Raw genomic sequence first — 56,624 nt, 5'->3', positions numbered from 1 at the left:
CTGTCGGCGCTGTCATGGAACCGCGACCCGCGCAAACTGGAGGCGAAGCGCCGGGCGCACTCGGCCGGCGCGCAATCGGCACTTGGGCAAAAGCCTGCCGTGGCGCGGATCATCGTGCCCACTTTGCTGCACCTGGCCGACCGCGTCGCCAGCCGGCTGCGCGCCAAGGCAAGGCCCGGCCGCACGGTGACAGTGCGCGTGCGCTTTGCCGATCTCAGCGCTGTCACGCGCTCGATCACGCTTGACCAGCCGATTGCGGCGACCACGATGCTGGCCGAGATCGCCGGCGACCTGGTGCGCGGCTTGCTCGACGACCACCCGCACGAGAAGACGATCTCGCTGCTGGCGATCTCGGTCTCGCATCTCGAGGAAAGTGCCGAGTTGCAACTCGAACTGCCGCTCGGCCTCGCCGATGAGAAGCGCCGTCCGGGCACCCGAAAAGGCCTGGCACGCTTCGGTGCCGACCGCGCCATCGACAAGATCCGCGAGCGCTTTGGCAAGCAGGCGGTCGGCTACGGCACGGTGGCGCTGGAGGCCGCACGCTCCGTACCCGACGAATTCAGGGAATTGGCGCAGAAGGAGCTCTGAGGGCAGCCGAAGCCAATCGTGCCCTGCATATGACCGCGAGTTGTAACTGGTAGCAGCAAAAGAGTGACTTGATTTCAGGCCCTGGCTATTCGAGTAAGGTATAGCGGCCACAAGCCATGGAATGCGATGTTCACAGCCTTCATCGTTTGCGCGTCAGTCACAGCTCTCAGCGCGGTCGTCAGTCTCGGTTTCTCCTTGGCTGCGGCCATGAACGAAACCGGCAACGCCCGGACAATAGCTTTCTACGGTTGTGCACGCAGCGTGGCCTTGGTGGTCGCAAGCGCCGTGCCGTTTTTTACGGGTTCGACGGAATGGCTTGAAGCCGTCGCCTGGATAATGATCCTTGTGCAGGCTGGGGATGCTATCATAGGCGCCACGATCGATGATCGGATGAAAACCTTCGGCCCGGCCGGCATGTCGCTCGCCAACCTTCTGGCTCTCCTATGGCTCATCCAGTCTGTTCAATGAGACGACGACACACAGCTAAGCGTACGTGTGTTCCTCTGCCGTTCAACGCCATCCTTGTGGCTGCCTGCTTCAGCCTCTGATCGCCTTGCCGGCTTGCTGCAACAGCTCGAACGCCGCGAAACGCTTGGCGTGCCAGCCGGACAGCGAAGCGTTGGGATGATAGACCTCGCCGAGTTCCGACATGCCCGCCATGGCCGTCACCAGGTCCTTGTATGCTCCTGCGGCGACGGCGCCCAACATCGCCGAGCCTAGCAGCACCGGCTCCGGCGAGGTCGACGCCACCACCACCATGCCTGTCGTGTCGGCCAGCAGCTGGCGCACCAGCGGGCTTTGCCCGGCGCCGCCGCTGACGACGATGGTGTCGACAGGAATGCCCTTCTCATGCTCGGCTCGCACGATCTGGCGCGCGCCGTAGCCCAGCCCGCAGACGCCGGCGACATACAGCCCGACCAGGCTGTCGTGGCCGGTGTCGAGATCGAGCCCGGCAATCAGCGCGCGCGCATCTGGGTCGGCGAAAGGTGCGCGGTTGCCGAGGAATTCCGGCACGACATGGATCTCGCCGACCAGCGCCGGCATTGCTGCGGCACCCCCACGGCCTTGCGCCTGCAGCGACAGCCAGGCGCTGAGGCTGAGCCCTTCGGCCTGCGCCCTGGCCGCGGCTTCGCCGGCCGCCGGGTGCATGCGCACAAGATGGTCGATGGCCGCACCTGCCGCCGATTGACCACCCTCGTTCAGCCACAGCCCCGGCACCATGGCCGAGAAATACGGACCCCAGACGCCGTCGACGAAGGCCGGTTTGGCGGTCGACGACAGGGTGCAGGCCGAGGTGCCGAAGACATAGGCCATGCGCGACAGGACACTGCCGAAATCGCCGCGCGCCCCGACCGTGCCGACACCGCCGGCATGCGCATCGATCAGCCCGGCCGCCACCGCGGTGCCGGGGGCGAGGCCAAGGTCGGCCGCCGCCTGCCCGATCAGTCCGCCGCCCAGCGATGCTCCCGCCGGCACGATCTCGGTGCCGATGCGCGCAAACGCCTCGTCGGCCAGCGCGCCGAGGCCGACGTTGCGGAAATATGTCTCATCCCAGCGGCTCTCATGCGCCAGATAAGTCCATTTGCAGGTCACCGTGCAGACCGAGCGGGCAAGGCTGCCAGTCGCCCGCCAGGTCAGGAAATCGGCGAGGTCCAGGAACTGCCAGGCGGCGTTGAAGGTGGCGGGCATGTTTTCCGCAAGCCACAGAAGTTTCGGTGTCTCCATCTCAGGCGAGATGACGCCGCCGACATAGCTCAGCACCGCAGCGCCGCTGCGGTTGATGCGGCGCGTCTGCTCGATCGCGCGGTGATCCATCCAGACGATGATGTTGCGTTCGGGATTGTTGGACGGGCCCACCGGCAACGGCACGCCGCCCTCACCCAGCACCACCAGCGAACATGTGGCGTCGAAACCGATGCCGGCGATCGCCTCGGGCGCTATGCCGGCCTCAGCGACAGCGGCGCGGGTGGCAATGCAGACCGCCCGCCAGATGTCGTTGCTCGACTGCTCGACGATGTCGCCGGCCTCGCGCCAGACCTCGATGTCCTGCTTGGCCGAGGCAAGCAGGTTTCCCGCCTGGTCGAACACCCCTGCCCGCGCGCTGCCGGTGCCGACGTCGATGCCGAGATAATGGGGCATGGGGGGAAACCTTTCGGTTAGGGTAGCGGGGGAGTAAGGGAGTAGGGCAGTAGGGGAATAGGCAGCAGACGAATGGCGACTAGATTTGAGCCCGGACTTTGGATCGCACGACAGCATACTGCCCTAGTGCCCTAGTGCCCTACTCCCGTACTCCCCTATTCCCCTACTCCCTTAAAGATCATTGCTCTGCGGCAGGATCACCAGATCCCGGATCGTCACGTTGCGCGGCCGGGTCAGCATGAACATCACTGCCTCGGCGACCTCGCGCGGCTGCATCAGGCCGCCGGCGGCGAGCTCTTCCTCGAGCTTGGCTTTCGGCCAGTCGTCGACCAGCGCGGTCACCACCGGGCCAGGTGCCACCGCGCCGACGCGCAGGCCGTGCTTGGCAACCTGCCGGCGCACCGTGTGGACGAAGGCCTGCACGGCATGCTTTGAGGCCGTGTAGATCGGCTCCCAGACCACCGGAACCAGCCCGGCGATCGAACTGGTGACGATGATGTCGCCGGTCTTGCGCTCGACCATATGCGGCAGCACCGCGTGGATGGAGCGGAACACGGCGTTGATGTTGAGGTTCAGCATGCGGTCCCAGGTGTCGGGATCGCCGGTCAGCACCTCGCCGCCCACATAGGCGCCGGCATTAGCATGGAAGATGTCGAGCTGCCCGGCCTTTTCCAGGATCTGCGGCATCATGGTGGCGACGCTTGATGGCTGCATCAGGTCGATCACCAGCGGGATCGCCTTGGGGCCGAGTTCGGCGCACAGGCTGTTCAGCGTCGCCTCGGCGCGGTCGACCAGCACGACGCTGGCGCCCGCCGCCAGCATGTATCTTGCGCATTCGAGGCCGATCCCCGACGCCGCCCCGGTGACGGCCGCAACTTTTCCGGACAGTTGAGTCATATCTCTCTTCCTGTTGATGGGTTCAGGCCCGGCCATGGGAAACACGCGAACGGCGGGCCAGCGAGTCGACGATGACTGCTATGGCAAGCACGGCGCCTGTGATCATGTACCGAAGCGACGAGGACAGATCGAGCAGCGTCAAGCCGCTGGCGATCGACTGGATGACGATGATGCCGAGCAGTGCCGAATAGGCGCTGCCGCGGCCGCCGAACAGGCTGGTGCCGCCGATGACGGCCGCCGCGATGGCGTTGAGATTGACGTCGCCGGTGCCGGCCTGCTGGCTGGCCGACGCAAGCCGGGCCGCCGACAGCACGCCGCCGAAAGCGGCCAGCATCGAGCACAGCACGAAGGCGCTGGAATAGATCAGCCGCACATTGATGCCGGCGCGCCGCGCCGCCTCGCGGTTGCCGCCGACCGCTGACATCGAGCGGCCCCATTTCGTCCGCGTCAGCGCGTAGTGCATGGCAATGACCAGGCCGACGAACAGGCCGAACATCCACGGAATGCCGCGCGCCTGGTTGAGATAGAAGACGATGAGTTCGAGCACGATCGTGATCGCCACCGCCCGCGTGACGATGCCGCCGGTCGAGGGTGCCGACAGGTTGGCGGCGCGCCGGCGCGCAACGGTGCGCAGGCCGGTGATCAGCATGACGATGCCAGGCACCGCCGCCAGCCCGAACGACACGAATTTCGGCATCACCAGAAGCTGGCCGAAATTAACCAGGTTCGAGCCGTAAGGCAGGTTGATCGAGCCGGTGGAGCCAAGGATGTAGAGCTGCAGGCCGAGCACCGCGAGCAGTCCTGCGAGCGTCGAGACGAAGCTCGGCATGCCGAGCCGGTTGAACAGCAGCGCGTAAAGCGCGCCGATGAAGCCGCCGACGGCGACCGCGGCGAGGATGGCGAGCGCCACCGGCCAGCCCTGGTTGACCCAAAGCGTGCCAACCAGCGCCGAGGCAAAGCCGCTGATCGAGCCGACCGACAGGTCGATCTCGCCGACCATCAAAACGCAGACGATGCCGAGCGCGATGACTCCGACTGTGGAGGAATCGAACAGCAGATTGACCAGGTTGCTGCTCGACAGGAAGATCGGATTGATGCTGGCGAACACCGTCCAGATGATGACCAGCCCGACGATGACCGGCAGCGAGCCGAGATCGCCCGAGCGCACGCGGTCGACGAAGGCGCGGATGCTGCCGCTCAAGCCCGCCTCGTGCTTGACGCGCACGTCGGCGCGGTCGAGCTGCGGCGGAGCTGCCTGTTCCACTTGACGGCTCATGGGCGTGGCTCCTGGGTATGATCCTGTCGGGCTTGCCGGCGTTCGGCCCGTCGCGACACCGAATTGTTCGACGCGCCGGTGATGGCGCTGACCAGCTCCTGGTTCGAGGCGTCGGGGGTGAAGATGCCGTTGTTGCGGCCAAGCCGCAGCACCACGATGCGGTCGGCGACCGCGCGCACGTCTTCCATGTTGTGGCTGATGATGACGACGCCGAGGCCGCGGTCGCGCACCCGCTCGATCAGGTTGAGCACTTCGGCAGTCTGTGCGACACCAAGCGCCGCCGTCGGCTCGTCGAGCAGGATGAGCTTGGGTTCGAGCAGCAGCGAGCGGGCGATCGCCACCGTCTGGCGCTGGCCGCCCGACAGCGACGCAACGACTTCGCGCACACTGGGGATGCGCGCCGACAGCTCATTGAGCAGCGTCCAGGCGCGCACTTCCATCGCCACCTCGTCCAGCCGCAGCGGGTTGAGCTCGCGGCCGAGGAAGATGTTGGCGACGATGTCGAGGTTCTCGCACAGCGCCAGGTCCTGGAACACGGTGGCGATGCCGAGCGTGAGCGCCGCACTCGGGTCGGCCAGCGTCACCTGCCTGCCGAGATAGCTGATGGTGCCCGAGCTTGGCTGATGCACGCCGGCCAGGATCTTGACCAGCGTCGACTTGCCGGCGCCGTTGTCGCCAACCAGCGCCACCACCTCGCCGGCATGGACATCGAGATCGATGTCGGTGAGCGCCGAGACGGCGCCGAAATTCTTCGAAATGCCGCGCAGGCTGAGCACCAGCTCGCCTGTCGGAACCGGTTCGTCCGGGGTATCGATCATGCCTGGAATACCTTTCAAGAAAGGACCGGTTCAAAAAGCGGGTAGGCGCTGCCTGGCCGCCGCCGGAGCCTGTTCCACCCCGATGCATTCGGGGTGGGGCTCCAGCCTATTGTTCGGCCAGGCAGCGGAACGGGGCAAGGGTCGCGGTCAGTTCCCGATGCCCAGCTTCTTGCAACCCTCCGCGTAGCGATCGACGCAGAGTTCGGCCGCGGTGTTGATCTTCTTGTCGATGATCTCGGCCTTCAGGTTTTCCTGCGTCACCACCGCCGGCGTGAACAGCTGCGACGGCGTATCGTACAGCGTCATCTCGGCCTTCGGCGTCTCGCCCGAAAGCAGCTTGATGGCGACGTTGGCAGCAGCCGCCGCCACGATCTCGCTCGGCTTGGAGATGGTGTTGTACTGGTCGCCGGCGATGATCAGCTGCAAGGCGGCGATCGTCGCGTCGTTGCCGGTCACCGGCGGCACCGGATCGACGCCGGCTGCCTTGAAGGCCGCGATGGCGCCACCACCGGTGCCGTCATTGGCGGCCACGACGCCGAGGATCTTGGGCCCGAAGCGGGTGATCTGGCCGCCGGCCCATTGCTGCGCCTTCGGCGGCGCCCATTCCGGCGTGTCGTATTCGGCCAGGATCTGGTAGCCGCTGTTGTCGAGGCCTTCATGGATGCCCTTCTTGATCAGCCCAGCCGCCGCGTCGGTCGGCGAGCCGTTGATCTGCAAAACGCCACCGGTGGCCGGATCGACCTTGAGCGCCTTCAGATGCGCGACCAGCGAGTCGGCGATCGCCTTGCCGATGCCTTCATTGTTGAACGAGACATAGAAGTCGGCCGGTGCGGTCGGGATAGGCCGGTCATAGGCGATGACCTTGATGCCCTGGCTCTGCGCCAGCTTGACTAGGGAGGCGGCGGCGGTCGAGTCCACGGGATCGAGCACGATCGCCTTGGCGCCCTGCGAGATCACCGAGTTGAACTGCTGCTGCTGGCGCGAAGCGTCGGCATCGGCGTTCTGGTAGAGCACCTTGCAGCCCGGGCACAGCTTCTTCATCTCGGCGGCAAAGCCGGGATAGTCATGCTGTTCGTAGCGGGTCGAGGCCTGGTCGGGCATCAGGAAGGCGACGGTGGCGTCGGTGACCTCGGCCGCCCTTGCGATCGCGGCGGTGCCGGCCAGCAGCGACAGCGCAATTGCTGCCATGCCGGCGGACTTCAATGAAGATGAAAATCGGGTCATTCGGTCTTCTCCGTTTCTGGATATGGTTGTAAGAAGGTCGTTGACTGCTATGTTGTGAAGACACGCCTCCGCCCTCGCCCCAACTGCAATTGGGAACCAGGGCCCGGCACCGCCTCTTGGCCGCGCCGACATCCTCCGCTGGCGAAGGATTTCTAGGACAAGCGCTCTCCATCGCGGACCGCGTTATGCGGGCCACGTTGTCAGGCGAAAAATGTGGTTCCTCCCTTGGGTCCTCCCTGGCTCCTCCGTTAAGCGGCTTTTCCCGCGTTGATGTTGTCGGCCAGCAGGCGCCTGAAACGCGAGGGCGGCATGCCCTTCTCCGCCAAGAACTGCCGGTTGAAATTGGACAGATTGTTGAAGCCGACCTCGTAGCAGATGTCGGTGATCGAGGCTTGCTCGTCGCTCATCAGGATCTGGCAGGCGAGGTTGATGCGCAGCCGCTTGACATATTGCACCAGCGACATGCCGGTGTGGCGGCGAAACGAGCGTGAGAAGGCGCCGGTCGACTGGCCGGCGATGGCCGCCAGATCCGTCTCGTCAAACAGCTGCGTCAGGTTTTCACGGATATAAGCCAACGCCTTGTTCATGCCGGCGGTCATGTAGCCCGAGGGATCCGGCCGGTAGCTGGCGCTGGCGAGCAGCTGGAACTCCTGGGCCCGGCTGAGCAGGCCCGATATCATCATGAACAGCTCGATGCGGCGCACGCCTTGCGCCTGCATCATCTCTTCCATCAGCGGCGCCAGCTCCTTGCTGGTGCGGCTGGAAAACAGCACGCCGCGCCGCGACGCCTCGAGCAGTGGCCCGAGCCCCGCCAGTTCCGGCAGCACATGCATGGCATCACCAATGAAGCTTTCCGAAAACTGGATGATGCGGCCGCGCAGCGGAACGGAGCTGTCCCTCGGGATATCGCTCACCCAATTGTGCGGCAGGTTGGGTCCGGTCAGCACCAGATTGCCTGGCTCGAACTCGCCGATGAAGTCGCCGACGAAATAGCGGCCGTTGGTGAAGATCACCTGATGCAGTTCATATTCGGGATGGAAATGCCAACGCACCGTGTGGAAGGGGTAGCCATGCGACCACGCCTTGAAGGACTCACCGCGTCGTATCTGGACAACTTCCAGGTCCGGTTCCATGTCCGTCTCCTCCGGGCCAGCACGGATCGTTGCCGCGTTCGACCCACATTCCCTAACCGGCCGAATTGGTTTCGGCTCTGCATTTCGAGACCACGCTACCGGCTCATGACAGCAGGCGCCACCACGATTCAGGGCAGTGGATGATACTTTTTTAACCGGGAAAGGGACACGGAAAGGCAATATTCGGGCAGGATGGGATCAGAACCGCTGACCGCAACGCGCCTGGTTCGGGCCGAGGGCAACTGCCCCTGTTGAACCTGCCCTCCCAGCCCATCCGCCTCGGATCAAACCACTCAAGCTGGGTCAAAGTCGCCCTCGTGCGCGACCGCCGTAAGCGGAAACCTCCTCAGTCCGTCGCCGACATGACGACGAAGTCCTGGCCGGAGCGGCTATCGGGATGCAGCGGCGCGTCGGTGAGCACCATCACCATGCCCGGATGCATCCTCGCCTGCATGGCGTCGAGGAAGCTCTTTTGCGTGCTGAGCCGCTTGAGCATGTCTTGCTCATTATTGAAGAACGAGCCGGAACTGGCGCTGCGGCTGATGTCGACCCATTGCCAGTCATTGGCGGCTCCCGCCACCTGCAAGGTCAGCACATGGCTGCCAAGCCCGCCGGAGCCGGTGATGGTCAATGGCGCCTGCGCGACGACCACGCCGTTCTCGATCAGCATGATCTGCTTGTCGCCCGACGAGGCGATGATCGAGGTGACCGGGAAGTCCTCCGGCTCGACCCAGTCGGCGGCGCGCTTGTGGCCGTCCTTGGAAGCGACGACGTTCTGGAACTGCCCGGCCGCGTAGCCACCCAGCACCATTCCGGGATTGGTCAGTTCGGCCGGGTCACCGCGCGCGCCCGAAATGATGACCGGCGTGCCGATATGGGTGATGCCGAACAGATTGCTGGAAAAGGCGAGCGGCAGCCGCACGCAGCCATGCGAGGCGGGATAGCCCGGCAGATTGCCGGCATGCAGCGCGATACCCGACCATGTCAGCCGGTTCATGTTCGGCATCGGCGCATCATTGTAGGTGCTCGACTTGTGGTCCTTGTCCTTTTGGAGAATGACGAAGATGCCGGTCGGCGTCTCATGTCCGGGCTTGCCGGACGAACAGGTCGAGACTGCTATGCGCACGCCGTTGCGATAAACATGCACACGTTGCTGCGGCAAGGAGACGATGATGGCGACCGGCCCCTTCTTCTGGCGTTCCGGATGCCAGGTGAACTCGCCGGGCTTGAGATCCTTGATGTCCTCAAGCGTCTCGGCGGCGAAGCTTCGTACCGCCGGCAACAACGCCAGCACGCCGGCGCCAAGCACCAAATGCCGTCTGTCGAGACCCATGCCGCCCCCCTCGTCATGACCAGCCGTCAGTCTAGAGGCTCTCCGGCCCGGATAGAAGCGGTCATGTTTGGGCGGATCGGGTCGCGCCTCGCTCTCACCCGAACCGGGCTTGCGTCCACGCTCCACCAGCCGCATTCGACTCCACCGCCGCCGCGACGAACTTCACGCCGCGCGCGCCGTCGACGACGTCAGGCACTTGCGCCGCTCGGGCCGGATCGACCGCCGCGCCCGAGCGATGCGCGCGAATGATATCGGCGGCGTCGCGGTAGAAATTGGCGAAGGCCTCGATGTAACCTTCAGGATGCGCCGCCGGCATGCGCGACACCCGCCGGCTCTCTTGCGTTGAGCCATGGCCGCCGCGCACCAGCGTGCGGCTTTCCTCGCCGTAGATGGAGAAGCGCAGTTCCTCAGGCCGCGCGCCCGACCATTCCAGCCCGGCTCTGTCGCCATAGATGCGCACGGACAAATCATTGTAGTGGCCGGGCGATGTCTGGCTGGCCAGGATTGTGCCGCGCGCTCCGCCGGTCCAGCGCACCAGCACATGCGCATTGTCGTCGAGCCGGCGCCCCGGCACCGCGGTGAACAGGTCGGCCGAAACCGCCTCGGCCTCACAGCCCGAGATGTAGCTTGCCAGATTGAAGGCATGCACGCCGATATCGGCCAGCACCGCCGACTGCCCAGCGCGCGCCGGGTCGGTGCGCCACTCCGCCTGCTTCTGGCCTTCGGCGTCGATCGGCCTGGTCAGCCAGTCCTGTATGTAGGCGCCATGCACCGACACGATGCGCCCGAGTTCGCCCGCCGCCACCATCTCGCGCGCCTGGCGGACCATGGCGTAGCCGGTGTTGTTAAGAGTGACGACGAAGCGGCGTTTCTTCGACCGCGCGAGCGCCACCAGCGCTTCGGCGTCGGCCAGCGTCGTCGACAGCGGCTTGTCGCAGATCACGTCGATGCCGGCTTCGAGGAAGGCTGTCGCGATTGGTGCATGCAGATGGTTTGGCGTGACGATGACGACGGCCTCGATGCCGTCCGGTCGCGCGGCTTCGGCCTGCGCCATCACGCGATAATCGGCATAGCTGCGCTCCGGCGCCATACCGATCTCGGCGGCCGATGCGGCGGCGTTCTCCGGGTCGGAGGACAGCGCGCCGGCGACCAGAACGATCTGGTCGTCGAGGCGCATGGCCAGCCGGTGCACGGCGCCGATGAAGGCATTGCGGCCGCCGCCAACCATGCCGACCCGCAAGCGTTGGCGTGTCGAGCCGTCCGATGTTGCATAGACCATGATTTTTCAAACTCCTCCGGACAGGCGATTTCTGGGGGGTGCAAGCCGATAACACCGCCAGCGCTTTCGAACACGATTTCCAATTTCCATATTGTAAAACGATCGTGCCGCGCTAGCCTGAAATCATGAGTGGGGCAGGCAAAACATCGGGACGGTCCGTTGCAGACGAGGCGGCGACCCGCAAACGCGGACGCTCGCTGGCGGCACTCGGTTACATCCAGCCGCAGACCTATGAGGAGTTGCGCGCGGTGCTGTCGTCCGGCACCGTGCATTTCCCCAAGCGGCTGCGTCAGGTCGCCATCTTCCTGTGGCAACATCCGAGCGACGTCGCGCTCGGCACCATCGCGCAGGTGGCGGCACAGGCCGGCGTGCAGCCCTCGACGCTGGTACGCTTCGCCCAGATCTTCGGCTATGCCGGCTTTTCCGATTTCCAGGGCCTGTTCAAGGACCATATCAAGGGGTCGTGGCCGGACGGACGCGGCGAGCAGCGGAGCGAACCCAACGCCGACCTGCATTTCCTGCACGGCATGGTCGGCGCCTCACAGGCCTCGCTTGGCCGCGTCGAGAGCGATTTCGACATCGAGAGTTTCGAGAAGATGGTGACGCTGCTGGCGGCCGCCGACCTGATCTATGTCATCGGCTCCAAGCGCGCCTTCCCCGTCACCACCTATCTGTCGCTGACGCTCTCGCAGCAGGGCGTGCGCAACGTGCTGGTCGACAATGTCGGCTCCACCGCGCTCGACCAGGTCGGCTGCATCGGCAGGCAGGACGCCGTTCTGGCGGTGTCCTTCAGCCCCTACAATTCGATCACACCCGACCTCGTCGCCGTGGCGCATGAGCGCAACGCCGGCATCGTCACCATCACCGACAGCACCTTCAGCCCGCTGATCCGGCTGTCGGACACCTGGCTGGAGGTGGTCGAATCCGACTTTGCCGGCTTCCGCTCGCTGGCGGCGTCGCTGGCCGTCGGCATGGCGCTGGTCCACGCAGTCGTCGCGCGCCGCGGCCAATGAGGCGCTGCTGGCACAATTGACTGCCGGGAATTGACGTTCCATATTTCGAAAAATAGAAACTTTGTTCCGGGAGGAGGAATGGAGCTTCAGATCAAAGGCAAGGTGGTGCTGGTCACCGGCGCGACGCAAGGCATTGGCCGAGCGATTGCCGAAACGCTTGCGCGTTCGGGCGCCGGTGGTCTGCTGGTCACCGGTCGCGAGAAGGCGCGCGGCGATGCCGTGGCAGCCGAGCTTTCGCGGCTCGGCACGCCCACTGTTTTCGTCGCCGCCGACCTCTCCGACCCCGAAGCCCCTGCCCTGCTGGCGCAAGCCTGCATCGATCGCTTCGACCGCATCGATGGCCTTGTCAACGCCGCCGGCCTGACCGACCGCGCGTCCTTCCTCGATGCCGACCTCGATGACTGGGCAGCGCTGTTCGCCGTCAATGCGCGCGCACCATTCTTCCTCATGCAGGCGGCGATTGCCGATATGAAGAAGCGCGGCCAGGGCGGCGCCATCGTCAACATCCTGTCGATCAATGCCCATTGCGGCTCGCCGGAGCTCGCGGTGTACTCGGCCACCAAGGGCGCGCTGGCGACGCTGACCAAGAATGCCGCCAACGCCCATCGCTTCGACCGCATCCGCGTCAACGGCATCAATGTCGGCTGGACCGACACACCGGCCGAACGCACCATGCAGGCCGAGACGCTCGGCAATGGTCCGGGCTGGCTCGACGCCGCCAAGGCCTCGCAGCCTTTCGGCCGCCTGTTCTCGACAAGCGATGTGGCGAACCTCGCCGTCTTCCTGCTTTCCGACGCGGCCGGACCGATGACCGGCACGCTGGTCGACCAGGAACAGTGGGTGATCGGGGCGAACCGGTGAGCGTCGCCCCCTCCCCCGAGACACTTGGGCCGGCGCTGCTCGCCCGGTTGCCTGCCGCCGTCCAGAAACCGGCCTATGACCGCGCGGCGCTCGCGCCCGGCATGGCGCACCTCGGCGTCGGCGCCTTCCACCGCTGCCACCAGGCCGAATACACCGACGATCTGCTGGCCAGCCATTTCGACCGCTGGGGCGTCGTCGGCATCAACATCCGGCCACCCAGCCTTGACGACACACTTGGCCGGCAAGGCTGTCTCTACACGCGGTTGATCCGCGAGAACGGCAATGTCGAGGCGCGCGTCATCGGCAGCATCATAGAGGTAGTCGACAGCCAGGCGAGTGCCGCACCCGCGCTCGATGTGCTGTCCTCCTCCGACATCGAGCTGGTGACGACGACGGTGACCGAGAAAGGTTATTGCCACATCCCGTCCAGCGGCGAACTCGATCTCGACCATCCCGACATCGTCCACGACCTCGCCAACCCCGAGAAGCCACGCAGTGTGCCCGGCCTGTTGGCGCGGGCGCTGGAATTGCGCCGGGCGACACATGGCCGGCCGCTGACGCTGCTCTCCTGCGACAACATCCCGGCCAATGGCACTATCCTGGCCAATGTCGTGCAGGCTTTTGCCGAACGGCGCGGCAACGGCCTTGCCGACTGGACCTCGGCCAACGCCGCCTTCCCGTCGGCCATGGTCGACCGCATCGCGCCGGCGGTCACGCAAGCCGACCTCGACGGCGTCGAGCAGCGTTTCGGCTACCGAGATGCGGCGGTCGTCGTCGGCGAGCCGTTCCGGCAGTGGGTGATCGAGCAGAAATTCGCCGGCCGCGTGCCGCGCTGGGATCGGGTCGGCGCCAGCTTCGTCGACGACGTCACGCCGTTCGAACATCTCAAGATGCGGGTGCTCAACGGCGCCCAGACGACGCTTGCCACGCTCGGCGTGCTGGCCGGCCTCGAACACACATTCGATGCCATCGCCGACCCGCTGCTGTTGGCCTTTGTGCAACGCATGCTTGTCGAAGAGACGCTGCCGACGCTGCTGCCGGTGCCGGGCATGGAACCGCTGGCCTATGTCGCGCAGAGCCTCGGCCGGCTGCGCAACATCGCGATCCGCCACCGCAACCACCAGATTGCCACCGACGGTTCGCAAAAGATCGTCCAGCGCCTGCTCAACCCGATCCGCGACCGCCTGAGCCAGGGCCAAAGCATCGCGCTGCTGGCGCTCCCGGTCGCCGGCTGGATGGCCTACCTGATCCAGGCCTCGGCACGGTTCGGCAAACGCTGGCCGGTGTCGGACCCCTATGCCGGCAAGGTCGCCGACATATCGGACGCAACCGGCCGCGATCCACAGGCACTGGTGGCCGGCATCCTTGCCATCGAGACGATTTTCGAGCCCGGCCTTGCCGCGAACGATGTGTTCCGCAGGTCCGTCACATCAACGCTCGGCGAGCTGCTGTCGGACGATCCGATGGCCGCCGTCAGGCACAGTCTGGAACAGGGCGAGGCGGTACGGTTGAAGCGGCCCGCACAATCGGCATAGTGGAAGTCGGTCATGAAGCCACGACGAGAGCAATTCCAGGAAAAGTGTGAAACGGCTTTCCGCCCGGAATTGCCTCAAAAACAAAGGGATAGAACGGTTCCTCGTTCCGTGAAACGATGAACTGTTCAGGGGAGGCATGATGAAACTTGGACTGCTCACCGCACCCTTCGCGGAGACGCCGCTTGGCGAGGTCGCCGGCTGGGCAAGCTCCGCCGACTTCGAGGCGCTGGAAATCGCCTGCTGGCCGAAATCGTCGGGCGCCAGCCGCCGCTATGCCGGCACCAGCCACATCGACGCCGCCTCGACTACCGCCGCGCAGGCCAGGGAGATCGTCGCCTCACTGGCCGAGAAGAATCTCTCGGTCTCCGGCCTCGGCTACTACCCCAACCCGCTGCACCCCGACGCCGCCCACCGCGAGGCTGTCATCGGCCATCTGAAGAAGGTGATCGTGCTGGCCGCCAATATGGGCGTGCCTGTCGTCAACACGTTCTGCGGCGGCGATGCCGCCAAGACCGTCGACGTCAACTGGCAGGAGGCGCTCAAGGTCTGGCCCGAAATCGTCGCCCATGCGCGCGGCCATGGCGTCAAGCTCGCCTTCGAGAACTGCCCGATGATCTTCAGCTATGACGAGTGGCCAGGCGGGCACAACATCGCCTATTCGCCGCAGGTCTGGCGCCGCATCCTGGAAGCGTGGGGCGGCGATGTCGGCATGAATTTCGACCCCTCGCACCTGGTCTGGCAAATGATCGACCAGGCCCGCTTCATCCGGGAATTCGGCCCCTACATGCTGCATGCCCACGCCAAGGACCTGATGATTGATCATGATGGACTCTACGAGCGCGGAATCCTCTCGGCTGGCATAGGCTGGCAGGTGCCGCGCATGCCGGGGCTCGGCGATGTCGACTGGAACGGCTTCTTCTCCGGCCTCTACCGGGCCGGCTATGACGGACCCATCATCATCGAACACGAGGACAGGCGATTTGAAGGCAGCGACGATCAGGTGAAGCGGGGCTTTCTGCTTGCCCGCGACGTGCTGCGTCCGTTCGTGAAATGACGGCGCAAATGCATGTCGCCCAAAGCGCGGAGGAGCGATTTTGGGACAATGACATGCATGGAACAAGCACAAGAACTTAAGGCGCGCCGCGTGAATCTCTTTCTGCGCGACGCGGTTTAACGACTTGGAACTGAACTGAAAAACAATGTGGAGGAAATCTGAAATGAAGAAATATCTGACCATGGTCCCGCTACTTGCCGGCGCGGCCTTCCTGGCCTCAGTGGGCGCTTCGTCCGCCGCGGGCAAATACACCATAGGCATCTCCAACACCGTGCAGGGCAATGGCTGGCGCGAGGAGATGGTCTGCGCCATGAAGGCGCAGGCACTGGCCTCCGGCGAGGTCGCCAAGCTCAACATCGCCCACCGCAACACCGATGCGGCCGGCCAGCTCGAAGACATCCGCAACCTGATCAGCGCCAAGGTCGACGCCATCGTCGTCAACCCGGCCGATCCGGCCGGCATCAAGGCGGGCCTCGAGGAAGCCACCAAGGCCGGCATCGTCGTCGTTGCCGTCGACCAGGCGGTCACCGAACCGTCGGCCTACATCATCTCCAACAACCAGGAGCAGTACGCCTATCTCGGCGCCAAATGGCTGTTCGGCCAGATGGGCGGCAAGGGCGAAGTGTTCTACATGCGCGGTGCCGCCGGCGCGTCTGCCGACAGCGACCGCGACAAGGGCTTCAAGAAGGCGCTGGCCGAATTCCCCGACGTGAAGGTCGCACAGGAAGTCTTCACCGGCTGGCAGCAGGACCAGGCCAAGCAGCAGATCCTTTCCTTCCTCTCGACGGGAACGCCGATCAACGGCATCTGGACCTCCGGCATCGACAACGTCATCGTCGACGCGCTGGTCGAGTCGCAGGCGCCGCTGGTGCCGATCGTCGGTGCCGACAATGCCGGCTTCGTCGGCCAGTTGAGTTCGGTCAAGGGTCTCGTCGGCGCCGCAGTCACCAACCCCGGTTCGATCGGCGGCGCTGGCGTGACGCTGGCGCTGCAGATCCTCGACGGCAAGAAGCCGGCACAGCAGACCGTGCTGGTCGAGCCGCAGCTGTGGGAGAACGCCACCGACGAAGGCAAGGCCAAGCTGAAGGCCGCCGCCGACCCGTCGCTGAGCCCCGAATGGCCGGTCTCGATCTCGATCCCCGACTGGACCACCTACACCAAGGACCAGATCGTCGCCTGCAAGGGCCCGGGCGAGTAAGTCTTGGCTTTCGCTAACGGCCGTCGGTCGGCGCCGCCCCTCACCTGCCTGCCGGCATCCTCTCCCCGTATAGAGACGGGGAGAGGAACGTCGTCGTCCGGCAGGACAGTGAGGGGCGGCGCTGACATTCGCAGTGATCCGAGCACGCAACCTGAGAACCACCGGATTTGACCAGCAACCCGCTCCTCGACGCCACCGGCGTCGCCAAGAATTACGGCGCCGTTGCCGCGCTGCGCAACGCATCGCTGTCGGTGCTGCCGGGCGAGGTGCACGCGCTGATGGGCGCCAACGGCGCCGGCAAGTCGACGCTGGTGAAGATCCTGACCGGCGCTATTCCTGCCAATGCCGGGCGTATCCTGATCCGTGGCGAGGCCCGCGACATACGCTCACCCGCCGCCGCCCGCCGCGCCGGACTTTTGCCCGTCTACCAGGAACCGTCGCTGATCCCCGATCTCGACGTCCTGTCCAATCTGCGGCTGACCGGCACGCCGGTCGAGCCGTTCCGCGCCTGGGTGCGCGAACTCGGCATTCCCGATCTCGATATCCGCGACACCGCCCGCGACATTCCGCTGGCCGTGCTGCGCGTGCTCGACCTGGCGCGTGCGCTGGCCGTCGAGCCCGACGTGCTGCTGCTCGACGAGATGACGGCGGCGCTGCCCGCCAACCTTGCCGAAAAGGTGCTGGAAGTGGTGCGCCGCCAGGGTGACAGCGGCGGCGCGGTAATCTTCATCTCCCACCGCTTCGTCGAGATCTCGGCGCTGTGCGACCGCGCCACCGTACTGCGCGACGGCGAGACCGTCGGCGTCGTCGACATCGTGCCCGGCGTCGAGGAAAAGATCGTCGAGCTGATGCTTGGCACACGCATCGTCAAGACACATGTCGCCGCCCGCAGCGCTGCCCAAAAGGCTGCGCCCGCCCCTGCCCGCCCGCGGCTGGCGGTGCGCAATCTGCGCGTCGGCACCAAGCTCAACGACGTCTCCTTCGATCTCGCCGATGGCGAGGTCGCCGGCGTCGTCGCGCTTGAGGGTCAGGGCCAGGACGAGCTGTTCGCAGCCCTTGCCGGCTCGATCCGGCCATCGGGCGGCGGAATAGAGGTCGACGGCCAGCCGGCGAAATTCTCCCATCCGATCGACGCCATCCGCGCCGGCCTCGCCTATGTGCCAGGCGACCGCGCCGAGGCGCTGGCCATGCAGCGCTCGGTGCGCGAGAACATCGCGCTGCCCTTCAGCGCCGCCTTGCGCAACTGGGGGCCGATTGCCATGCGCCAGGAGCGCGCCAAGGTGGTCAGCGCCATCGAGCGGCTGCAGATCGACACCCGCGCGCAAGGGGAAGTGCAGCGTCTCTCCGGTGGCAACCAGCAGAAGGTGACCATCGCCCGCTGGATCGCCGCCGACACGCGGACCCTGCTGTGCTTCGACCCGACGCGCGGCATCGACGTCGGCACCAAGCAGGAGATCTACAAACTGCTGCGCGAGGTCGCCGGCCACGGCAAGTCGGTGCTGTTCTACACCTCCGAACTGGAGGAGGTGCAGCGTGTCTGCGACCGCGTCATCGTCATCTTCGGCGGCCGCCTCGTCGACATCTTCCCGGTCGAGGAGGCCGACGAGCCGGCGCTGATGCGCGCCGCCTACGGCCTGCCGCGCGGCGCCAAGGCCGACATCGGCATTTTGGCCGACCCCCACCCTTCTTCCCCGGAGAGCGCGAGTTCCTCGGACTCGAACACGCCGGGGACGACGCCATGAGCCATTTCCTGCACCGCCAGGGCTGGGTCGCCGGCCTGTTCGTCCTCTTCATCGTCCTGTTCATCATCACAAAACTGATCCAGCCGGCCTATGGCAGCGGCGATTTCGGCTCGCTCGTGCGCGCCGTGCTGCCTTACGCCTTTGCGGTCGCCGCCCAGACCGTCGTCGTCATCGCCGGCGGCATCGATCTGTCGGTCGCCGCCATGATGGCGCTGACCAGCGTCACCGCCGCCTCGATGATGGCAGGCGCCAGCGAAGAATACGCGCTGTTCGTGGTGCCCTTCGTGCTCGCCATGGGGTTCGTGCTCGGCGCCATCAACGGAATGCTGATCGTCGTCACCCGCGTGCCCGACATCGTCGTCACACTGGCCACTTTGTTCGTACTGCAAGGCGCTGCCCTTTTGGTGCTCGATGCGCCGGGCGGTGCCGCGGCCGAATGGCTGAAGACGCTGATCTCGGGCACGGTGTCGATACCCGGCCTGCCCGACGGCATCGATGCGTGGCTGCCCAAGGCTTTGCTGCTGCTCATCGTCTGCCTCTGCATCATCTGGATACCGCTCAGGCGCTCCCGCCTCGGCCTCTCCATCTACGCCATCGGCTCGAGCGAACTGGCGGCGTTCCGCAGCGGCGTACCAGTCGCGCGCACCCGCATCATCGCCTATGCGCTGTCGGGCCTGTTCGCCGCTTTTGGCGGGCTGGCTCTGACCATGAGCACCGGTATCGGTGCGCCCATTCCCGGCCCCTATCTGCTCGCCAGCGTCGCGGCGGTGGTTCTCGGCGGCGTCGCACTCGGCGGCGGCAAAGGCGGCCTGCTCGGCCCCATCGTCGCCGTCTTCGTGCTGCGGCTGGTGCGCACCGACCTGACGCTGCTTGCCATCGACCCCAACGTCACCGCCATCATCGAAGGCGCCATCATGGTCGCCGTGGTGATGTTCGGCGCCTTCATCACCATGCGGAGCCGGCAGTCATGAGCGGGCATGAAATGGGGCGTCGTGGAGCACAATCCTCTCCCGTCAACCGAACCAACATCGGGCGAAACCAATCGCGAGCACGAGCGTCATGAGCACAACCGCGATCTCTCCCCAACCTGCCCCCTTCGGCCGCCGCGTAAAGCGCTTCATGGCCGACCGGCCGCTGATCCCGCTGATCATCCTGCTCGTCATCCTGGTGGTGATCCTGCAGATACTGCGCCCCGGCATCGTCAACGAGCGCTGGATCGCCAATACGATAAAGTTCGCCATACCGCTGGCTATCCTCGCCGGCTGCCAGACCATGACCATGCTGACCGGCGGCATCGACCTGTCGATCGGCACGGTGGCGACGATGAGCGCCTTCATCATGGCCACGCAAATCGTCAACCAGGACCCGGCGGTGGCCTTCCTGCTGGCAATGATGCCGGCGGTCCTGATCGGCCTCGTCAACGGCATCGGCGTCGGCGTCTTCCGCGTCCACCCGCTGATCATGACGCTGGGCACCAGCCTGATCGGCACCGGCTGCCTGCAGGTCTACCAGCGCACGGTGATCGCGTCGGGCGCCAAGATCCCCGACTTCCTCGCCTGGCTCGGCACCGGCCTGACATATGGCGTGCCCAACGCCCTGCTGCTGTTCGTGCCGCTGGCTGCCCTCATCGTCTTCACCTTGAGCCGCACAGGCTTCGGCCGCTTGCTCTACGCCGTCGGCGACAATGAGCGCGCGACCCGCCTCTCCGGCGTGCGATACTGGCAGGTCATCACGGCGCTCTACGTCATCTCCAGCGTGCTCGCCGGCATCACCGGCCTGCTCTATATCGGCCTGATCAAGGCCCCCTCCCTGTCGCTCGCCGAACCGCTGGTGCTGCCTTCGGTGGCGGCAGCCGTGATCGGCGGCACCTCGATCTTCGGCGGCCGCGGCGGTTACACCGGCACCATCATCGGCGCCCTGATCCTCACCGTGCTGACGACGTTGCTGACCATCCTGCAAATGCCGGAAGGGGCCAGGCGGATCTTGTTCGGGCTGATCGTGCTGTTCGTGACGGCGGCGTATTTGCGGATCGTGGAGGAGCGGTAGGACGTGGGCGCGGAAGTGAATTTCCGCTTCGCGCCTCGTTTCGGCCACAGAGGCAACAGGCAGCCTTGCCGCCGACAACGGTCGCTGTCCCCGGCATTCTCGAACAGCCATTCTCCGTCCCGAAAGAAGACCCTTCCTTCCAGCTTTGGGCCCGCATCGCAAGCCGATGGTCTCAGTATACAGCTGGATGTGAGGCAGTATGTGCGCCGACAGGTTAGCGAGCTGCGATGGATCGAAAGACTCTTGGAAGCTTATTTGCGTTCCAGCAGCTATAGCCGACTTTGTCTCACTCCCCTGGCAAGTAGGTTTCGTCCAACGGGCGATTGGATTGGTCGGCCCTGGCCGCCACTACAAAGAAATACGGGAGTGACGCCAATCGGAACTCGTGCAATTGTTGCTAGTCCACGAGGTTAAAAAGGGACGCTGGGATCGGCTTAAGCTAGGAAGATTCCAGCTTGCGGCATGGCTAATTTACTGACATATTTATCTGTTTCCGAGTTTTGCACTATGGCAATTGGGGCAAAAAGATGGCCAAGGAATCTGCGAATGCCGCTTCTCCAGCAGTTAAAGCGGACGTAAATCTGATGGGTAATGCGGAGGGTAACGGGCTGAACTTCATGGCGGCCCAGGCTCGAGAGGGCGGAGGCTCCGGCGACGCTGTAGGTGTCGACAAGATACGCGATCTGCTGTTCGGCAACCAGATGCAGGACTATGACCGCCGGTTTTCCAAGCTTGAAGAACGGTTCTTGCAGCGCTTCAAGGATGTCGAATCCGAGGCCAAGCGCAATCTCGAAATGTACGAGTCAAATGCAAAGAAGCAGGTCGAATCGCTTGCGGCGCAATTGCGGAACGAAAAAGACGCACGAGCCGAGGCCGACAAGGAGATTGACCGGAATCTTCGCGAGCAAAATCAGGCACTTGAAAAGCAGGTGCGCGCGTTGTCGGATCAATTGAGCGAGCTTGAGCGCGATGTTGCCGATCGGATGAATCGAAATGATCATTCGCTGCGCGAGGATATCAAGCAAAAGAATGAAACCGTTCAGATGATCATGGAGAAAATGTTCTCCGATCTCAGCAACGTCAAGACCGACCGAAATCTTTTGGCTGGCCTGTTTGTCGAGGTTGCAAAATGTCTGAATCAGGATCCCGTCGGTAACAAGAACAACTCGGAACGCAGCTGGAAAGTGAGTTGATCGGAATTTGACGTCAACCGTCGACCCAGTCAACCTTCCTCAAAGTACAGCCTCGAACGATACCGAGATTGATCGCGAGGCTCTGGCTAGGCTGTTGGTCGAAATTGCCCGGAACGTCGATCCGGACAATCATGCGCATTTCGACGTTCCAGCCGCCGACCATCGCATGGACACACTTCGCGAGCTGCTGGTCGGCCGCGAAATTTCTGAGCTTTCACGCGTTACGCACCTGCTCGACGAACCCGAGCAGCTTGCGGCCGCAGTGGGGGACGTTCTCCCCAGCGCAGCCGCATCGGCGTCTCATGCGCAACTCGGCGAGGCCTTTGCGCCAGTTGTCGAGCGGGCCGTGCGACGGTCCATCCAGAAGAACCCGCGCACGCTGACGGATATATTATACCCGGTGTTTCTGCCGGCTATTCGCAAGTCGATCGGCGAAAAGATCGACCAGACCTTTCAGTCGCTGAACGAATCTTTAAGGCATATATTTACCTGGCATGGACTTAAGTGGAGATTTGAAGCCTGGAGGACAGGAACGAGCTTCTCAGAAGTTGTCCTTAAGCATTCCCTCTCCTATCAAGTAGAGCATGTCTTTCTCATTAACCGAAATTCCGGGCTATTGATTACACATGTAGCCGCCGAAAATGCAACGAGCGAAGACCCTCAACTAATTTCTTCGATGCTTAGTGCAATTCAAGATTTTGTAAAAGACTCATTCAACGAGAAAGAACAGAGCGGACTGGACACTATCCGTTTCGGGGAGCTTCGCCTTTGGTCGGAAGTTGGACCGTTTGCGACCTTGGTTGCGGTGATCCGCGGAAATCCGCCAGAGGAATTACATGAAATAATTCGCGACGTACTGCTTCGCATCCACGATGAGAGCTCAGAAGCTCTAGAGCAGTTTGACGGCGACAGTTCGCAGTTGGCCGGCGTAGAGGCGCAGCTACAGACCTGTGTTGAACTGAAGCACGAGGATTCAAACGAGGGATTTCCGTGGCTGGTGGTGGCTGCAGTCCTGCTGGTTTTGGTACCTGCAGGCGGTTGGTTCTTTCTTTCCTGGCAAGCCGGGCAGCGCTGGCAGGCCTATGTGTCGCGACTGGAGACCCAGCCGGGCATCATCGTTGCGGAACACCAGATGCGCGGCGGCCAATTCTATATCGCCGGCCTGAGAGACCCGCTTGCCGCCGACCCGCAGTCGCTGTTGTCCGGAACGCAAGTCGATCCCGCCCGGGTTCATTCGCAGTGGCAATTCTATCAGAGCCTTGAGCCGGAGTTCGTGTTGAAGCGGCTGGCGGCGTCGCTGGCCCCGCCGGATACAGTACGACTTTCGATCGTCAACGGTCGCATCGTTGCCGAGGGCGAGGCTCCCGACACGTGGATCGACCGGGCGCGTGCCACCGCCCAACAACTTTCGGCAGGCGGACCGGTCTTCGATATCTCCAAGGTTCGTGATGTGAGCCCCGAAGCGCGCGCGGCGGAGCGCTGGCAGGCCTATGTGTCGCGACTGGGGGCCCAGCCGGGCATCATCGTTGCAGATCAGAAGATACGCGATGGCCAATTCTATATTGCCGGCCTGAGAGACCCGCTCTCCGCCGACCCGCAGTCGCTGCTGTCCGGAACGCAGGTCGATCCCGCTCGCGTTCATTCGCAGTGGCAATTCTATCAGAGCCTTGAGCCGGAGTTCGTGTTGAAGCGGCTGGCGGCGTCGCTGGCCCCGCCGGATACAGTACGACTTTCGATCGTCAACGGTCGCATCGTTGCCGAGGGCGAGGCTCCCGACACGTGGATCAACCGGGCGCAGGCCGCCGCCCAGCAGCTTTCGGCAGGCGGGCCGGTCTTCGATATCTCCGGGGTTCGTGATGTTAGCCCCGAAGCACGCGAGGCGGAGCGCTGGCAGGCTTATGTGTCGCGGCTGGGGACCCAGCCGGGCATCATCGTTTCAGATCAAAAGATACGCGATGGCCAATTCTATATTGCCGGCCTGAGAGACCCGCTCTCCGCCGACCCGCAGTCGCTGCTGTCCGGAACGCAGGTAGATCCCGCCCGGGTTCATTCGCGGTGGCAATTCTATCAGAGCCTTGAGCCGGAGTTCGTGTTGAAGCGGCTGACAGCGTCGCTGTATCCGCCGGATACAGTACGACTTTCAATCGTCAATGATCGCATCGTTGCCGAGGGTGAGGCTCCCGACACCTGGATAGACAAGGCGCGCGCAGCAGCCCGACAGCTTTCGGCAGGCGGACCGGAATTCGACATCTCCAAGGTTCGTGATGTGAGCCCCGACGCACGAGCGGCAGAGCACTGGCAATATTATGTGTCGCGACTTGAGGCCCAACCGGGAATCATAGTCGCCCAACAAACGGCGAGGGGTGGACATTTCTACATTTCCGGCCTGAGAGACCCGCTTGCCGCCGACCCGCAGGCTCTGCTGTCCGGAACGGAGGTTGATCCTGCCCGCGTTCATTCACAGTGGCAATTCTATCAGAGCCTTGATCCGAAGTTCGTGGTGAAGCGGCTGACGGCGTCGCTGACCCCGCCGAAATCGGTTCAGGTTTCGATCGTCCAGGGTCGCATCGTTGTCGTGGGTGAGGCCCCTGCCGCCTGGATCACCCGGGCGCAGGCCGCCTCCGAGCAACTTTCGGCGGACGGAGTGGTTCTGGATGTCTCGCAGCTGCGTGAGCTGAACCTTGCAGAACTTAATTATTTGAGAGAAGCCATCCAGACGACCGATATTTTCTTCTCGTCCGGCAAAGTTGTGCCGGGACCAGAGCAGGTGCCGGTTCTCGACAGGTTGGCGGATCAAATCAAGGAATTCGCCCAGAATGCCCGCAAGTCAGGCGTAACAGCGCGGTTCATGTTAACCGGGCATTCGGACGCCACTGGCCGTGAGACGGCCAACGCGTCGATCAGCGCCGCCCGCGCTGAGACAGTTCGCGCGCTTCTTAACAAGCGCGGCGTCCCTCCGGAACTGCTGCTGGTTCGGGGCGCGGGAACTTTTGAGCCGTTGGTGCCTGAAAATATTCAAACTGGTAGCTCCACCAATCGCCGGGTTTCGGTTACGGTAAACCTGGACTAGGGCGGGGCCCACGATGCTGCAAAAAAAGATCTGCATGTTGGGCGGGTTCGCTGTCGGAAAGACGAGCCTGGTGCGCAGGTTTGTGCAAAGCATCTTTTCGGAAACCTACTTGACCACGGTGGGAGTGAAAATCGACAAGAAGAGTGTCGTACTCCCGGATAAAACCGTGGATCTGATTTTGTGGGATTTGGCCGGCGAAGACGATATCGGCTCATTCCGCGTCAGCTATGTGCGAGGTGCGACCGGGCTCGTGCTTGTCGTCGATGGAACCCGCGCCGCAACCCTTGCCGTGGCGCTCACGCTGCGCGAGCGGGTCGAGGCCGAATTCGGACCTATGCCGTTCGTGTTGCTGTTCAACAAATCCGATCTGGCCGATCGGTGGGCAATACCGGATAGTGAGATTGACGGACTGAGGCAGCTTGGATGGCAAATCTATCTGACAAGCGCGCTTTCAGGTGAATGTGTCGATGATGCATTTCGTCAGCTTGCTTCGATGGTCACCGAATAGACCATGCATGGATTGCCAAGAGAAGTCAGAAGCTGGATTTTCAACTTCTTCTATCGTGAGCACTCTGTCGCGTATCTGAAAATTGACGCAGAGCTTTGCATAGTTGCGAAGGGCGGCAATCTTAAACATTACGAACTCTCATCACTTCGCATTGGTAAGCCTGTTGCCGATCAGCTCGCATTCATGGAAGGCTTGCTGCCTTGCCCGGAGCTTCCATTTCATATGGCCATGATCGAACTGCCCGGCGGGCGTGTCGCGGACCTTCATCTTTTTGCTGACGATGACTGCGTGTGGCTGCTCGTTCTTGACGCCACCGCCGAACGCGACAACAGGCAGCGGCTTCAACAGAAGGCCTATGAAATGACGCTCCTGCAAGAGAGGGAGCGTCAACTCAACGAGAAATTACGATCGACGAACGAGGCGTTGAGGGAGAGCCAGGAGGGATTGTCGCGTGAATACCAGCGCGCCGAAACCCTGCTCCTCAACATTCTGCCGGCGTCCATCGCGGAGCGGCTAAAGGCGCACGAACAGATTGCGGACAACCACGCGGAGGTGAGTGTGCTTTTTGCCGACATCGTCGGTTTTACGGAAAGAGCGCGAAGCGTCGGAGCCGTGACGACGCTCGCTATCTTGAATTACTTCTTCAAGGTGGCGGATCAGCTCTCGGAACGATATGGCTGCGAAAAGATCAAGACAATCGGCGATTGTGTGATGGTGGTTGCCGGCCTGCCCGCCGCGCGATCCGATCATGCGGAAGCCCTTGCGCACTATGCACTTGAACTGCGCGAGGCGGGTCGGCGCGAACGCTTCGCGGGAGAGCCGCTAAGACTGAGAATTGGAATTCACTCCGGACCGATCGTCGCCGGCGTCATAGGCAAAAAGCGGTTTGCCTATGACCTGTGGGGCGACACCGTCAATCTCGCCTCACGGATTCAAACGTCCGCCGAGCCCGATGAGATCCGTATTTCGGATGCAACTCACACACTGCTTGGACCAGATTTCGCTTGCGACCCACTCGAGGAGACGGAATTGCGGGGCACAGGTCGTGTGCGCATGTGGCGGCTCCGGGCCTGATTTGCCACTGGCAGTGCCAACCCTGCAGCGCATTTCATTTCAAGCCAGTGAATGTCCTCAGAGGGTGCGCGAAGCAGTTGATAACCGTGCGACCGCCGAAGGTCTGTCCTGGGCGATCTCGCATCGTCTGTGCATCTTTCGCCAAGCAAGACACGCTCCGTGAACCACAAGAATGACAGTCACTTTGCAAGCTTAAGTCCGGTTGCCGTCAACTAGAACGGGGCCGCTCCCATATCTGGGACCGATAAGGTAGACTGCAGCATCGGAAGACGGCGATGCACCATTCGTTTGGACAATTCGAACTTGATGAAGCTGCCCGCAAACTGTCCCTGGAGGGCGTTGGGCAGAAAATCCAGCCGCTTGTCTTTGACTTGCTCGTGTATCTGGTTCGCAACGCAGGCAGAGTTGTACCCAAAGAGGAGTTGATGGACGCTCTTTGGCCGGATGTCATTGTGACTGAAGCGTCGCTTCAGCGGGTGGTTAGCCTTACACGCAAGGCGCTTGCAGCAGGCGGATTGCAGGACGCAATACACAGCTACGTCCGCCACGGCTATCGCTTCGCAATCGATGAGCCAGGACTGGGCTACGTGCGGCCTGCCACGTTCGCGGGGGATGACAACCTTGCGCAGGCCCGCAGGCTAGCGGCGGCACGCGATTGGAGTGCGGCTGCAAAGCTCTTCGCAGGTCTTGCGGATATCGAGGCTCTCTCTCCGGCCGATATCGATCTTTGGGCTTTGGTCGTTGAATGCGGAGGGCGGCCGACCGAGGCGATCCCTATGCTGACCCGCGCCGTTGCTGCTCATATCGAGGCTGGGGATTCAGCGCGCGCCGCCAGATCCGCCGTGACACTTGCCAAGATCCAAGCCGAACGGGGAGCGGCTGCCGTTGCGGAGGGATGGCTGGAACGTGCTGCTTCGCTTCTTTCTCAGTCCAAGGACGCGAGCACGGAATCGTATCTGCTATGGATGAAGTCGCGTCTTGCATCCTCAGGCGGCCGCCCTGAGGAAGCGCTTCAGTTGGCTTCGGCCGCCCACTCGATAGCTGAACATTGCGATGACCCAGGCCTGCGAGCCCTGACCCTGACCTACAAGGGATTTTACAACCTGGCGCTTGGGAAGATCGAGGAGGGCAACGAGCAGCAAAACCATGCGGCGGCGATCGCGTTGTCGAGCCAGGTGGACCCGATCACCGGTAGCTTGGTCTATTGCAACATCCTCTGGAGCTGCAGGACCTTTGCCGATTGGTCGCGTGCTCGCCAGTGGAGTGAGGGTTTTGAAAGCTGGTGTACCGCAAGCTTTGCCCAAACATCAGGGGCCTGTGACCTTCATCGTGCCGAAGTGGTTGCGGCGCAACAGATTTTGCCTGAGGCCCTGGCTTGCATAAATGAGGCGCTTCCCAAACTTTCTGCAGAGGAATCGTGGTCGCTTGGCGAGGGCTTTCGGGTCCGTGGCGATATCTTCGCCATGATCGGCGATCTCGCGTCGGCGCGAGCTGACTACGATCAGGCCTATGCACTCGGCTGGGACGCGGAACCGGGCAATGCCTTGCTGTTGTTCGAAAGCGGCGACTTGGAAGGTGCGCTCGCTGCAATTGACCGTGTCTTACAAGGGGTGTCATGGTTCCATCTTCAGCGGCGCGGAAACTTGTTGGTCAATGCAGCCTGCATTGCAGCACGCGGCGGACGCTCGAACCAAGCCTCAATCTATCTGACCGAAATCGATGCACAACCACAACGCTGGCGACAACCGGCGACACAGGCGTTGATAGCCGAAACAAAGGCTGCACTCTGCAAGCCAGACGACCCGAACAAAAATCGCCTTCTGCTGTTGGCCCGGCAACTTTGGACAAGCGCCGGTGTCGATTATCATGCGGCGAGGATCCGCCTGCAGTTGGCAAGAGCTCTGCTCGGCTCGGGCGACGTCAGCGGCGCGAAAGTAGAGATCACGGCGGCAGAAAGATCGGCTCGTCACCTGGGATCGCAGCGCCTGGACCAAGAAGCCGCACTGCTTCGCCACAGCCTTTTGCCCGATAGCCAATCGCTCATCGATGGCCCCAGGCAAGAGCTCATCACCTGAGCGCGGCTGGCTTGCATGCTGCGATGAGCTACGGATCAGCTCTTGCCGCCTATCCAGGGCGAAGATCAGCCAAAGATAAGCTCGAGATAAGGACGGTCAGTCCCCTCAGGAGGTAATTTTTCCCCGTCATGCAGACACGCATGGCACCAGCGGCGCCGACAATGGGTCGGCGCGATAGCGAAAGGGAAAAATCGTGAACCTCTATGTCATCCGTCGCCCTAGCGCATGGGCATCTCTGCCGGAACTCGAAGCCGCCGGCGCGAAATCAGCGAAGGTCGCCAAGGAACAGATGCCGGGCCAAGTCCGCTGGATCCGCAGTTACGTGGTGAATGAACCCGATGGGCGCATCGGCACCTTCTGCATCTACCAGGCGAAAGACGGCGAGGCCATCCGGGATCACGCCAAGCGCGTCGGCATGCCGGGGGAGGAATTCTACCCGGTGGCCGACACCGTCATCCTTCAAAATGATCCGATTTCAGCAGCGGCCGCCTGACGGAGTCCAGTTGCTGCCTCACGTCATCAGCGTGGGGCAGCATCGCGCAACCAACAGGCAATGAACAGAGGGTGCTTGGAGGCGGCATGCCCGCATACCAGCGCCGCGAATCCTACCGAATGGAGAAAACAATGTTTCACTACCTCAAGCATGTTTCGATTGGGCTGAAGGCTCGCAGAACCGAGAGGGCTTTACGCGCTCTGCCAGACCATATCCTGAAGGACATAGGCCTTCGACGCGATGCAATCTCGTATGCCGTTCGAGAGCATCTGAAGCACGATCGCATTTGATCGTTCGCAACTAGATGGAATTGGAAAATGGAAATTCTTATAAACATGACGAACATCATGTATGTGATCGCTTACTTCACGCTGGATATTTTGCGGCTGCGGATACTAACGACTGCAGCAGCAATCTGTCTCGCGGTGTACTTCTACAGCCAGCCGGCGCCACTCATGAGCGTGGTCGGCTGGAATGTCTTCTTTGTGCTTCTGAACCTCATCCAGATCGGCCGCATCTTGACGTCTCGGTACGTCAAGCTGCGGTCATACTCTCGCCGGGAAAATGCCGGCGGGCGTATGCGAAATGGCGGGTTTTGAACGACATTGGCGCTCGAAACCGAGACATCAGGTATGAGGCGCATGGTTCCGAAAAGGTGCGGCCAGCGGCTGCTGGCGACTGTCGGCACTGGCGCAAATTCGCGGGCAGGCCGGAAACCTGAGGCTCCCGCCTCACACCGCCAGGCGTCCCTGCTCGGCCTCCTCGGCATTGGGGTCGCCCGGGGCCGTTGCCCAGGCGAGTTCGACCAGCGTCACGGTACGCCGGCCTACCCCGTCGAGCTGGCAGACGATGAGGCCTTGCTCCTCGATGTAGGTGAGGAGACGCCGGGCACGGCGCAGCGAGTGGGAGCCGTAGGCGCGGGCGATCGCGGCATCGCTCGGGCAGGGCCAGCCCTCCTTCGCCGCCCTGGCGATCATCATGAACACGCCCTGCATATCATCAGGCAGCAGTGAGGCGCGCACCGAGACGTCCTGCCAGGCGTCATCCCCTGCTGCCATGTCGGAGCCGAGCCCGGCGCGGGCGCGCGTCAGCATACGGCGGAACTCCGGCAGATCGGGCACCACCGAGGCAAGGCCCTCGATGCGGCAGCGCACCACGAACTCTTGATAAAGCACGCCGATGACACGGAAGCCCGCGTCCGGCTGCGCCAGGATGGCGCGCAGCACACGGTCCACACGCTCGCGGCGCTCGGCCAGGTCCTCGGCGCTGATTTGCGGCTCCGCCGGCTCGGGGCGGATTTCGAGTGCCGCCGACTTCGCCGCCATCAGTTGATCGAGCAGGTCCGGCGACGACCGGCGCTGCGGCCGCACCGTCTCGGGCGGCGGCGCTGCCAGGATGATGGCGCGCGCGTCCTCCAGCGCTGCTTCCGGCAGCGGCATCAGCCGCGGCGTGCCGTTGCGCGGACTGGTGTCGGTCGGGCCGATGCGCAGGCCGAGCGGCCGGCGTGACAGCGCCGGACCGAGCGCCATGAACTGGCCGCGCTCCAGGTCGCGAAATGCCTCCGCCTGGCGCCGCTCCATGCCCAAAAGGTCGGCGGCGCGCGCCATGTCGATATCGAGGAAGGTGCGGCCCATGAGGAAATTGGACGCCTCGGCAGCGACGTTCTTGGCGAGCTTGGCCAGCCGCTGGGTGGCGATGATGCCGGCAAGCCCGCGTTTGCGGCCACGGCACATCAAATTGGTCATCGCGCCAAGCGAGAGTTTGCGCGCCTCGTCCGAAACCTCGCCGGCCACCGCCGGCGCGAACAGCTGCGCTTCGTCCACCACCACCAGCATCGGATACCAATGGTCGCGGGCGACCTCGAACAGCCCGCCGAGGAAGGCGGCGGCCCGCCGCATCTGATTCTCGGCGTCGAGCCCCTCGAGATTGAGCACGGTGGAGACTCGGTGGATGCGCGCCCGCTCGCCGGCGCTCTGCAGGCCGCGCTCGGTATGCTCCTCGGCATCGATCACCAGATGGCCGAAACGGTCGCCTAGCGACACGAAGTCGCCTTCGGGGTCGATGATGGTCTGCTGGACCCAGGGGGCGCTCTGCTCCAGCAGCCGCCGCAACAGATGCGACTTGCCGGAGCCCGAATTGCCCTGCACCAAAAGGCGCGTCGCCAGCAGCTCCTCGAGATCGAGCGTCGCCGCGGCGCCTGCGGTCGTGTGTCCCATCTCGATCGCAACGGTCATCTCGACTCAGGCGCTCCTTTCGCAGACGGGCTTATCAACCCGATCACAGCCCGTCGAGCGCGCATGGCCGCCCGCGCCGTGTTGCGCACAGGCCAAGGAACCGTCTCCGGATCATCGACAACAAGGAAACCCTGTGGATAGTAACCACCTGTTCACCATGTGACGGCGTTCCGATTGAAGCCGCGCCGCATCCGCTTAGCCTGACCTTGCATCGCGTCCCCAACGTGGTGCGTCCCAACCGCCCCCTGGCGACCGACGTTTTCAAGTTCCCTCTCGCAGTATATGTCGGTCGCCAACCTCGCCTGATCCCGCCAAGTTCCGACATCGTCGAGACTAGCCCGCTGGCGCAAACTTTGGGTTGACCGGCCCGGAGCGCGAGGCGACACTTCCCCGACGCTGGAAGTGCGAGGAGGAAAAGCGATGGACGAGCCCGAACGGTGGCGCCACATGTCGACGGCGCCGAGGGATGGCAGCCGCATCCTGGTCACGGTTCGCCCGTCCGAACAGGGGCCGGCGGAAGTCGACCTCGCCTATTGGTCGCGCGCCGACCAGTTCGCCAGCGAAGGCTGGCGCGCGTCGGACTCCTCGCCGGGACGCGTCGTCGAATACGCCGAACCGGAACTGAAATGCTGGATGCCGCTGCCGACAGCCAATCTCAGCCGCGCCTCCATGCCGGCCCCCTGGGAGGGTGACGACGCACAGCAGCTCGACGGCTCGGGGATTTGAGGCGCAAAGCCTCAGGCCATCAAGCGAAGTCTTGCAGATTGGTTTCCCGGAGCTTGGCGCCCGCCAGCAGGGCTTCGAGCACCTGCTTCTTGAGATTGAGGCACTGCGATCGGGCAAGCTTGACGATGCCGGAAACGTCGCTCACCTCGCAGGCATGAACCAGGTCCTTCTGCTGACCGATGATCAGCTGCGTGAAGTCGCGCGACCTGAATCCGAGGTGGAGAGCCCTCTCCGACTGGTCGAGTATCTGGCCCAGCAACTGCGCCAGGCGCGAATTTCCGGACAGCTCCGCCAAGGCAAGACGAAAGGCACGATCCGCCGCCAGGAATGCAACGTGGCTGCGCAGCGTCTCCGGCTTCAGCACCTTCCTGGCTGCCTGCCTGACATCTTCGAGCCCCCGCTCGGTGAGCCCCGACGCACCCACCCTGAACACTTCCGGCTCGATCAGACCGCGGACATCGAAGATCTCGGTGACATCGCGCAGCGTCAGTGGCGTGATGACATAGCCACGGCGCGGCTCGCTCCTGACCAGGCCCTCCTGCATCAGCCGGGTCAGCGCCGCGCGGATCGTCGCCTTTCTGATCAAATATCGATCGCCAATCTGCTTTTCCGTCAGCGTTTCACCGGGGCGCAGCACGCAGGCGACGATGTCGCTCTTCACCTGCTCATACGCCTGCTCGCTGCGCAGCAGATCGGCGGTCGACGGCGCCGCGGCCGTGCCGGCGGACAGTGCCGGTTTCGTCGATGCGGCAGTCAAATCACGAGGAGTCATGCTTGTTCCGTTCTGGCGATCCGGTTGACGCCGCCATCGACTTTAAGTAGCTTTGAGCATCTCAGAATGATCATCTGGTCACCTCAAAAGGGATAACTGGCAATGGCTGTTCCGGTTGGCTCGCCTCTCTACGCCGTCGTCGATGATATCGTCAACGCCGCCGGAAGTCCCGATCCCCTCGCACGAATAAGGGCGGTGTTGGGCGACCATACGAACCGTCTCCATGCCTTGGGGGTGCTCGTTCATGAAGAAGAGGACGACGAGGTGCTTCTCCATGCAAGCCGGAATTTGACGATCTATCACATCACGCTGTCGCCTGGTCTGCAGTACCCGCCGCACAACCACCTGATGGACGCGCTGATCGGCATCTACAGGGGTGGCGAGACGAACTTCATCTATCCCGATGCCGCCAGCAAGCTCGATGCCCCGCGACGGCAGGACTTCACCGCGCCCACCGTGCTGCACCTGCCCCGGCAGACCGTGCATTCGGTCGCCAACACCGGCAGCGCACGGTCCGGCGCGCTTCATGTCTATCTGGGCGATCTCCCGGCGACCCACCGACAACTCTGGGATCTGCAAAGCAATCAAGCCGAGCCGTTTGACAACGATCGCTATCTGGCCGGCGCCCAGCCCATCGAGCGATCTTGAGGCAGGCGCCCTTCTCCCACAAACAAGGGGAGAAGGGAGAGCCTTCCCCTCAGAACAGGAACGACGCCGTGGCGGGGTTTGGGCCGGTGCGGCCGTTTGGCGAATCCATGCCCCGGATTGTCTGCAGGTCCTGCGCATCCAGCTCGAAATCGAAGACATCGAAATTGGCGGCGATGCGATCCCTGCGGATCGACTTTGGAATGACGATCAGTCCTTCCTGAAGGTGCCAGCGGATGATCGTCTGCGCCGCGGACTTGCCATGCTTGTCGGCAATGCCCGCAATGGTCGGGTCGTTCAGCAGCCGACCGCTGCCCAGCGGGCTCCAGCTTTCGATGCGGATGTCGTGGCTGGCATGAAAGTCCCTGATACCGCGCTGCTGGAACTGGGGATGCAGCTCGACCTGGTTGACCACTGGCGTCACGCCGGTCTCGCCGATGATCCGCTCCAGATGGTCCTGGTTGAAATTCGAAACGCCGATCGACTTGATGCGGCCGGCCTGCCTGAGTTCGACCAGCGTCTTCCACGCCTCGACATATTTGTCCTGGCTAGGCACCGGCCAGTGGATCAGGAACAGGTCGAGTTGCTCTATGCCGAGCTTCTCCATCGTCTCGTCGAAGGCGCGCAGCGCCGCATCGCGCTGGTGTGCGCCGTTGCGCAGCTTGGAGGTGATGAACAGCTCACCTCTCGGCACACCGGAGCTGCGGATCGCCTCTCCAACCCCATCCTCGTTCCGATAGCCCTCGGCGGTGTCGATCAGACGATAGCCGGCCTCGATCCCCCAACCCACCACCCGGGCGGTGATATCCTGGTCGACTTGCCACACGCCAAGTCCGAGCTGGGGAATGGCGGAGCCGTCGTTCAACGGTATCTGTTCAGGCATGGCTGGTCCTTTGCAAACAATGATCCGGGCGGTCCGCCCGGCGCATGCCCTATCTAGGTTCGACAGGAGCAACGACCAGTCGACGGCGGTCGAATTCGCCGGTTGCGAGCTCATCTCGGCCGGCGCACCGCCCGCACCACCCCGGCCGATACGCTGCCGCAGAACAGGCGTTCTCCGCCATCGGATTCCAGTCCCGAGACGCCCATGCCGGCCGGCATGTCGAGCTTCTCCAGAACCTTGCCGGTTTGCGGGTCGACGCGGCGCAGGTCGCTCTGCTCGCCCTCCCAGGTGGCGTGCCACAGCTCGCCGTCGACCCAGGTCACCCCGGTGACGAAGCGGTTGGATTCGATGGTGCGCAGGATTGCCCCGGTCTCGGGGTCGATCTGGTGAATCTTGCGCTCCCGGTACTGGCCCACCCAGAGCGTTCCTTCGGCCCAGGTGAGCCCGGAGTCGCGTCCGCCGCCGGGCGCCGGAATGGAGGCCAGCACCTTGCCGGTGTCGGGGTCGACCTTCTGGATGCGATCCCCGGCAAGCTGGAAGAAATGACGGCCGTCATAGGCGGTGCCTGCGTGCGCGGCGACATCGATCGAGCGCAGCGCCTGCCCGCTTTCCGGATCGAAGGCGTTCAGTTTCTCACCGGAGGCAAACCAGACGTTGCGCCCGTCGAAGCTTACCCCGTGCACGGTGTCGACGCCCGGAAAGGGTCCGTATTCGCGCAGGATTTCGGCCGCTGAATGTTTCATGTCTTTGTCCTCACTGAGATGATCGGGCATTTTCAGGGATCATGCTCTAACCGTTCGGCAGCGGGGCCGGGAGTAACAAGGTCGTCGTGAAACCGGCCACAGGCGGCGTCATCCAGCGGCGCGCCCGGCCGTGCCCGAACGACTGCACCTTGCCGGCCTCGCCAAGCTGCTCGAGCGCCCGCTGCACGCTGCGCTGGCCGGTGCCAAGCGCCAGCGCCAGCGCCGAACTCGCCCAGGATTCACCATCGGCAAGCAACGCCAGCACCGCCGCGTGCCGCTCCTCGATCGGCCGTGCCAGCACCACCACTTCGGGCGCCTGGCGCGGCGCCAGCGCAAAGCCTTGGCTCGTGGCATTGATGTCGGCAAGCGTGCGCAGTTCGGCGCGCAGTCGGCCGATCTCGACCCGCAATCGGGCCCGATGCGATTCATCGGCGTGCCTGCCGCCAAAAGCCTGTGCGATAAGCGTCGCTCGCGACACATCCGCCGGCCATGCTTCGGCCAGCGTACGCGCCAGTGCAAACAGCACCGGGCGCGTTGCCAGCGAGACCATGGTTTCCTGCTGGCGAACGAGATAGCGCAAGGCATCGACGACCAACGCCGGCGACGCCTGCAGCGCCTCGACCTCCTCGAGCAGCAAGGGGCGTTGCTGGCCACGCGCGATCAGCCGCGCCGCCGGCGCGTCCAGCGCCAGGAATGCGTTGTCGACCTCGGCCATCAGCCCCGGAATGCCGGCCCGACGGGCGGCGTGTCGCGCCCACTCCAGCGCGGTACGCGCGGCCCTTGTCTTGAGGCGCCGCATCGCGATGCCGGCGACGGCCAGTTCGTGCGCGGCTCTCGAGGCCGGCGGAAGCGGCGCCGGGTCGAGCCCGGCCAGCACGTCTTCTGCCTCGTCGAGGCGGCCAATCAGCAACAGTCGCCGTACCTTGAGATGGCCGGCATGCGCGGCGTTCAGCCGGTCGCCATGCTTTTCCAGCGTCGCCCGCGCCGCATCCAGCGATTTGGCGGGCCAGCCCAGGTCCCGCGAGACCAGCGCGATCTCCGCCTCGGCGACGACGCATCTGGCGCGCGCCACCGCCTCCTTCGGACCGAAGGCGCGCGCGGCCCGCCGCAATAGCGCCTTGGCGCGGTCGAGGTCGCCGAGCTGCGCCATCGCGATGCCGCGCAACGCCAGCGCCGGCGCGTCCTCGCGCAGGGCGACGCGGTCCAGCGCCCCGAGTGGATCGCCCGCGGCCAGCGCCAATGCCGCTGCCGTGATCAGCGAGTCCATTCAAATCCCGTCACACTTGTAACTCCCACCCCTGCACTGCCCGCCCTAACTTAAGTCATGACCGCCAACCAGCAAGCCGTATCGGCAACAGGCGGCACACCAGGGAAAACAGCAATGACTTGGATGATGACCTAGCCATCAGGACAGGCGGAAGGCGCCGTGGCCGCCGTTGACGCCAATATCGGCACTCGTAGCCTGAGCATCTCAGGTATCGATATTAAGCATCTCGTAAAGGACAAACGACAATGCCTGACTCCGACGATCTGCCTCTCCTCGCGACGAACGACACGGTCGAGCGCGCCGGGCGCCACCCCTGCTGCGGCGGGCCTGCCCATTCAAATCCCGTCACACTTGTAACTCCCACCGGGGCGCTTCATCGCCCTACCCTGCCTCACGATCCGCAAGCAACAACGCGCCGCGCTGGCGCCACAGACTGACAAAGGAGACGAGCAATGACCAAGCACATCGCAATGAAGACCCCACCAATCGTTTCACAGCAGGCGTGGGAAGCCGCGCGCGAAGAACTGCTGGTGAAGGAGAAGGCCACACTGCGCGCCAAGGACGCGCTGGCCGCCGAGCGCCGGCGCATGCCGTGGATGGAAGTGGACAAGGCCTATGTGTTCGAGGGGCCGAACGGCAAAGCGAGCCTGCTCGATTTGTTCGAAGGCCGCCGCCAGTTGATCGTCTACCGCGCCTTCTTCGAGCCAGGGGTTCATGGCTGGCCCGATCACGCTTGCCGCGGCTGTTCGCTCGGCGCCGACCAGGTCGGCCATCTCGCCCACCTCAACGCCCGCAACACCACGCTTGCCTATGCCTCGCGCGCACCGCAGGCCGACATTGCGCGGCTGAAGAAGCGGATGGGCTGGGAGATGCCTTGGTACACCATCACCGATAGCTTCGACAAAGACTTCGGCGTCGACGAATGGCACGGCCACAACGTTTTCATCCATGACGGCGACCGGGTATTCCGCACTTATTTCATCAACAGCCGCGGGGACGAGGCGATGGGCACCGTGTGGAGCTACCTCGACGCAACGCCGCTCGGCCGCCAGGAGATCTGGGAAGACTCGCCCGAAGGCTATCCGCAGACCCCGCTCTACGGCTGGTGGAACTGGCACGACAATTACGATGCCGCGCCCGACCAGAAATGGGCAGAAGTGTCGGCTGCCGGCGAAGCGGCGTTCAGGGACAAGGACGGCCAGTAAGGATCTGCTGAGAGTGTCCGGCCGCCATCCAGCTTGGGTTCCTCGCCCCCGCCAAAGGCGGGGGAGAGGTGGCCGCGAAGCGGCCGGAGAGGGGGCTTTCGTAGGACGCGGCCCCTCTCCGTCTCGGCTTCGCCGAGCCACCTCTCCCCCACTCTCGTGGGGGCGAGGAACCCAAGTCCTGGCGAGCAGGTCGCACGCACCAAGGCATAACCATCAAGGGAAAAGGACCATGAGCGATATCCATACCGGTGCCAGCGGCGCGATCCCTGCTGAAGACACAAGCCCGACCACCCCTGGCCTCGCCGACTGGCTGTGCCTCGCCGCGGCACCCACCTTCGCCCTGATGGCGCTGTTCAGCTGCATTCAGAATGGCGATGCGGCTATCCTGTGCATGGGTGCGAATGCTTCGCTGCTGACCAGCATGCCGGTGATGTATCTCCTGATGAGTGCCTTCCACCTGGCGCCGTGGCTGAGGGTGATGTCCGGCCGGCCGGTCCGGCAATGAGACTGGTCAGGCTGAGAGTGCCGGGTGGCTTGGGCAACCTCGAACTGGTGGAGGAAGACCGTCCCCAGCCAGGACCGGGTGACGTGCTGGTCAGGATCCGGGCCTGCTCGTTGAACCTGCGTGACGATTTCGTCGTGCAAGGCAAGATGCCGCTCGCCGACGGCCGCGTTCCGCTGTCCGATGGCGCGGGCGAGGTGATCGAAGTCGGCGACGATGTCGATGCGTTCAAGGCTGGAGACAGCGTCGTCAGCACCTTCTACCCCTGGTGGCTGGGCGGTGACATGACGCCTGCCACCAGGCGCGACATACCGGGAGAAAGTTTCGACGGCTTCGCCAGCGAATATGTGTGCATGCCGGCACACGCCTTCACCAAGGCCCCGGTGGGCTACACGCATGTGGAGGCGGCAACGCTCACCTGCACCGGCGTCACCGCCTGGCGCGGCCTGGTTGTGTGCGGCAAGGTGAAACCCGGCGACACCGTGCTGGTCCTCGGCACGGGCAGCGTATCGCTGTTCGCGTTGCAATTTGCAAAAGCCGCCGGCGCCCGGGTCATCGCCACGTCTTCCGACGAGCAGAAGCTGGAAAGGCTCGGGCGCCTTGGCGCCGACGCCGTCATCAACTACAAGGCCGTGCCGGACTGGGGCCAAAACGTCAGGGATTTGACGGATGGACGCGGCGTCGATCACGTGATCGAGGTCGGCGGCCCCGCTACGCTGACACAGTCGATAGCGGCCTGCCGGACGGGCGGCCATATCGCCCTGATCGGCGTCCTGACCGGCTTTGCGGCGGAAGTGTCGATCCCGGCCCTGTTTTCGAACCAGATCCGCATCAGCGGGATTTCGATCGGCAGCAGGGCGGACCAGGAGGACATGATCCGGGCGATAGAGGTCAACCGTCTGAAGCCCGTCATCGGCCGCAGTTTTGCGCTTGAAGACATCGCCGGTGCCTTCACGCACTACGAATCCCAACGGCATTTCGGCAAGGTCTGCCTCGAACTTTGAGCGTCCGAAGGCGGCAACCCCGCAGCCCAACCGCGCCGATCATCCATCAGCAACAGCTAATTGACAGCCGGGAGGAAACGGCGCTGACTGGCTGAACAGGTGGATCGCACAACAGGCGGACGATATCGACCGCCGGCGCCGCCTTGGGGAGGATGCCATGCCAACCGTAATTGGCCATCACAACATCACGAAGGACAGCAAGCACTGGCTCAGTTCACCCAAGCGCAAGGAGCTTTTCGGCGCCCTGGGGATCACCAACATCCGCACGTTCGTCGATCCGCAGAATCCGAAACGAGTGGCCCTGATGATGGACGTCCCGGACATGGATGCCCTTGCGACAATGATGCAGAGCCAGAAAGCCGCTGACGCGATGGTCTACGATGGCGTGGTGCCGGAATCGCTGGTGATCCTGGTCGAAGCCAAGGGTTGATGCGCGTCGCCTGAATCCGTTTCAACGCGACGCGCTTTAATGCAAGTGGCGGAGCTTGTCGGGGTTGCGCACCACATAGATTGCCGCGATCTTTCCGTCTTCGATGTCGAGTGCGGTCGTCTGCAGTTCGCCATCGGCTTCCAGCGTGATGAAGCCGGGCAGTCCATTGACGAAACCGACACGAACAAGCGTCGAGCCGTTCTTCTGAAGCCAGGCCGCCACACGCTCGTATTGCTGCATCACGGCATCGAACCCCAGGACCACTTCCGTGGCTGCCGGACGCTTCCCGCCGCCATCGGCATGGGCGCTGACATCGGCCGACAGCATCGCGCCAAGCGCCTTCATGTCGCCGCTGCGCGAGGCGGCGAAGAAGGCCTCGGCGAGCTCGAGGCCGCGTTGCTTTTCCACCTTGAAACGCGGTCTCGCCTGGCGGACATGGGTGCGCGCGCGGGCAGCGAGCTGACGGCAGGCGGCGGGTTCGCGCTGGATGGCGGCCGCGACCTCCTCGAATCCCAGCCCGAACACATCGTGCAACAGAAAGGCCGCCCGTTCGAGCGGCGAAAGACGTTCCAGCACCAGCATCATCGGCAGCGTGACGTCTTCCACTTCGTCCTCTTCCACGACGGGATCGGGAAGCCAGGGACCGACATAGGTCTCGCGCTGGCGGCGCGCGGATTTGAGCTGGTCCAGGCAAAGCCGCGTGACGGTGCGGCGCAGGAATGCCGCGGGCTCCCGCACCTCGCCGTGGTCGGCCCGCATCCAGCGGATGAAGGCCTCCTGCACGACATCCTCGGCATCCGCCACGGAGCCAAGCATGCGGTAAGCGACGCGCTTCAGCGTCGGACGCAGCGGATCGAAGGCCGCCGCCGCATGCTCGGTCCCTGCGCCCGTCATCAGGCGGCCGCCGCCTTGGCCGCGGATCTTATCGCCGCCGGATCGGCCCAGCCACCGAACCCGACTGCAAGGCGGTTGTAGCCATTGATGACATTGATCATCAAAGTGAGCTTGACCTGCTCCTCCGGCGTGAATTCGGCCTCCAGGGCCTCGTAGGCGCTTTCGTGCGTATGACCTTCGCAAATCCGCGTCAGCGCCTCGGTCCAACCGAGCGCGGCGCGTTCGCGGTCGGTGTAGCAAGGCGCCTCGCGCCACGCCGACAGCAGGTAGATGCGCTGCTCGGTTTCGCCGTCCTCGCGTGCGAACACCGTGTGCATGTTGAGGCAATTGGCGCAGCCATTGATCTGGGATGCACGGATCTTCACAAGCTCGGCCAGGCTGGGCTCTAGGCTGGAGGAAATGGCGAAGGATGCGCGCTGCCATTCCTTCATCAGCGAGGGGGCAGCGGCGAAGAGATCAAGTTTTGCGGTCATGATTGGCTTCCTTCTGTTGGTGCCGACCTCATGACGAGTCAGGATCCGCCAGTGTGACATTAACGCCAGGTTTTTATCGCCAGCCAGCGCGAGAGATCGCCCCCAGCACCTGGTATCGGCCGTCGGCGACGCTTGCCTAGGTCGCGATATCGTTGACTGGCAGCAATGGCTTGGGGAGGTCAACCTCACCAAGCCCGGTGCGCAGTTCGATCTCGATGTCGCGACAGATTTGCGAGATCGGAACATCGTTGGCGTTGCCCTCGAAAGGGTTGGCACTGCTCTCGCCGACCTGGTCGAGAGACATGTATGCCCACCCCAGGAGTGTGCTGAACGGGATCGTGAGCCAGATCGCGATCGGGCCGAGTGCGCCACCCAATTTGCCCATGTCGGCAAAGACTGGAACGACGCCAAATGGCAGCAAGGTGCAAAAGATCATGACGAACAAGGAACTGACGATGGCGTATTGCCGGGGATATGGATTGTTCTTGATGCGATCGCACCGAGCCTGCTGATCATGGAAGTCGCGGATCAGCTTGATGAGTTCGGCATAGACCTGCGGAGGGATTTTGGCCTCCTTGAACAACGCATTGACCTGGACCGATTGCATTTCAAGCAGGATTAGCGCTGGACGACGCGACTTCAGGACGTCGTCGGCTGGTTCGCCCAGCAGCGGACGCAGTTCGTCGGCGATCGAGCCCGCATCCTCCTGGATATGGTAACGCCGCCGGAATTCGACATTGGCCGCCCGCCCCATGGATTCCCACGGCATCGGCCGCCGCAGGGCGAACCGCAGGGCCGTCAACCAGGCGAGATGGCGGTAGATGAGTTGCCTGGCTGTCGGCACATCGTTGAAGTCCCTGCAGAAATTGGACCACAACCGGCTGCTGGCTGTAATTTGCGCAAAAGCTTGCAGCGCTTCACTGCTGCGGGTGAATACCTGCGAATTCTTGAACCCGGCAACGAGTGACACGGTGGTGCCGAGCACGAGCACGACCGACCATGGCACCGAAAACCCGGCGATGCCCGGCACACGGTAGGCCGCCACGGCCAGTGCGCTCACCACCACCATGTAGATGACACTGCCCCGCGACCAGAGAGCGAAATCTACCACCTTGTAGGAACGGCCTACATACATCGGGTGCCCTCGAAAGCGTGGACGACAAGCGAATCAAGCCATCACGCCTAGCATACCGTTTGCTCACCATGAATGGCCGTCTTGGCATGAAGCCGTCTGTTGCGAGGCCGATTTCCCAAAGCGCGTCGCGTCCAATCTTACCAAAGCCATGGGCACGGGGTCGCCTCCGTGCCCATGGCCTTTCACCTACCTCAATTGCACTTCGGCTTGGCGCTGTTGCAGGCGTCGACCAGTTCGGCCGGCGGATCCTTGTGGAACACGGTCTTGAAGGACTCCAGCACGTTGGACTGCACCACCGGCAAGGACTGGACACCGACCCAAGCGGGCGTGGGTTCACCGATCAGCGCCTTCATCATCGCCAGCGCTTCGGCAACGCCCTGGTCATAGGGGCGCTGCGAACCGGTTGCCTTCAGCGGCCCACCCTTGGCGATTTCGATCGCCGACTGCAGGCCGAGATCGACAGTGGTGATCGGAATGTCGATGCCTTGCGCGCGCATCGACGACAGCGTGTCGAGCGCCGGCTGATCCCACACCGCAAACAGGCCCTTCACATCGGGATTGCCGGTGAGGAAGTCGCCGGCGATCTGCGACACCTTGGAGGGATCGGTGAAATCAACCTGCTTCATGACGATGTCGGGCCGGTTCTTCTTCATCCACTCGCCGACGCCCTTGGTGCGCTCGTTGGTGCTGAAATAGTCGACGCCGAAATTCACCAGGCCGATCGTGCCGCCCTTCGGCATGCAGGAAGACAGGATCTGCGCCGCGATCTGGCCGTTGCCCTGGCTGTCGGCCGAGATCATCGAGGCAAAATCCTTTGGAGATTCGAGGCCAACCGGGATGCTGTCCATGAACACCAGCTTGATGCCGGCCTCGCCCACCTTCTTGTAGGTCGGGGCCGTCGCGGTGAAGTCGACCGGAATGGAAATGATGCCGTCRGGATGCTGCTGGATGGTGTTCTCGATATCAGCGATCTGCTTGTCGACCTGATATTCGGCGGACGCGACGCCGGTCACGGTCACGCCATACTTGGCCAGCGTTTCGCTGATGCCTTGCACCTGCAGTTGCGACCAGTCGAGGTTCACCGTCTGCATGGAAATGCCGACCTTGAACTTGCCGGCCTTGACCTTGGCGGCTTGGTCGTCGCTCAATTTCAGCTCGTCGGGCGAGGCTGCCTTTTCACCGTGCGGGCCCTGGCCGACAATGCCCTTGGGACCGAGCGTGGCCATGTCGACGCCGGTAACGCAGGTTTCCGGCGTTTGCGCCGAGCTTAGGGATGTTGAGAGCGCGAACGCGCTGGCGGCGATGCTCAATCCTAGGAAAAGCGAGTGGATTCGTGCCGAGTGCTTCATGACTTTCCTCCGTTGATCGTTGACGTCTCTGGTGCCGTTTGGAGCCGGCAATTTTCTGCTGATATCCGCGGGCGCGCGCCTTACCTCCTCGTGAAGGCGACCGCGGCGACGATGATTGCTCCCTTGATGACGAGTTGCAGCGACGAGCTGACGCCAAGCAGCACCAGCCCATTGTTGAGCGTGCCGATGATCAGGCTGCCGAGCAGCGTGCCCAGCACGAAACCGCGACCGCCAAACAGGCTGCAGCCGCCGAGGATCACCGAGGCGATGACATCGAGCTCCATGCCTTGCACGACATCGGGCCGCGCCGCATGCGAACGCGCCGACAGGATCAGCGATGCCAGCCCGGCGAGCGTTCCGGTCAGCACGAAGGCCAGCGTGGTCACCTGCTTGATATGGACGCCGGAATAGAGCGCCGCAGTCGGGTTGCCGCCCGCCGCATAGACGCGCCGCCCATAGACGCTGTAGTGGAGCAGCAGGATGCCGGCGATCGTGACGCCAAGCGTCCACAGGATCGGCGCCGGGATGCCCAGCACCGAGCCTTCGCCGAAGATCGCGAAATAATAATCGTTGGTGATGATGACCGGCTTGGTGTTGGTGACCATCAGCGCCAGACCGCGCGCGCCGCTCAACGTGCCCAGCGTCACCAGGAAGGACGGGATTTCGAGGCGGGTGGTCAACACGCCGTTGATCAGCCCGATCAGCGCCCCAGTGCCCAATCCGGCTAGCGCGCCGACGACCCAGTTGTTGGCGACGAAAGCCATGGCCAGCGACGCGCTCATGCCCGAAAGCGCCAGCGTCGAGGCGACGGACAGGTCGATCTGCCTGGAGATGATGACGAACGTCATGCCGACGGCAATGATCGAGACCAGTGTCGTCTGGCGGCCGATGTTGAGAAAATTGTCGATCGACAGGAACCAGGGCGACGCCAGGCTGAAGACGATCAGCATGACGGCGAAGGCGACGTAAAGCATATAGGGACGCTCGCCCTGAAGCAGATGCCGCAGCGCTGAGCGACCGCCTGGCTGGTTGGCGGCTGCCCCCCTTGCCACTGGTGGATTTGCCGGGCTTTGGGTGTCGGTCATGCCGCGTGCTCTTCCGATGGCTGCGAAAGTTGAATGAGGTGATGGAGATCCTCGGCGCTGCCGAATTCCTGTCTCGAAATCGTCTTGGTGATCCGGCCATCGACGACGATCGAGACGCGGTCGCAGAGCTGAAGCAGTTCGGAAAGATCCGAAGACACCAGCAGCACACCGCTTCCCGCCGCCGCTGCGGCGCGAATGACGCCGTAAATCTCCTCGCGCGCACCGACATCGACACCAACCGTCGGCTCGTCGAGCAACAGCACGCGCGGCCGCGGCTCGTTCCATTTGCCGAACACGACCTTCTGCTGGTTGCCCCCGGACAGGTTCTTCACCGTGGTCGATGCGCCTGGCGCCTTGACGGCCAGCCGATGCATGGCGGCGTCGGCGTGCTCGCTCGCCGAGCGGCGCTGCAGCCAGCCCAGGCGCGAGAAATACGGCAACCGTGGCAGGGTCAGGTTGCGCTCGATCGAATGTTCGAGGACCAGGCCCTGGACGTGCCGGTCCTCCGGCACCAGCGCTATGCCTCGCCGTATCGCCGCGGCCGGATCGGTTCCGTTCAGCGAAACGCCGTCGAGGCTGGCATCGCCCGACTGGACGGGCAGCAGCCCGAAGATCGTCTGCAGGATTTCGGTGCGTCCGCTACCGATCAGGCCGGCAAGGCCGTGGATTTCGCCGCTGCGCAGTTCGAGATTGGCCCGGTCCAGCCTGTCATTGCTGACGCCCCTCAATTCGAGCACGGGCTTTTCAGGGGAACCAGGGCGGGCAGAGGACATCACGCTTTGCCCCGCTGCCGTAGTACCCGCCTTCAGAACGGCGTGATCCGGCCCGACGATCGCGCCGACCAATTGCCTCATACTGGTCTGTGACGTGATAAATGTTCCGGCGTTCTGCCCGTCGCGGAATACGGTCACCCGGTTCGAAATCCGGAAGACCTCATTGAGGCGATGCGTGACGTAGATCACCCCGACGCCCCGCGCGGCAACAGCACGGATCGCCTCGAACAGGATCTTCTCTTCATCGTCGGTCAGCGCCGAGGTCGGCTCGTCGAGGATGAGCAGGCGAACGTCGCCCATCAGCGCCTTGGCGATCTCGGTCATCTGGCGATAGGCAAAGGGAAGCGACCCGACCAGGGCGCGCGCATCGAGCGGGATATTCTGAGATTTGAGGAAGGCTTCGGCCTGCGCCACCAGCTGGCGTTTTTTCAGGAAGCCGAAGCGGGTCTTCGGCTCCCGTCCCAGCATCAGATTGTCGGCAACCGAAAGCGATTCGACCAGGCTCAGATCCTGGTAGACCACCGCCACGCCGGCCTCACGCGACTGGGCGGGCGAGGCGAACGAGACAGGCTCGCCGTTGATCTCGATCGAGCCGCCATCATGCACATGCACGCCGCTTAGAATCTTGATGAGCGTCGATTTGCCGGCCCCATTTTCACCAAGCAGGGCGTGCACTTCACCGGATTTGATTTCGAGACTGACGCCGCGCAGCGCATTGACACCGCCGAACCGCTTGCTGACGCCCTCGACGCGCAGCAAGGGTGTCCCGGACGATGGCGAAATCGAACCCTGTTCGATCATGACGCCTGCATTTCCTTCCGTTGACGCGTCCCCTACCCCGATCGAGATTGTCTTTTGAGACTTCTCTTACTTTTTTTGTGACTTTTCCATCAGGCCGGCGAAATGTCAAACGAAGTCAGGCGGCAGTTGGAATGATTCCGGCCCTACCTCCCCATGTTCGGTGATGACGGCGTCGAAACCGTCCATCGGCGCGAAGAAGGCGCGCTTGAGCTTGCCGATCTTGCTGCTGTCGACGACGAGGTAGTTTTCGCGCGCCAGGCCCATCACCTTCTGCTTGACCACCGCCTCGTGGAAATGCTCGCAGGTGGCGCCACGTTTGGCATCGACGCCGGCGGCCGACAGGAAGGCTGCATTGATGCCGACGCTCTTCAAAATGTCGAAGTCATGCGTGCCCGAGAAAGACGCCGAAGCCGGATGATAGACGCCCCCCAGCATGATGATCGTCACATTGGCCTTGCGGGTCAGGCGTTCCGCGACATTCATGGCGTAACATATTGCCGTTATTCGATAATCATCGGGAATGAGGTCGATCAGATGGATCAGCGTCGTGCCGCAATCGATGAAGATCGTCTCGTCGGGCCGTATCTTCCGCACCGCGTGTGCGCAGGCTTCGCGCTTCGCCGCCGCATGGCTGTCGGCCGCGGTCGCCAGTTCGTAAGGAGCGTCGGTATCGATCTCGGCCGCCGCCAATATATGTCCGCCGAGAAAGGCGATCTGCCCCTGATTGGTGGCGATGTCACGCCGCACCGTCATCTCCGAGACGCCGAGCAGCGTTGCCGCTTCGCTCAGATGGATAACCCGCCGTTCCGATAGCAGATGGATCAGCCGGGCTGTCCTTTGCGCTTTGCGAGCAGTCATGCGTTGGGCCTGTCGGTCACCTGAAATGTGAGGAATTTAACAACCGCTCTCACTCAGTTGCAAGCGCGGTGTGCGAATCCGCCTGCCATGACCAACGGACAGCCCGGCTGCAGGGCTCTCGCCTGCCCTGGACCGATCGCGCAGACGATCAGGCCTCAGTAGATTTCCCCGCCCCGAACCGCAGACCGTCCATCAGCAGCGACACCAGCCGGCGTGAGCGGTCGCGCCATTGCGGGGTGTCGGGTGCCGAATAGATGCCCGACAGTGCGTGCAGCACGTCGGAAGCGTCGACATCGCCGCGGATCGTGCCTTCGGCCACAGCAGCCTCGACCAGTTGCCGCAAGGCCTGCGAGACGCGGCCCGACGTGTCGGAAAACAGCGTCGAATTGGTGGTCAGCAGGATGCGCAGGCTGGTCGCCAGGCCACGCTTGGTGGCGATATAGTCGACGAAGCGCTGCATCCACTGTTCCAGCGCGACATCGGACGGGTATTTTCCGGCGAGCTCGCCGGCAGCCGCGCACAGCGCCTCCGCCTCGCGCCGGTAGACCACCTCGACCAGGTGCTCGCGGGTCGGAAAATGCCGGTAGAGCGTACCGATGCCGACGCCGGCTCGGCGCGCGATCTCTTCCAGCGAGGCGTCGATGCCACGCTCGGCAAAGACGGCGGCCGCCACCTCGACCAGCCTGTCACGGTTGCGCTGCGCGTCGGCGCGCAACGGCTTGGCCTCTTCGACCTTCTCTTCGGCGATGGCGGACGGCTCGGCGGCCAATTTTTTCTCCACGGTGTGGCGGGGGGCTTGAACCCGGCCGGGTCAGCCCCCACGTAATAAACGGAGGCGCCTCCGTTTTAGTGGAGCACCTTTATCATATAATAAGGCGAACCGGTATGTCACGTGCTGAAAGTAGCTTCCCCCCGCCCGCTGGGAGGTCGGTGACGACCGATGAGTGCAATCTCCCCATACGGAGGGATCAGCCAACCTGACCGCAAGGTAACCTTGCTCTTCCCCAGCAAGGCACCAGATGATTCCCATTCGCGTCAAGCAATTGGAGCCAGACGCCCATGACCAGCCTTCCCCTCGCTCTCACCATCAACGGACACCGATACGAACTGGAGGTCGATCCACGCGTCACACTGCTTGACCTGCTGCGCGAGCGGCTTGAGCTCACCGGCACCAAGAAGGGCTGCGACCGCGGCCAGTGCGGCGCTTGCACGGTACTGGTCGATGGCAAGCGCATCAACTCCTGCCTGGCGCTTGCCGTCAGCCATGACGGCGCCAAGGTCTTGACCATCGAGGGTGTCTCCCATGGTGAAGACCTGCATCCGGTGCAGGCCGCCTTCATCGCCCATGACGGCTTCCAATGCGGTTTCTGCACGCCGGGTCAGATCATGAGCACGCTCGGTCTGATCGCCGAGGCGCAAGCCGGCGACGATCCCGAGCGCATCCGCGAGGGCATGAGCGGCAATCTCTGCCGTTGCGCTGCCTATGGCGGCATCGTCGAGGCCGTCCTGGAAGCCCAGGAACAACTGGCCAAGGCCGACCGGAGGACCGCGGCGTGAAGAACTTCGATTATATCAGGCCCACCACCATTCCCGACGCCATTGCGGCGGCGGCCGAGCCGGGTTCAGCCTATCTCGCCGGCGGCACCAACCTGCTTGACCTGATGAAGGGCGGCGTCACCAGCCCCGAGCGTATCGTCGACATCTCGCGCCTGCCGGAGCTCAACCGCATTGAGCGGCTGGCCGATGGCGGCCTGCGCATCGGCGCGCTGGTGCGCAATGCCGACCTCGCTCATGATCTCGAGTTCGCCAGATCCTATCCGGCGGTGGCGGAGGCCTTGCTGTCGGGCGCCTCGGCCCAGCTTCGCAATGCCGCCACCGTCGGCGGCAATCTGTTGCAGCGCACGCGCTGCAGCTATTTCTACGACACCGCCAGCGCCTGCAACAGACGCGACCCGGGCGCGGGCTGCGACGCGCTGGGTGGCGAGAACCGGCTGCATGCCGTGCTCGGCTGGAGCGACGCCTGCATCGCCACGCATCCATCGGACTTCTGCGTGCCGCTGGTGGCGCTCGACGCCGTGGTCGAGATCGAGGGCAAGAAGGGCCGGCGTCATGTGACGCTGGAGGAATTCCACCGGCTTCCCGGCGAGACGCCGCAGCGGGAGAATGGGCTGGAGCCCGGCGACCTGATCGTTGGGGTGCGCCTGCCGGCGGAGGCCGCCTCCTTCTCCGCCAATGCCCGCTATCTCAAGGTACGCGAGCGCACCTCCTATGCCTTCGCTGTTGTCTCGGCCGCCGCTGCCCTTGTCGTCGAAGGCGGCAAGATCCGCCAGGCGCGGTTGGCACTGGGCGGGGTAGCGGCCAAGCCATGGCGGGCGCGTTCGGCGGAAGCGGTCCTGCTTGGCGCCGATGCCGACGAGACGGGCTTCGTCCGTGCGGCGGACGCCGCATTGGCCGATGCCAGTCCCTCCGGCGACAATGCGTTCAAGATCGAACTCGCGCGCCGCATCGTAGTCAGGGCTCTGATGTCTGCCCTGGCGGGAACGCCTGGACGGCTGCCAGCCCTTCCTGCCTCCCCATTTTCCTCCATTCCCGGAGTGCGCCATGACGCTTGAACTCAGCCTCAATCAACAACCCGCCCATCTCCGGCAGGGCTCCAGCATCGGCCAGCCGCTGACCCGCCGCGATGGTTTTCTCAAGGTCACCGGTGCCGCCCGTTACGCCGCCGACAATCATCCGCCCGGCATGCTCTACGCAGTACTGGCCGTCAGCAGCATCGCACGCGGCCGCGTTGCTTCACTGGATGTCAGGGCGGCCAAAGCGCACGAGGGCGTGGTCGAGGTGATGACGCCTCAGAACCGGCCGCCACTCGCCACCGATCCGGATGCTAAGAACAATCCCTTCATGTTCCGGCTCGACCTGCTGCAGAACGATCGTATCCGCTACCCGAACCAGACCATCGCCGTGGTGATCGCCGAAACGCTGGAGGCGGCGACCGAAGGAGCAGCACTGCTGTCGCCGCGCTATGAAGCGCAGCCGGCGCGCGTTGGCCTCGACGGCGCCGAAAGCTTTGTGCCGGGCGGTGTCGGCATCGGCAGTCCTGCGGTGCACCACAAGGGCGATGTCGAGGCCGGTCTCAAGTCGGCGGCGACGCGGATCGAGGCGACCTACGAGACGCCGGCCCAGTACCACAATGCCATGGAACCACATGCGATCGTCGCCGCCTGGGATGGCGACAGTCTGTCGATCGACACGCCAAGCCAGGGTCTCGCCATGGCACAGGGCCGCATCGCTGGCCTGTTCGGCATCGCACCGCAAAACATCCACATCCGCAGCCCTTTCCTGGGTGGCGGCTTCGGTTCCAAGGGCATGATCTCCGGGCCGCAGGTGCTCGGCATTCTGGCGGCGCGTCTCGTCGGTCGTCCGGTCAAGCTGGTGCTGCGGCGCGAGCAGATGTACGGGCCAGTCGGCCATCGCGCGCCAACGCGCCAGACCTTGCGCATGGGCATGGACAGCGAAGGGCGGCTGACAGCGATCGACCATCACGCCAAGACCGCATCGAGCACGTTCGACGATTTCTTCGAACCGGCCGCCGATGCCTCGCACACGCTCTATGCCAGCCCGGCCATCGCCACTTCGCACGAGGTGGTGCGGCTGGACACGGGCACGCCGCTGTTCATGCGCGCCCCGGGTGAAGCCACCGGCTCGATCGCGCTGGAGAGCGCCATCGATGAGGCGGCCGCGGCCTGCGGCATGGACCCGCTGGAGTTTCGGCTGCGCAATTATGCCGAGGTCGAGCCGATGACTGGCAAGCCGTTTTCGTCCAAGGCGCTGCGCGAATGCTACACGCAGGCATCGGAGCGCTTCGGTTGGCAGCGCCGTCCGCTCCAGCCGCGCCAGATGCCGGACAAGGATGGCTTTCTGACCGGCTGGGGCATGGGCACGGCGACCTTTCCGGCGATCATGTTCCAGGCTGAGGCGCGTGCGGTGCTGAGGGCCGACGGCAGCGGCCTGATGGAGACCGGCGCGCAGGACATGGGGCAAGGCGCCTGGACCGCCTTCGCCCAGATCGCCGCCGACGGGCTGGGGCTCGACATCGACCTGGTCGATTTCAGGGCCGGCAGCTCCGACCTGCCCAACGCAGGCATTGCCGGCGGCTCCGGCCATACGGCGACAGCCGGCATGGCGATCCACAATGCCGGAGCCGCCGTCATCGCCAGGCTCGCCGATCTCGCCACCGGCCATGAAGCCTCGCCGTTGTTCGGCGCCGGCAACGAGGGCGTCCTTGCGCGTGGCGGCCGCCTCTACCGGCGCGACGACGAAAATCGCAGTGAAAGCTATGGCGAGATCCTGGCCCGTGCCGGGCTCGCCGAGATCGATGGGCGTGGCACGGGAACCCCAGACCCGTCGACGCGGGAGGCCTATGCCATGCACGCGCACGGCGCTGTGTTCGCCGAAGTGAAGGTCGATCCCGATTTCGGCCAGATCCGCGTCACCCGACTGGTCGGTGCCTTCGCCGCCGGGCGGGTCATCAATCCGCGGCTGGTGCGCAGCCAGTATTATGGCGGCATGATCTGGGGCGTTTCCTTCGCGCTGCATGAGGAGGCCGTCACCGACCGGCGCTCGGGCCGTATCCAGAACGCCAACCTCGCCGAATACCATGTCCCGGTGAATGCCGACGTGCCGTCGGTCGAGGCGCTGCTGGTCCACGAGGACGACCCTTACGTCAACGCGCTCGGCATCAAAGGCGTTGGCGAAATCGGCATCACCGGCACGGCTGGCGCCGTCGCCAATGCGGTCTGGCATGCAACTGGCGTGCGCCCCCGGCGCTTTCCAATCCGGATCGAGGACCTGCTGGGATGACGAGTGATCCGCGTAGCGGACAGAAGGCCAGTTGCCTGGCTTTCCAAACGACGAATGCCCGGAGCGAAAGCGAAGGGACGGACAGCTGGGAGATCCGGTAGGTCTGCCGGCTGTCCTTGCCTGCCCAACATCAGCTCAATCGACTCCGCGTCAAGCAACTGGAGCCAGACGCCCATGACCAAAACGACAATTCCCGTCCATCTCGATATCAACGGCCATCGCCACACCCTGCAGCTCGAGCCGCGCGTCACGCTGCTCGACGCCTTGCGCGACCGGCTCGGCCTGACCGGCACCAAGAAGGGCTGCGACCACGGCCAGTGCGGCGCCTGCACCGTGCATGTCGACGGCGAGCGCGTGCTGGCCTGCCTGACGCTGGCCGCGCAGGCCGAGGGCCGCACCGTCACCACCATCGAGGGGCTTGCACGGGAGGGCGAACTGCATCCCGTGCAGGCTGCCTTCCTTGAGCGGGATGCCTTCCAGTGCGGCTATTGCACGCCCGGCCAGATCATGTCGGCGGTCGCCTGCATCCGCGAGGGCCATGCCGGCTCGGACGAAGAAATCCGCGAATACATGGCCGGCAATCTCTGCCGCTGCGGCGCCTATCCGCACATTGTCGCCGCTGTCCGCCAGGCAGCCCTGGAGGTCCAGTCATGAGAGATTTTTCCTATCTGCGAGCCGGCTCGCTCGATGCGGCACGCCATGCAGCCGCCCTGCCCGGCGCAATGCTCTTGGCCGGCGGCACCACGCTCATCGATCTCGCCAAATGCGGTGTCGCCGAGCCCGACAGCCTGGTCGACATCACTCATCTCAAGGGGCTGGACAACATCGAAGTCAGCGCAAGCGGCGCCACCATTGGTGCACTGGCCAAAATGGGCCATGTCGCCGACCATGCCGACATTAAGCGCCACTTCCCCGCCGTCTCCGAAGCCCTGTGGCAGGCGGCTTCGGCGCAGATCCGCAACATGGCGACAATCGGTGGCAATCTGATGCAGCGCACGCGTTGCCCCTATTTCCGAGATCCCTCGAATTTCCCTGCCTGCAACAAGCGGGAACCCGGCAGCGGCTGTTCGGCTATCGGCGGTGTCACGCGGGGACACGCCGTACTCGGCACCAGCGAAGCCTGCATCGCCATGTATCCAGGTGACCTCGCCACCGCGCTGGTCGCCTTCGACGCAATCGTCCATCTCGGCGAGCGTCGGGTTTCGGTGGACGATTTCTTTCTGTTGCCCGGCGCCACGCCCGACCGGGAACACGCGATCGAACCGGGCGAGATGATCACCGCCATCGAGATTCCCGACTCCGCCGCCGCCCGGCGTTCCACATACCTGAAGATCCGCGACCGCCAATCCTATGAATTCGCCGCGGCAAGTGCTGCTGTCGGCATCGAGTTCGAGGCTGACGGGCGCACCATCCGGGATTTGCGCGTGGCGCTGGGCGGCGTCGCGACCAAACCGTGGCGGGCACGGGCCGTGGAACAGACGCTGAAAGGCATGGTGCTGGAGCCGGACGCCGTCCGCCGCGCCAGCCTGCTCGCCGTCGAAGGCGCCGTCGACAACGGCGCCAACCACTACAAGATCGAACTGGCGCCGCGCGTCGTCGCCCGCGCCATCCTGAAAATGGGAGAAACCGCATGACCGTTCACAACATGAGACATGGTGATGCGTCCGATGGCGGCGCCGACGCCGTTGGCGGCCGGCTGTCGCGCGTCGACGGCCCGGCCAAGATCACCGGTGCCGCGAAATACGCCGTCGAGCAGCAGCTCGAAGGGCTCGCCTACGCCGTGCTGGTCGAAAGCACGATTGCATCAGGCAAGGTGCGCTCGATCGACACCGCCAAGGCTGAAGCAGCGCCCGGCGTGCTCAAGGTATTGACGCCGGACACCATCATCAGCCTCAGGACTGCCTCTGACTGGTTCGGTACACCGCCGCCGGACAAGCCCTATTGCCCGTTGGCGCGCGACATCACCTTCTCAGGCCAGCATGTCGCGGCGGTCGTTGCGGAAACCTTCGAGCAGGCGGTTGCGGCCGCTGCGCTGGTCAAGGTCAGCTATGACGAGACCTCCTCCATCGTCGACCTCAGCGACGCCAAGGCCGGCGACGGCATTCCGATCGATGCCATGACCAAGGAATGGGGCGACGCTCAGGCAGCCTTCGCCTCGGCTCCGGTCAGGATCTGCGCCGCCTACAACACGCCGCGCGAATACCAGGCGCCGATGGAGCCGCATGGCCTGATCGCCCAGTGGGAAGGCGACAAGCTCACCGTATGGGAGCCTAGCCAGTGGCTGGACGGCATGGCACGCACCTATGCCGAATGGTTCGGAGTGCCGTTCGAGAATGTGCGGCTCGTCTCGCCCTATATTGGCGGCGGCTTCGGCTCCAAGGCGCTGGCGCTCAGCCATGGCGCGGTGGCGGCAAGTGCCGCCAAGATGCTCGGCCGGCCGGTTAGGCTGGTGATGACGCGGCCGCAGACCTTCACCGGCTACGGCGGGCGCGCGGCGACACGCCAGACGGTGACGATCGGCGCCGACCGGCAAGGAAAAATCCAGTCGATCGTGCATCGCGGCATCAACGAGACGTCGATGGACGGCATATGGGTCGAGCCGCTCGGATCGGTCACCTCGATCATCTACGCGACGCCGAATTTCTCCTCGAAGCAGAATGTCGTGCGGGTGAATTCGGTGGTGCCGGGCGCCATGCGCGCACCGGGCGAAAACCCCTCGGCCTTCGGCATCGAGAGCGCCATCGACGAACTCGCTTATGAGGTTGGCATCGATCCGCTGGAGATCCGCCTGAGAAACTATGCCGAGCAGGACCCACACGCCAGAAAAGCCTGGTCTACCAGGCAGTTGCGCGAGGCTTTTGCTGCCGGCGCAGAACGCTTCGATTGGGCAAGGCGGACACCACAGCCGCGCTCGATGCGCGACGGCAACCAGCTGATCGGCTGGGGTGTCGCCGCCGGCACCTATCCGGTGCGGCGCGCCTATGGCGAGGCGATCGTGCGCATTCTCGCCGACGGCTCGGTCGAGGTCGAAAGCTCCTCGATCGACATGGGCCAGGGTACCTACACGATCCTGGCGCAGACCGCCGCCGAGACGGTCGGCGTGCCGGCCGACAATGTCGTGGTGAAGCTCGGCGACTCGCGCTTCCCCCGCGCCGGCGTCGCCGGCGGATCGCGGCTGGCCGGCGTGATGACCGGCGCCGTCTACAAGGCGGCGACCTCGGCGCTCGATCAGCTGGTGGGGCTGGCGATCAGCGATCCGCGCTCGCCATTCCACGCGCTGCAGGCCAACACGCTGGTGGTCGCCAACGGCCGTATCTCATCGCCGCGCGGCGACGGCCCCGATCTCTCCATCGCCGAACTGCTCGGCAGCGTCGGCCGCGACCATATCGAAGCAACGGGCGACACCATGCCGGCCAATTCGACGGCACAGGATCGCTACAAGAACTACACCACCATCGCCATGGCGCTGCCGCATACGGAGGGCGACTATTCCCGCCACAGCTGGTGCGCGCATTTCATCGAGGTGCGTGTCGACGAGGATTTCGGCACGGTGCGCGTGTCGCGCGTGGTGTCGGCGCTGGATTCGGGCCGGCTCTACAACCCCAAACTCGCCGAAAGCCAATGGAAGGGCGGCATCATCATGGGCATCGGCCAGGCGCTGCTCGAGGAAGGCATCGTCGACCGCCGCCATGGCCGCATCGTCAACAACAACCTTGCCGACTATCTGGTGCCGACCAACGCCGACATTCCAGACATCGAAGTGATCTCGGTCGGCATTCCCGACCTGCACTCCTCGGTGCTCGGCGGCAAGGGCGTCGGCGAGCTCGCCATCGTCGGCGTGGCACCCGCGATCGCCAACGCGGTCTTCCACGCCACTGGAAAACGCGTGCGCGATCTGCCGATCACGCTGGAGAAGCTGATTTAGGGGGCGACGGCGACGAAGCTGCGATCTCCCCCCTTGCGGGGGAGATGGCCGGCAGGCCAGAGGGGGGTACTGTCCCGCCTGCATCTCAACCCAATCACAATCGCGCCGTCCAGTGATTTCCGGTTGAAGGTGGTAACCGCGAAGTTTGGCGATCCTTCCCACCCCCCTCTGCCCTGCCGGGGGTCTCCCCCGCAAGGGGGAGAGTGGCAGCTCCGCCATCTTCGCCGATCACCACTCCAGCCCGAACACCAGCTTGCCGAAGTGCAGGCCGCCGGCGGCCATGTGGGCGTAGGCTTCGGCCGCTTGGTTGGGTGAAAACACCTTGTCGACGACCGGCTCGATCCCCGCTGCACCGATTGCGCGGGCGGCGTCGTGAAGGTCGGACACAGATCCGGTGTTGTTGCCGACCACCCTCAGCGCCTTGATGATGATCGGCAGCAGATTGACCGTGGCCTCGGCTCCGGTGACGAAGCCGATGGTGAACAGCGTGCCGCCGGGCGCGGTGGCGTTGATGGCGCGGGCGAAGGTCGCGGTGCCACCGGTCTCGACGACGAGGTCGGCACCGAGGCCGCCTGTCAGCTCCAGCACCTTGCCGTCCCAGTCGGGCGTCGCGCGGTAGTTGATGAGATGATCGGCGCCGAGTGCCTTCGCCCGCTCCAGCTTCTCGTCCGACGACGAGGTGATGATGACCGTGGCGCCGGCGGCCTTCGCAAGCTGCAAGGTGAAGATCGAGACGCCGCCGGTGCCGAGCAGCACGACGACCGAGCCCGGCCCTACATCGGCGGCGCGGATGGCGTTCCAGGCGGTGGTGCCGGCGATCGGCAGCGTCGAGGCCGCCTCGAAGGAAAGATGCGCCGGCACCGGCACGACCGAATTGGCCGGCAGCGCGACATATTCGGCCAGCGACCCCGGCAGCGAGATGCCGCGCATCTGCGTCATCTGGTAAGGGCGCGGCCGGCCGCCGATCCAGCGCGGCTTGGCGTGGGCGAGGACGCGATCGCCGACGGCCAGTCTCGTAACCCCCTCGCCCAGCGCAACAATCTCGCCGGCGCCGTCGGCGACGGGGATGAGCGGAAAGCTCGGTCCGGGATAATTGCCGCTCGCCACCGCGACATCGACGAAATTGAGGCTCGCCGCACGCTGGCGGATCAGCACCTCGCCGCGCTGCGGTTCGGGGGTGGCCAGGGTGGCGGCGCGGAAGGCGTCCAGCCTGGGTTGGCTTAGTTCGATGGCTTTCATGGTTTCACTCCGGTGGGTCGATTGATGGGTTGAGTGAACTTAGCTGCTGCGCTATCTCTAGATAATCATTGCCTTCTGCACTTGAGTACTGCGAGTTATGCAGCAATCCCGCGAACCAGTGGCCCTTGCCGAAATGGCGGCCTTCGCGGCCATCGCCGAGGCGCGCTCTTTCACCAGAGCGGCGGCGCGTGTGGGGCGCGACGCGACCATCCTATCGCGGCGGCTGCAATCACTGGAGGAGCGGCTGGGTGTCAGGCTGCTCCATCGCACGA

The 56,624-nt window shown here is 64.0% G+C and carries 53 protein-coding genes (2 of these 53 running past the window's edge); 31 read left to right on the top strand and 22 right to left on the bottom strand.

Annotation, left to right across the window (positions count from 1 at the left end):
- Both dinB and AC1DZP_RS08905 read left to right on the top strand, forming a co-directional pair.
- Positions 1 to 588, top strand: partial view of a DNA polymerase IV gene (dinB, locus tag AC1DZP_RS08910; RefSeq protein ID WP_457151759.1) — the final stretch only. The gene continues 660 nt to the left of window position 1, outside the view; only the last 588 of its 1,248 coding nucleotides appear in the window; its start codon lies beyond the left edge, outside the window; it ends in the stop codon at positions 586 to 588.
- 126 nt (positions 589 to 714) lie between these two features.
- Positions 715 to 1,056 carry a hypothetical protein gene (locus AC1DZP_RS08905; RefSeq protein ID WP_477301664.1) on the top strand — a complete coding sequence of 114 codons (342 nt, stop codon included), beginning with the start codon at positions 715 to 717 and terminating at the stop codon, positions 1,054 to 1,056.
- Between the two features lie 69 nt (positions 1,057 to 1,125).
- Here AC1DZP_RS08905 and AC1DZP_RS08900 read toward each other — a convergent pair whose 3' ends face one another.
- The 8 genes from AC1DZP_RS08900 to AC1DZP_RS08865 form a co-directional block, all read right to left on the bottom strand.
- Entirely contained in the window at positions 1,126 to 2,727 is a 1,602-nt protein-coding gene (locus tag AC1DZP_RS08900) for an FGGY-family carbohydrate kinase (protein WP_457151761.1), read from the bottom strand.
- A gap of 171 nt (positions 2,728 to 2,898) precedes the next feature.
- Complete coding sequence (locus AC1DZP_RS08895; RefSeq protein ID WP_457151762.1) at positions 2,899 to 3,624, bottom strand: SDR family oxidoreductase; 726 nt, start codon at positions 3,622 to 3,624, stop codon at positions 2,899 to 2,901.
- Positions 3,625 to 3,646: 22 nt separating this feature from the next.
- Entirely contained in the window at positions 3,647 to 4,900 is a 1,254-nt protein-coding gene (locus tag AC1DZP_RS08890) for a sugar ABC transporter permease (RefSeq protein ID WP_457151763.1), read from the bottom strand.
- A complete protein-coding gene (locus AC1DZP_RS08885; RefSeq protein ID WP_457151764.1) occupies positions 4,897 to 5,718 on the bottom strand; it encodes an ATP-binding cassette domain-containing protein in 822 nt (273 codons plus the stop codon). The genes AC1DZP_RS08890 and AC1DZP_RS08885 overlap by 4 nt, the downstream gene beginning before the upstream one ends.
- Before the next feature lie 147 nt (positions 5,719 to 5,865).
- Positions 5,866 to 6,942 (bottom strand): ABC transporter substrate-binding protein, encoded by a 1,077-nt coding sequence (locus tag AC1DZP_RS08880; protein ID WP_457151765.1) that lies wholly within the window; start codon positions 6,940 to 6,942, stop codon positions 5,866 to 5,868.
- A gap of 248 nt (positions 6,943 to 7,190) precedes the next feature.
- Positions 7,191 to 8,075: a helix-turn-helix domain-containing protein gene (locus AC1DZP_RS08875; RefSeq protein WP_457151766.1), complete on the bottom strand. Its 885-nt coding sequence runs from the start codon at positions 8,073 to 8,075 to the stop codon at positions 7,191 to 7,193.
- A gap of 346 nt (positions 8,076 to 8,421) precedes the next feature.
- The gene (locus AC1DZP_RS08870) at positions 8,422 to 9,408 is read right to left on the bottom strand and encodes a L,D-transpeptidase (RefSeq protein ID WP_457151767.1); all 987 of its coding nucleotides are present in this window, start codon (positions 9,406 to 9,408) and stop codon (positions 8,422 to 8,424) included.
- Between the two features lie 94 nt (positions 9,409 to 9,502).
- Positions 9,503 to 10,687: a Gfo/Idh/MocA family protein gene (locus AC1DZP_RS08865; protein ID WP_457151768.1), complete on the bottom strand. Its 1,185-nt coding sequence runs from the start codon at positions 10,685 to 10,687 to the stop codon at positions 9,503 to 9,505.
- 125 nt (positions 10,688 to 10,812) lie between these two features.
- Here AC1DZP_RS08865 and AC1DZP_RS08860 point away from each other — a divergent pair, with 125 nt between their 5' ends.
- From AC1DZP_RS08860 to AC1DZP_RS08785, 16 genes are all read left to right on the top strand, one after another.
- Positions 10,813 to 11,700 carry a MurR/RpiR family transcriptional regulator gene (locus tag AC1DZP_RS08860; RefSeq protein ID WP_477301660.1) on the top strand — a complete coding sequence of 296 codons (888 nt, stop codon included), beginning with the start codon at positions 10,813 to 10,815 and terminating at the stop codon, positions 11,698 to 11,700.
- A gap of 78 nt (positions 11,701 to 11,778) precedes the next feature.
- Positions 11,779 to 12,561, top strand: a complete 783-nt coding sequence (locus AC1DZP_RS08855) for an SDR family oxidoreductase (protein WP_477301658.1) — start codon at positions 11,779 to 11,781, stop codon at positions 12,559 to 12,561.
- Positions 12,558 to 14,096 (top strand): mannitol dehydrogenase family protein, encoded by a 1,539-nt coding sequence (locus tag AC1DZP_RS08850; protein WP_477301656.1) that lies wholly within the window; start codon positions 12,558 to 12,560, stop codon positions 14,094 to 14,096. Before AC1DZP_RS08855 ends, AC1DZP_RS08850 begins: the two co-directional genes overlap by 4 nt.
- 139 nt (positions 14,097 to 14,235) lie before the next feature.
- Positions 14,236 to 15,150: a sugar phosphate isomerase/epimerase family protein gene (locus AC1DZP_RS08845; protein ID WP_477301654.1), complete on the top strand. Its 915-nt coding sequence runs from the start codon at positions 14,236 to 14,238 to the stop codon at positions 15,148 to 15,150.
- A 163-nt stretch (positions 15,151 to 15,313) separates the two neighbouring features.
- Positions 15,314 to 16,348, top strand: coding sequence for an ABC transporter substrate-binding protein (locus tag AC1DZP_RS08840; protein WP_095091300.1), 1,035 nt, complete (start codon positions 15,314 to 15,316; stop codon positions 16,346 to 16,348).
- Positions 16,349 to 16,515: 167 nt separating this feature from the next.
- Positions 16,516 to 18,090 (top strand): sugar ABC transporter ATP-binding protein, encoded by a 1,575-nt coding sequence (locus tag AC1DZP_RS08835; protein ID WP_477301652.1) that lies wholly within the window; start codon positions 16,516 to 16,518, stop codon positions 18,088 to 18,090.
- On the top strand, positions 18,087 to 19,061 hold the full coding sequence (locus tag AC1DZP_RS08830; RefSeq protein ID WP_477301650.1) for an ABC transporter permease: 975 nt from the start codon (positions 18,087 to 18,089) through the stop codon (positions 19,059 to 19,061). The genes AC1DZP_RS08835 and AC1DZP_RS08830 overlap by 4 nt, the downstream gene beginning before the upstream one ends.
- 88 nt (positions 19,062 to 19,149) lie before the next feature.
- On the top strand, positions 19,150 to 20,136 hold the full coding sequence (locus AC1DZP_RS08825) for an ABC transporter permease (protein ID WP_477301648.1): 987 nt from the start codon (positions 19,150 to 19,152) through the stop codon (positions 20,134 to 20,136).
- Between the two features lie 527 nt (positions 20,137 to 20,663).
- Entirely contained in the window at positions 20,664 to 21,329 is a 666-nt protein-coding gene (locus AC1DZP_RS08820; RefSeq protein ID WP_095091773.1) for a hypothetical protein, read from the top strand.
- Positions 21,330 to 21,423: 94 nt separating this feature from the next.
- Positions 21,424 to 24,399, top strand: a complete 2,976-nt coding sequence (locus AC1DZP_RS08815) for an OmpA family protein (protein ID WP_477301646.1) — start codon at positions 21,424 to 21,426, stop codon at positions 24,397 to 24,399.
- A gap of 13 nt (positions 24,400 to 24,412) precedes the next feature.
- Positions 24,413 to 24,907, top strand: coding sequence for a Rab family GTPase (locus tag AC1DZP_RS08810; protein ID WP_095091295.1), 495 nt, complete (start codon positions 24,413 to 24,415; stop codon positions 24,905 to 24,907).
- A gap of 3 nt (positions 24,908 to 24,910) precedes the next feature.
- Positions 24,911 to 25,981: an adenylate/guanylate cyclase domain-containing protein gene (locus AC1DZP_RS08805; RefSeq protein WP_477301644.1), complete on the top strand. Its 1,071-nt coding sequence runs from the start codon at positions 24,911 to 24,913 to the stop codon at positions 25,979 to 25,981.
- 275 nt (positions 25,982 to 26,256) lie between these two features.
- A complete protein-coding gene (locus tag AC1DZP_RS08800; RefSeq protein ID WP_477301642.1) occupies positions 26,257 to 28,056 on the top strand; it encodes a winged helix-turn-helix domain-containing protein in 1,800 nt (599 codons plus the stop codon).
- Positions 28,057 to 28,249: 193 nt separating this feature from the next.
- Positions 28,250 to 28,549: a nickel-binding protein gene (locus AC1DZP_RS08795; RefSeq protein ID WP_477301640.1), complete on the top strand. Its 300-nt coding sequence runs from the start codon at positions 28,250 to 28,252 to the stop codon at positions 28,547 to 28,549.
- An 86-nt stretch (positions 28,550 to 28,635) separates the two neighbouring features.
- Entirely contained in the window at positions 28,636 to 28,839 is a 204-nt protein-coding gene (locus tag AC1DZP_RS08790) for a DUF1127 domain-containing protein (RefSeq protein ID WP_477301638.1), read from the top strand.
- A 27-nt stretch (positions 28,840 to 28,866) separates the two neighbouring features.
- On the top strand, positions 28,867 to 29,148 hold the full coding sequence (locus AC1DZP_RS08785; protein WP_477301636.1) for a hypothetical protein: 282 nt from the start codon (positions 28,867 to 28,869) through the stop codon (positions 29,146 to 29,148).
- A gap of 132 nt (positions 29,149 to 29,280) precedes the next feature.
- On the opposite strand, the gene AC1DZP_RS08780 is transcribed toward AC1DZP_RS08785, so the two are convergent.
- Positions 29,281 to 30,783 carry a helicase HerA domain-containing protein gene (locus AC1DZP_RS08780; protein WP_477301634.1) on the bottom strand — a complete coding sequence of 501 codons (1,503 nt, stop codon included), beginning with the start codon at positions 30,781 to 30,783 and terminating at the stop codon, positions 29,281 to 29,283.
- A 420-nt stretch (positions 30,784 to 31,203) separates the two neighbouring features.
- Here AC1DZP_RS08780 and AC1DZP_RS08775 point away from each other — a divergent pair, with 420 nt between their 5' ends.
- Positions 31,204 to 31,509 (top strand): hypothetical protein, encoded by a 306-nt coding sequence (locus AC1DZP_RS08775; RefSeq protein WP_095091288.1) that lies wholly within the window; start codon positions 31,204 to 31,206, stop codon positions 31,507 to 31,509.
- A 19-nt stretch (positions 31,510 to 31,528) separates the two neighbouring features.
- Here AC1DZP_RS08775 and AC1DZP_RS08770 read toward each other — a convergent pair whose 3' ends face one another.
- A complete protein-coding gene (locus AC1DZP_RS08770) occupies positions 31,529 to 32,281 on the bottom strand; it encodes a GntR family transcriptional regulator (protein WP_477301632.1) in 753 nt (250 codons plus the stop codon).
- Between the two features lie 102 nt (positions 32,282 to 32,383).
- Between AC1DZP_RS08770 and AC1DZP_RS08765 the strand changes: the two genes are divergently transcribed.
- The gene (locus tag AC1DZP_RS08765; RefSeq protein WP_477301630.1) at positions 32,384 to 32,929 is read left to right on the top strand and encodes an autotransporter; all 546 of its coding nucleotides are present in this window, start codon (positions 32,384 to 32,386) and stop codon (positions 32,927 to 32,929) included.
- Between the two features lie 49 nt (positions 32,930 to 32,978).
- On the opposite strand, the gene AC1DZP_RS08760 is transcribed toward AC1DZP_RS08765, so the two are convergent.
- The 3 genes from AC1DZP_RS08760 to AC1DZP_RS08750 form a co-directional block, all read right to left on the bottom strand.
- A complete protein-coding gene (locus AC1DZP_RS08760; protein ID WP_477301628.1) occupies positions 32,979 to 33,809 on the bottom strand; it encodes an aldo/keto reductase in 831 nt (276 codons plus the stop codon).
- 110 nt (positions 33,810 to 33,919) lie between these two features.
- On the bottom strand, positions 33,920 to 34,552 hold the full coding sequence (locus tag AC1DZP_RS08755; RefSeq protein ID WP_477301626.1) for a Vgb family protein: 633 nt from the start codon (positions 34,550 to 34,552) through the stop codon (positions 33,920 to 33,922).
- A 46-nt stretch (positions 34,553 to 34,598) separates the two neighbouring features.
- A complete protein-coding gene (locus tag AC1DZP_RS08750) occupies positions 34,599 to 35,819 on the bottom strand; it encodes a helix-turn-helix domain-containing protein (protein WP_477301624.1) in 1,221 nt (406 codons plus the stop codon).
- 452 nt (positions 35,820 to 36,271) lie between these two features.
- Between AC1DZP_RS08750 and AC1DZP_RS08745 the strand changes: the two genes are divergently transcribed.
- The 4 genes from AC1DZP_RS08745 (at position 36,272) to AC1DZP_RS08730 (ending at position 38,960) form a co-directional block, all read left to right on the top strand.
- The gene (locus tag AC1DZP_RS08745; RefSeq protein ID WP_477301622.1) at positions 36,272 to 37,024 is read left to right on the top strand and encodes a DUF899 domain-containing protein; all 753 of its coding nucleotides are present in this window, start codon (positions 36,272 to 36,274) and stop codon (positions 37,022 to 37,024) included.
- Between the two features lie 229 nt (positions 37,025 to 37,253).
- Positions 37,254 to 37,529, top strand: coding sequence for a hypothetical protein (locus AC1DZP_RS08740; protein ID WP_477301620.1), 276 nt, complete (start codon positions 37,254 to 37,256; stop codon positions 37,527 to 37,529).
- Positions 37,526 to 38,530 carry a zinc-dependent alcohol dehydrogenase family protein gene (locus AC1DZP_RS08735; RefSeq protein ID WP_477301618.1) on the top strand — a complete coding sequence of 335 codons (1,005 nt, stop codon included), beginning with the start codon at positions 37,526 to 37,528 and terminating at the stop codon, positions 38,528 to 38,530. Before AC1DZP_RS08740 ends, AC1DZP_RS08735 begins: the two co-directional genes overlap by 4 nt.
- 157 nt (positions 38,531 to 38,687) lie before the next feature.
- Positions 38,688 to 38,960 carry a hypothetical protein gene (locus tag AC1DZP_RS08730; protein ID WP_095091279.1) on the top strand — a complete coding sequence of 91 codons (273 nt, stop codon included), beginning with the start codon at positions 38,688 to 38,690 and terminating at the stop codon, positions 38,958 to 38,960.
- Between the two features lie 36 nt (positions 38,961 to 38,996).
- Here the strand turns inward: AC1DZP_RS08730 and AC1DZP_RS08725 are convergent, their stop codons facing one another.
- The 8 genes from AC1DZP_RS08725 to AC1DZP_RS08690 all read right to left on the bottom strand — a co-directional run bounded on the left by AC1DZP_RS08725 (position 38,997) and on the right by AC1DZP_RS08690 (position 47,097).
- The gene (locus AC1DZP_RS08725; protein ID WP_477301616.1) at positions 38,997 to 39,854 is read right to left on the bottom strand and encodes a sigma-70 family RNA polymerase sigma factor; all 858 of its coding nucleotides are present in this window, start codon (positions 39,852 to 39,854) and stop codon (positions 38,997 to 38,999) included.
- A complete protein-coding gene (locus AC1DZP_RS08720; protein WP_095091770.1) occupies positions 39,854 to 40,327 on the bottom strand; it encodes a carboxymuconolactone decarboxylase family protein in 474 nt (157 codons plus the stop codon). Before AC1DZP_RS08720 ends, AC1DZP_RS08725 begins: the two co-directional genes overlap by 1 nt.
- 136 nt (positions 40,328 to 40,463) lie before the next feature.
- A complete protein-coding gene (locus AC1DZP_RS08715) occupies positions 40,464 to 41,462 on the bottom strand; it encodes a bestrophin family protein (protein WP_477301614.1) in 999 nt (332 codons plus the stop codon).
- 191 nt (positions 41,463 to 41,653) lie between these two features.
- Positions 41,654 to 42,811 (bottom strand): substrate-binding domain-containing protein, encoded by a 1,158-nt coding sequence (locus AC1DZP_RS08710; protein WP_477301612.1) that lies wholly within the window; start codon positions 42,809 to 42,811, stop codon positions 41,654 to 41,656.
- An 80-nt stretch (positions 42,812 to 42,891) separates the two neighbouring features.
- Positions 42,892 to 43,896: an ABC transporter permease gene (locus tag AC1DZP_RS08705; RefSeq protein WP_477301611.1), complete on the bottom strand. Its 1,005-nt coding sequence runs from the start codon at positions 43,894 to 43,896 to the stop codon at positions 42,892 to 42,894.
- On the bottom strand, positions 43,893 to 45,470 hold the full coding sequence (locus AC1DZP_RS08700; RefSeq protein WP_477301609.1) for a sugar ABC transporter ATP-binding protein: 1,578 nt from the start codon (positions 45,468 to 45,470) through the stop codon (positions 43,893 to 43,895). The genes AC1DZP_RS08705 and AC1DZP_RS08700 overlap by 4 nt, the downstream gene beginning before the upstream one ends.
- 105 nt (positions 45,471 to 45,575) lie before the next feature.
- Complete coding sequence (locus AC1DZP_RS08695; RefSeq protein ID WP_477301607.1) at positions 45,576 to 46,328, bottom strand: DeoR family transcriptional regulator; 753 nt, start codon at positions 46,326 to 46,328, stop codon at positions 45,576 to 45,578.
- Between the two features lie 148 nt (positions 46,329 to 46,476).
- Entirely contained in the window at positions 46,477 to 47,097 is a 621-nt protein-coding gene (locus tag AC1DZP_RS08690; protein WP_477301605.1) for a TetR/AcrR family transcriptional regulator, read from the bottom strand.
- A gap of 290 nt (positions 47,098 to 47,387) precedes the next feature.
- On the opposite strand from AC1DZP_RS08690, the gene AC1DZP_RS08685 reads away from it, so the two are divergent.
- From AC1DZP_RS08685 to AC1DZP_RS08660, 6 genes are all read left to right on the top strand, one after another.
- Complete coding sequence (locus AC1DZP_RS08685) at positions 47,388 to 47,885, top strand: (2Fe-2S)-binding protein (RefSeq protein ID WP_095091275.1); 498 nt, start codon at positions 47,388 to 47,390, stop codon at positions 47,883 to 47,885.
- A complete protein-coding gene (locus AC1DZP_RS08680) occupies positions 47,882 to 48,940 on the top strand; it encodes an FAD binding domain-containing protein (protein WP_477301603.1) in 1,059 nt (352 codons plus the stop codon). Before AC1DZP_RS08685 ends, AC1DZP_RS08680 begins: the two co-directional genes overlap by 4 nt.
- On the top strand, positions 48,930 to 51,188 hold the full coding sequence (locus AC1DZP_RS08675; protein WP_477301601.1) for a xanthine dehydrogenase family protein molybdopterin-binding subunit: 2,259 nt from the start codon (positions 48,930 to 48,932) through the stop codon (positions 51,186 to 51,188). Before AC1DZP_RS08680 ends, AC1DZP_RS08675 begins: the two co-directional genes overlap by 11 nt.
- A gap of 174 nt (positions 51,189 to 51,362) precedes the next feature.
- Positions 51,363 to 51,842 carry a (2Fe-2S)-binding protein gene (locus AC1DZP_RS08670; protein ID WP_477301599.1) on the top strand — a complete coding sequence of 160 codons (480 nt, stop codon included), beginning with the start codon at positions 51,363 to 51,365 and terminating at the stop codon, positions 51,840 to 51,842.
- Positions 51,839 to 52,822, top strand: coding sequence for an FAD binding domain-containing protein (locus AC1DZP_RS08665; protein WP_477301597.1), 984 nt, complete (start codon positions 51,839 to 51,841; stop codon positions 52,820 to 52,822). The genes AC1DZP_RS08670 and AC1DZP_RS08665 overlap by 4 nt, the downstream gene beginning before the upstream one ends.
- Positions 52,819 to 55,113 carry a xanthine dehydrogenase family protein molybdopterin-binding subunit gene (locus tag AC1DZP_RS08660; protein ID WP_477301595.1) on the top strand — a complete coding sequence of 765 codons (2,295 nt, stop codon included), beginning with the start codon at positions 52,819 to 52,821 and terminating at the stop codon, positions 55,111 to 55,113. Before AC1DZP_RS08665 ends, AC1DZP_RS08660 begins: the two co-directional genes overlap by 4 nt.
- 228 nt (positions 55,114 to 55,341) lie before the next feature.
- Here AC1DZP_RS08660 and AC1DZP_RS08655 read toward each other — a convergent pair whose 3' ends face one another.
- The gene (locus AC1DZP_RS08655) at positions 55,342 to 56,352 is read right to left on the bottom strand and encodes a zinc-dependent alcohol dehydrogenase family protein (protein ID WP_477301593.1); all 1,011 of its coding nucleotides are present in this window, start codon (positions 56,350 to 56,352) and stop codon (positions 55,342 to 55,344) included.
- 97 nt (positions 56,353 to 56,449) lie between these two features.
- On the opposite strand from AC1DZP_RS08655, the gene AC1DZP_RS08650 reads away from it, so the two are divergent.
- On the top strand, positions 56,450 to 56,624 hold the start of the coding sequence (locus AC1DZP_RS08650) for a LysR family transcriptional regulator (RefSeq protein ID WP_477301591.1). Its footprint extends 755 nt past the window's final position; the window shows 175 of its 930 coding nt (coding positions 1-175); the start codon lies at positions 56,450 to 56,452; the stop codon falls past the right edge of the window.

The organism is Mesorhizobium sp. P2_F8 (assembly GCF_056403655.1).
This window is presented reverse-complemented; position numbering and strand designations above follow the sequence as displayed.

Excerpts from the sequence above, each read along its gene's own strand:
- AC1DZP_RS08905 (WP_477301664.1), top strand. The coding sequence starts at position 715 with ATGTTCACAGCCTTCATCGTTTGCGCGTCAGTCACAGCTCTCAGCGCG.
- AC1DZP_RS08900 (WP_457151761.1), bottom strand. The coding sequence starts at position 2,727 with ATGCCCCATTATCTCGGCATCGACGTCGGCACCGGCAGCGCGCGGGCA.
- AC1DZP_RS08895 (WP_457151762.1), bottom strand. The coding sequence starts at position 3,624 with ATGACTCAACTGTCCGGAAAAGTTGCGGCCGTCACCGGGGCGGCGTCG.
- AC1DZP_RS08890 (WP_457151763.1), bottom strand. The coding sequence starts at position 4,900 with ATGAGCCGTCAAGTGGAACAGGCAGCTCCGCCGCAGCTCGACCGCGCC.
- AC1DZP_RS08885 (WP_457151764.1), bottom strand. The coding sequence starts at position 5,718 with ATGATCGATACCCCGGACGAACCGGTTCCGACAGGCGAGCTGGTGCTC.
- AC1DZP_RS08880 (WP_457151765.1), bottom strand. The coding sequence starts at position 6,942 with ATGACCCGATTTTCATCTTCATTGAAGTCCGCCGGCATGGCAGCAATT.
- AC1DZP_RS08875 (WP_457151766.1), bottom strand. The coding sequence starts at position 8,075 with ATGGAACCGGACCTGGAAGTTGTCCAGATACGACGCGGTGAGTCCTTC.
- AC1DZP_RS08870 (WP_457151767.1), bottom strand. The coding sequence starts at position 9,408 with ATGGGTCTCGACAGACGGCATTTGGTGCTTGGCGCCGGCGTGCTGGCG.
- AC1DZP_RS08865 (WP_457151768.1), bottom strand. The coding sequence starts at position 10,687 with ATGGTCTATGCAACATCGGACGGCTCGACACGCCAACGCTTGCGGGTC.
- AC1DZP_RS08860 (WP_477301660.1), top strand. The coding sequence starts at position 10,813 with ATGAGTGGGGCAGGCAAAACATCGGGACGGTCCGTTGCAGACGAGGCG.
- AC1DZP_RS08855 (WP_477301658.1), top strand. The coding sequence starts at position 11,779 with ATGGAGCTTCAGATCAAAGGCAAGGTGGTGCTGGTCACCGGCGCGACG.
- AC1DZP_RS08845 (WP_477301654.1), top strand. The coding sequence starts at position 14,236 with ATGAAACTTGGACTGCTCACCGCACCCTTCGCGGAGACGCCGCTTGGC.
- AC1DZP_RS08840 (WP_095091300.1), top strand. The coding sequence starts at position 15,314 with ATGAAGAAATATCTGACCATGGTCCCGCTACTTGCCGGCGCGGCCTTC.
- AC1DZP_RS08830 (WP_477301650.1), top strand. The coding sequence starts at position 18,087 with ATGAGCCATTTCCTGCACCGCCAGGGCTGGGTCGCCGGCCTGTTCGTC.
- AC1DZP_RS08825 (WP_477301648.1), top strand. The coding sequence starts at position 19,150 with ATGAGCACAACCGCGATCTCTCCCCAACCTGCCCCCTTCGGCCGCCGC.
- AC1DZP_RS08820 (WP_095091773.1), top strand. The coding sequence starts at position 20,664 with ATGGCCAAGGAATCTGCGAATGCCGCTTCTCCAGCAGTTAAAGCGGAC.
- AC1DZP_RS08810 (WP_095091295.1), top strand. The coding sequence starts at position 24,413 with ATGCTGCAAAAAAAGATCTGCATGTTGGGCGGGTTCGCTGTCGGAAAG.
- AC1DZP_RS08805 (WP_477301644.1), top strand. The coding sequence starts at position 24,911 with ATGCATGGATTGCCAAGAGAAGTCAGAAGCTGGATTTTCAACTTCTTC.
- AC1DZP_RS08800 (WP_477301642.1), top strand. The coding sequence starts at position 26,257 with ATGCACCATTCGTTTGGACAATTCGAACTTGATGAAGCTGCCCGCAAA.
- AC1DZP_RS08790 (WP_477301638.1), top strand. The coding sequence starts at position 28,636 with ATGCCCGCATACCAGCGCCGCGAATCCTACCGAATGGAGAAAACAATG.
- AC1DZP_RS08785 (WP_477301636.1), top strand. The coding sequence starts at position 28,867 with ATGGAAATTCTTATAAACATGACGAACATCATGTATGTGATCGCTTAC.
- AC1DZP_RS08780 (WP_477301634.1), bottom strand. The coding sequence starts at position 30,783 with ATGACCGTTGCGATCGAGATGGGACACACGACCGCAGGCGCCGCGGCG.
- AC1DZP_RS08775 (WP_095091288.1), top strand. The coding sequence starts at position 31,204 with ATGGACGAGCCCGAACGGTGGCGCCACATGTCGACGGCGCCGAGGGAT.
- AC1DZP_RS08770 (WP_477301632.1), bottom strand. The coding sequence starts at position 32,281 with ATGACTCCTCGTGATTTGACTGCCGCATCGACGAAACCGGCACTGTCC.
- AC1DZP_RS08765 (WP_477301630.1), top strand. The coding sequence starts at position 32,384 with ATGGCTGTTCCGGTTGGCTCGCCTCTCTACGCCGTCGTCGATGATATC.
- AC1DZP_RS08760 (WP_477301628.1), bottom strand. The coding sequence starts at position 33,809 with ATGCCTGAACAGATACCGTTGAACGACGGCTCCGCCATTCCCCAGCTC.
- AC1DZP_RS08755 (WP_477301626.1), bottom strand. The coding sequence starts at position 34,552 with ATGAAACATTCAGCGGCCGAAATCCTGCGCGAATACGGACCCTTTCCG.
- AC1DZP_RS08750 (WP_477301624.1), bottom strand. The coding sequence starts at position 35,819 with ATGGACTCGCTGATCACGGCAGCGGCATTGGCGCTGGCCGCGGGCGAT.
- AC1DZP_RS08745 (WP_477301622.1), top strand. The coding sequence starts at position 36,272 with ATGACCAAGCACATCGCAATGAAGACCCCACCAATCGTTTCACAGCAG.
- AC1DZP_RS08740 (WP_477301620.1), top strand. The coding sequence starts at position 37,254 with ATGAGCGATATCCATACCGGTGCCAGCGGCGCGATCCCTGCTGAAGAC.
- AC1DZP_RS08735 (WP_477301618.1), top strand. The coding sequence starts at position 37,526 with ATGAGACTGGTCAGGCTGAGAGTGCCGGGTGGCTTGGGCAACCTCGAA.
- AC1DZP_RS08730 (WP_095091279.1), top strand. The coding sequence starts at position 38,688 with ATGCCAACCGTAATTGGCCATCACAACATCACGAAGGACAGCAAGCAC.
- AC1DZP_RS08725 (WP_477301616.1), bottom strand. The coding sequence starts at position 39,854 with ATGACGGGCGCAGGGACCGAGCATGCGGCGGCGGCCTTCGATCCGCTG.
- AC1DZP_RS08720 (WP_095091770.1), bottom strand. The coding sequence starts at position 40,327 with ATGACCGCAAAACTTGATCTCTTCGCCGCTGCCCCCTCGCTGATGAAG.
- AC1DZP_RS08715 (WP_477301614.1), bottom strand. The coding sequence starts at position 41,462 with ATGTATGTAGGCCGTTCCTACAAGGTGGTAGATTTCGCTCTCTGGTCG.
- AC1DZP_RS08705 (WP_477301611.1), bottom strand. The coding sequence starts at position 43,896 with ATGACCGACACCCAAAGCCCGGCAAATCCACCAGTGGCAAGGGGGGCA.
- AC1DZP_RS08700 (WP_477301609.1), bottom strand. The coding sequence starts at position 45,470 with ATGATCGAACAGGGTTCGATTTCGCCATCGTCCGGGACACCCTTGCTG.
- AC1DZP_RS08695 (WP_477301607.1), bottom strand. The coding sequence starts at position 46,328 with ATGACTGCTCGCAAAGCGCAAAGGACAGCCCGGCTGATCCATCTGCTA.
- AC1DZP_RS08685 (WP_095091275.1), top strand. The coding sequence starts at position 47,388 with ATGACCAGCCTTCCCCTCGCTCTCACCATCAACGGACACCGATACGAA.
- AC1DZP_RS08675 (WP_477301601.1), top strand. The coding sequence starts at position 48,930 with ATGACGCTTGAACTCAGCCTCAATCAACAACCCGCCCATCTCCGGCAG.
- AC1DZP_RS08670 (WP_477301599.1), top strand. The coding sequence starts at position 51,363 with ATGACCAAAACGACAATTCCCGTCCATCTCGATATCAACGGCCATCGC.
- AC1DZP_RS08665 (WP_477301597.1), top strand. The coding sequence starts at position 51,839 with ATGAGAGATTTTTCCTATCTGCGAGCCGGCTCGCTCGATGCGGCACGC.
- AC1DZP_RS08660 (WP_477301595.1), top strand. The coding sequence starts at position 52,819 with ATGACCGTTCACAACATGAGACATGGTGATGCGTCCGATGGCGGCGCC.
- AC1DZP_RS08655 (WP_477301593.1), bottom strand. The coding sequence starts at position 56,352 with ATGAAAGCCATCGAACTAAGCCAACCCAGGCTGGACGCCTTCCGCGCC.